Raw genomic sequence first — 56,218 nt, forward strand, 5'->3', positions numbered from 1 at the left:
TACTCGCTACTCGCTACTCGCTACTCGCTACTCGCTACTCGCTACTCGCTACTCGCTACTCGCTACTCGCTACTCGCTACTCGCTACTCGCTACTCGCTACTCACTACTCGCTACTCGCTACTCACCAGTCACCAGTCACCGCCCCACCATGCTCGAAAACTTCAGCTTCCGCACCATCGTCGAATATCTGCCCCTGTTCGGGCAGGGCCTCGTCATGACGGTGTGGCTGTCTGTCCTCTCCTTTGCCGGCGCGCTCGCCGTCGGCATCGTGCTCGCCGCAATGAACCTGCAGCGTGGCCGGCTGTTCCGCGTCCCGGCCAAGGCCTATATCGACGCGGTGCGCGCCACGCCGCTGCTGGCGCAGCTTTATTTCCTCTATTTCGGCCTGCCGCGGCTCGGCTTCGTCCTGCCCGAGCTCGTCGTCGGCATCCTGGCCCTGTCGCTGAACAGCGGCGCCTATGTCGCCGAGATCATCCGCGCCGGCATCCTGTCGATCCCGCGCGGCCAGGTCGAGGCCGGCGTCGCCTCGGGCATGACCTATGTCCAGCGCATGCGCCTGGTCATCCTGCCGCAGGCGTTTAAGGTGACGATCCCGCCGCTGCTCGGCCAGGCGATCGTGCTGGTCAAGGATTCCGCGCTGTTGTCGCTGATCTCGGTCGCCGAATTGACGCGCGCCGGACAATTGCTCGCTTCCGACCGCTTCATGCCGGCCGAAGGCTTTATCACCATCGCCGCCTTCTACCTGCTGCTCTATTACGGGCTGAAGGGACTGGCGGCACTCTCCGGGCGCTGGCTCGGCCTGGCGGGGGCACGGACATGATCTGGCAGCAACTGCAAAGCATCGCCGGCAGCTATCCCCTCGCCTTGCGCGGCCTCGGCATGACCGTGGTGCTGTCGTTGATCAGCCTGGTGCTGGGCACCTTGCTCGGCTTCGGCCTCGGCATCCTGCGCACAGGCGGCAACCGGCTGATCAGCAGCGCGATCGGCGGCTGGGTCGACCTGATCCGCGGCACTCCGTTCCTGGTGCAGATTTTCCTGATCTTCTTCATCCTGCCGGAACTCGGCATCGAGCTCGACGCCTTCACCGCCGGCATCATCGCGCTGACCAATCTGGCCGCCTGCTTCATCTGCGAGATCGTCGTCGCCGGCATCCGCTCGGTGCCGACCGGCCAGGTCGAGGCGGCGCTGGCGTCCGGCCTGTCGCGCTGGCAGCGCATGCGCCAGGTGGTGCTGCCGCAAGCGATGCGCATCGTGCTGCCGCCGCTGGTCGGGCAATATGTGCTGCTGATCAAGGATTCCTCGGTCGTTTCGGCCATCGGGCTCACCGATCTCACCCGCGTCGGGTGGCTGGTGGTGCAGCGTGTGCCGAACGGCCTGCTCGTCTTCTTCCTCGTCGGCGTCGGTTATTTCATCGTCTGCTACCCCCTGATCATGCTGGCCCGACGGCTGGAACAGCGCATGGGCGCAGCCCATGGCGAGGTGCAGCTATGACGAACCTCAGCAGCAAGAATGGTGCCGGCATGATCGAATTTCGCGGCGTCAACAAATGGTTCGGCCAGCTCAACGTGCTGAAGGACATTACGCTGAGCGTCGAGCCGCGCGAAGTGGTCGTCGTCTGCGGCCCGAGCGGCTCGGGCAAGAGCACCTTGATCCGCTGCATCAACGGGCTGGAGACGATCCGCGACGGCGACCTGACGGTCGACGGCCAGCGCCTCGGCGACCCCGCCACCAACATGACGCGACTGCGTACCGAGATCGGCTTCGTCTTCCAGTCGTTCAACCTCTATCCGCACAAGACGGCGCTCGAGAACGTCACCCTGGCGCCGATCCATGTCCGCAAGATCCCGCGGACTGAGGCCGAGAAGGCCGGGCGCGAGCTGCTCGCCAAGGTCGGCCTCGCCGACAAGGTCGATGCCTATCCGGCGCAGCTCTCAGGCGGCCAGCAGCAGCGCGTGGCGATCGCGCGCTGCCTCGGCATGCGCCCCAAGATCATGCTGTTCGACGAGCCGACCTCGGCGCTCGATCCCGAGATGATCTCAGAAGTGCTCGACGTCATGGTCGCGGTCGCCGAGGAAGGCATGACGATGATGGTGGTGACGCACGAGATGGGCTTTGCCCGCAAGGTCGCCCAGCGCGTCGTGTTCATGGACGCCGGCGCCATTGTCGAGAGCGGCACCCCGGACGAGTTCTTCTCCAACCCAAAGACCGACCGCAGCCGCGCCTTCCTGAGCAAGATCCTGCGGCATTAGGGTTCAAACTCAACTCAGCTGGCTGTCGTCGATGGCCGAGAGGGATGGAAAGCGGCCCTTCGCTGGACGTTCCCTAATACGACAGATGCGCGCCGGGCTTCCTCTTAGGGCGGCCATTGCCGCACTTCCACCAGCCGCTTCCCTTATGCGGGCATCAAATCGATGACCCGCATGATCGCGACCGCACTGCTCGTGTTCTGGGTGCCTTCTGTCGTAGCGCCATTAGCGCAGGCCCAAACATCGCCCTTCTTGACTGTGAACTTTTGTTTGTTGTGAACGACCGAAAGTTCTCCCTCAGTCATGTGGCAGAGCATGTCGTTCTTCATCATGTTGTCAGCCGTCTTCGCTCCGGGCTGAATGACAACATCGCGCAGCTTCACCGTTGCATAGGCTGGTATGACCGACTTGCGCTCACCAAGCGCTACAACTCTGACGCCGGGTGAGACCTCCTTGCCCTCATCGGGGCCGTAAGTCTGGGCGGATGCTGGTGTCCCCCAAGCGATCAGAGGCGTTGCGGCCAGTGTAAGACCGAGTGCAAGTGTGGATCTACGATTGACGGCTTCCATTGTTTCCTCCCTGTTCAAAAGTTGGTCGGAAAGGTAGGCCAACAATCAAGGATGGGCCGTTGCGGCGAAGAGTCAACTGACCTTCCGAGTTAGTTCAGTCTCGCTCGCGGCTAGCGAGGTTTCACAAACCACCCGGGTCGCCGAGACGGAGAGGGGGAATTGCGCTGACCATGTCATTGCGTGCGACCTTGTCCCGACATTAAAGACATTTCATTCTTGCGAATGCCCTCGCTGCCAAAGACCCCTCTCCGGCCGCTTTGCGGCCACATCTCCCCCCGCTTGGCGGGGGCGAGGAAGCCAAACCTATTGCATATCGGCGTGGGTGCTCAATTCGGCCCTCTTCTCATCCGAGACGACGGCGAGGTCGAGGACCTTCTGCAATTCGGCAGCATGCCGGAACGACGGTTCGGCCTGGACGCCGTTGCGGACTGCATCGATGAAGCGCTGGTAGTTGGTGGGCACCGTTCCGGCGTCCAGAACTTGCCATTTAGCGTTCTCGACGTCTTCGCCGAGGAAGGCATGACCATGATGGTGGTGACGCACGGGATGGGCTTTGCCCGCAAGGTCGCCCAGCGCGTCGTGTTCATGGACGCCGGCGCCATCGTCGAGAGCGGCACCCCGGACGAGTTCTTCTCCAACCCGAAGACCGACCGCAGCCGCGCTTTCCTGAGCAAGATCCTGCGGCATTAGGAGGGCATTAGGACAAAGCGGACCTCAGACGATGCCGTGCTTTCTCAACAGCGCCTGCTCGTCGTCTGATATCCAGCCGAAAACCTTCGGCTCCGCGTCCAATTTCTGCACGAGGTAGTGGACGTCAAAATCTATCGCCACCTTCGATTGATCCCTGCGGGCATAGGTTGCCGTCCAGGCGACATGGGCCACGCAATGATGTTCGTCTATCGGCGAGAGCCTGAGGTTGCGTATCCGCATTTCCTTCGTACCTATCGCGCGATAGTGCGCATAGCCTTGCGCCATGACCTGCTTGAGTTGCCCATCGTTCTTTCCAGTCATGACCCCGGCGGGCGAAGCCGCTATGAAGTCCGAAGCATACAGCGATGCGACTTCATCCATGTCCATGTCGCCGCCGAGGGACTGGTTGAAAAAGCGCTCATATCTCTCGAATAGCTTCCTTACGCTGGCTTCCATCATTTCATCTCCAGGTGAGGCTATGTTGGGTGGGAGCAGGAAACGCTCCGCCGATCTCCGACATCCGCAATGGCCTCAGCCATGATGACTTCGTCCCGGGGGTGGAGCAAGGAGCGAAGCGACGCGGCGCAGACCCTGGGATGACGAATGCGTGGTGCGACCCGATTGTGCACGACTTCGATGCCACCCTTGTCGCCGCAGACGCAACAAGCGAAGCCCTGTTGCTCGGCCCTCGTGATGGCGAGCGCGCGGCTGTCGGAGGCGCGCTCGACCCATTTCAATTTGGGCGATCGGAGCTATAGCCGCGCCCCTAGTCAAGCACGACCACGGCCTCCACCTCGAAGAGCATCGGGTCGATTGCAAGCTTGGGAACGGGAATTAGAGTCTGCGCCGGCAGCGCCTCGCCGAACATCTCCTTGACGTTCTTGGTCAAGACCCCAAGCTTGGACATATCGTGATCGACCACAAAGACCGTGAGCTTGGCGACCTGATCCGGCCTGGCACCGAGCGCATCGAGGGCGGTGCGCAAATTTGCGTAGGCCTGCGCAACCTGGACAGCGAAGTCGGGCGACAAGGCTCCCGTGCTGTCCTGGCCGCCCTGTCCGGAGATGTAGGCCAGCCGGGCTCCGCGGGGCGTGATCACCGCCGTGCTGTAGCCATTCGGCGATGGGTCATAGAGGTTTTGTGGATTGACGATGGTCAGCTTGAGATCATTCGCTGTGGCAGTGGAAACGCCCATGGTCATCACGATTAACCCTCCGATAAGCAGGCGCCTGGCGCGTGGCATGATTTTCTCTTGGCTCTGCCGACTGCGAGCAAGACACCCTCGCGGCCGGCATGATTGATATCGGCGATCGACTCGTACGCCGCACGAGCCAGTCGCATGGTACGTCGTACGAGTCAATCGTTCAGGATCGACATTCGTCGCGTTGCCGGTCAAAATCGACGGCCCGAACAGCGAGGAAGACGGATGGCAGCCAAACGTAGCGGCGCCCGGAGCACGCGATCTCAGCGGACAAGCGGGTCGCTCCAGCCCGTGCAGGAGCCGCGCAGTGAACCGCCTCTCTCGCGGGAACGTATCGTGGCGACCGCGGTAGAACTGCTGGACGCTCAAGGGGTCGACGGATTGACGATGCGTCGGCTGGCCGATCGCCTCGGCTCGGGCGTGATGAGCCTATATTGGCACGTCGACAACAAAGAGGATGTCTTTGATCTGGCGCTCGATTCGGTGCTCGAATATGGCGGACCGCCGCAACTGGTTGAGCCTCGAGACTGGCGCGGAGAAGTCGTCCATATGCTCGAAGACTGGCGCGCCAGCATGCTGCGCCATCCTTGGTCGGCATCGCTGTTGCCGCGCCGGGCGCTCGGCGCGAACATCCTCAGTCGCCTTGAACTGCTGAGCAAGACCTTGTCCAGGGCCGGTGTGGCGGACGCAGATTTGAACGTCGCGATATGGTCGCTGTGGAACTATGTGATGGGCGCCACCATCAGCCGGGCGAACTTCGACCTCTCGTACGACGGCAGAGCCGACACGCAGCAGCGCCTTACAGGGCTCAGCCAACGCTATCCGACGATCGAACGCTCTCGTCTGCTGTTGGATAACGATTGGGATGGTGCTTTCCGGAAAGGCCTCGGCTTCCTGCTCGATGGCCTCTCTCCAAGACAATGAACTCTGCTTTCAGAGTCGTGACTTCCTGCCGTGAATGGCCGAGATGCAAACTCGGTTTTGTTTTGACCCTGACCGCCCCCGCCCCGCCGCGAGGAACCCAGGCCTATTGCGCATCCGCGTGCGTGCTCAATTCAGCCCGCTTCTCATCCGAGACGACGGCGAGGTCGAGGACCTTCTGCAATTCGGCAGCATGCCGGAACGACGGTTCGGCCTGGACGCCGTTGCGCACTGCATCGACGAAGCGCTGGTAGTTGGTCTGCACCGTTCCGGCGTCCAGAACCTGCCATTTGGCGTTCTCGACATCTTCGCCGATGCAGGCTTTCAGCTCTGAGCCGGTCAGATTGTGCACGACTTCGATGCCGCCCTTGTCGCCGTAGATGCGCAGGCGGAGTTCGTTCAAATGGCCGGTTGCCCAGCGGCTGGCATGGACGACGCCGAAAGCGCCATTGCTGAAATCCAGCGACATGGTGAAACTGTCATTAGCGTCGAGCCCGTACTCGCCGATCCGGTTGCCGGGCGCCTTGTCGAAGGATCTCAGCCGGCAGAACACATGGTCGATATCGAGCGCCGCGCCATAGCTGGCGAAATCGAGGATATGGATGCCGACGTCGCCCAGCACGCCATTGGAGCCGTGGCCGCGCGACAGCCGCCACAACCATTTCGGATCGGTGCGCCAGTCGCCCCAGAACTTGGACACCAGCCAGCTCTGCAGATAGGACGCCTCGACATGCCTGACCGTGCCGATCTCGCCGGCCAGCACCATGGCGCGCGCTCTCTGCAGCGGCGCGACGTTGCGATAGGTCAGGTTGACCATGTTGATGATGCCGGCCCGCTCGGCGGCATTGGCCATCTCACTGGCCTTCTCGAAATTTTCGGCCAGCGGTTTCTCGCACAGCACCGGCTTGCCTGCCGCGATCAGCATCATGGTGGTCGGATGGTGGATGCGATCCGGCGTCACGTTCGCCACCGCGTCGAACTTGCCCCATGCCAGCGCCTCGTCCAACGACGCGAACCGGTTGGGGATACCGTAGATCTCCGAAAACTTGTCGACACGCGTACGGTCGAGATCGACGGCGCCGATCAGTTCGACGCCCTCGATCTTGCCGAACTGCCTGGCGTGCTCCTCCGCCATCCAACCGGTGCCGAGTATCAAGAGGCGCATGATTCTTATCCTTAGGACAGGGCTTTATCTTCTTGTTCGACCATGGATTTGTGGTCTAGCGAAAGCCGGCTTCGCCGGCGGAATGAAGTTTTCCGCCGCGCTCGACGATCGGCTCGAGCGCCTTTTCCGCCGGCACGTTCGGCGCATCGAGGATGGCCGGATTGGAGCCGAGCGGGTTGTGCGCCCATTTCACCGCATTGCGCAGCACCTTGTGGACGTTGGCATCGTGATAGGTCGGATAGGTCTCGTGGCCGGGCCTGAAATAGAAGATGTTGCCGGCGCCGCGGCGATAGGTCAGCCCCGACCGGAACACTTCGCCGCCCTGGAACCACGAGATGAACACGGTCTCGAGCGGCTCCGGCACGGCGAACTGCTCGCCATACATCTCCTCGTTCTCGAGCTCGAAATACTCGCCGATCCCGGCTGCGATCGGGTGGTTGGGGCTGGTCACCCAAAGCCGCTCGCGCTCGCCCGCCTCGCGCCATTTCAGCGTACAGGGCGTGCCCATCAGCTTCTTGAAAATCTTCGAGAAATGGCCGGAATGGAGAACGATCAGCCCCATGCCCTCCCAGACACGGCGCGCCACGCGCTCGACCACTTCGTCGGCGACGGCGCCATGGTCCTTGTGCCCCCACCACAGCAAGACATCGGTCTCGGCCAGACGGTCGGCCGGCAGCCCATGCTCCGGCTGCTCCAGGGTTGCCCACGACACCGAAATCTCGGGGTCGAGCTTCAGCGCATTGGCAATCGTCGCGTGCATGCCCGCGGGATAGATGCCGGCGACCACCTCATTGGTCCGCTCATGGATATTCTCGCCCCAAACGACAGCGCGTATTGTCATGATGTCCTCTTGATTGTTTGAAGCTGGAGCCGCCCGACCGGTCAGTCATAATATCCCCGGCCGGGAATGAAAACCGTTTCGCGGCCGGCTGCTGACAATCTGTTGGAAATCGGGCGGGAAAGTCCACGCGGCAAAACCAGCGATGCCGGCGCTGTTCCCGCCGACATCTCACATGTTTGCGCTGCCTGCGAATAACCTAAGCGCCGCGGCCCTCTTGGGCGACGCGTGTCAGCGGCTTCGACAGCCGCGGCACCACGACAAGGCGCTTGATCTTGCCTTTCTTGTAGGCGGCGAGGAAGCGGGCATAGTCCTTGAAGACGACGCAGCCATTGGATTCGGCGCGGCCGCCGCGCAGCATGTAGGTGTGGGCGAGCAGGCCGTCGCGGCCATATTTGTTGCTGCCGCTGGCAGGGGTGAGACGCAGTGCCTCGACGCCGTGGAAGCGCGATTCCCGCAGCGTCAGATTGTAGGTGTCGGGCGGCGTCGGACCGACATTCTTCTTGTGAACGTAGCGCGGCTGGTCGACCATCGAACCGTATCCCGAATGTGCCTCCAGCCGCGAGCCGTCGGGCATATAGACGGTCTTGGCCGAGATGTCGTAGACGGCGACGCCGCTGCCCATGCCAGGCGTGGTGAACAGGTTCCTGAAGGCCCCGCCGAGTCCGCCGGAAGGCATGTCGGGCTTGGCATAGGCCAGCATGTCGCCGCCCTGCGTCTTCGACCGTTTGCCCGGCTTGCCCGACACCGCCGGCACTGCCGCTTGTGACGAATTGCGAGGCGACAGGCTGCCGGGTTGCGTCTCGACCGGCGGAGCATCGGCCGTCTGGACCTTGCTCGCCCTGGATGCCTGGGTCTTCGATGCCTGGGCCTTGGATGCCTGGGGCGGCTCCGTTTTTGCTGCCTGATCCTTTGGCGTCCGGTCTTTCGGCGCCCGGTCTTTCGAGGCTTGAGTCTGGGGCGCCGGCTGATCGATGACCGCCCGCGGACGCAGCGTCGGCAGCGGAATGCTGTCGGGCATGTCGTCCTGCGGCGGCAGCGAGGCCAACTGGACCTCAGGTTCTTGCGGCTCTTGTGAAGCCGCGGGCTCGCTTGCCATGACGGCTGCCGGGAGCACGTCGATCATCTGCTCCGGCAACGTATTCGCCAGCGCCAGCGCCAGGCGCGACGAGCGTTCGATCTCCGCCACCGCCGGCCCGAAGCGCACCGATGCCGGGCCGTTCGGGTCGGGTATGCGTACCGGCTCGGCGAACCGGGCATCGGCCGGCAGGCTGGCGAGCATGACGGGTGAGCCGGAGGAGGCACGGGCAAAGGCAGCGGCAAGCTTTTGCGGCGACAGCGCGGCTTTGGCCACCACGTCGTCGAAGCTGGATTGCCGCGATGCATCGGCGACAAGCGGCACGGTATTGCGCTTGAGACGCGCCGATTTTCCCTGGTGAACGAAGTTCGACGCCGACCGCAGGCAGTTGGCATCGCATCCGTGCTGCAGCAACTGGGCCGACAGCGCTGCGTTTGCCGCGGCCCATGTCGGGGCCTGCGCCTTTGCAAGGCTGCGGCGAGGATCGGCGAGCGCGATGGTGCGCGGCGCGAGCAGGCTTTGCGGGAGACCGTTGGAAGCGGCGGTGAGCGAGGTTCCCATCGAATAAAGGCCGGCCAAGGTCGCCACCGACCATAAAGCAATGGCTGCGCCGACGGCCGGAACCGCGACCCAGCGCAGGCCGGGCCTCATCGAAGTCAATCCAGTTGCAGGACTGTCACCCCGGGTTTTCGCACTTACAAACGCCATTCAACCACTCTCAATCGGCCGTTGCCGGCTAGCGGATTTCGCAGCCGTGACATTCACAGTTCGCCTGGTGCCCCCAGCACACTTCGCGTCTGTTGCCGATTGATTCAAAAGATGGACAAAGTTGGTTAACCAATCCCTCTACCGACCGCCGATTGGGCGACGGTCACACCGAAAAACGCCCTCCAAAACCTGCATAGTTGGCAAAACTGCCCTCCAATGATGACTTTGCTGCCCGTTTTTGTCGGCCGAGTCAAGAAAGCGAAATGACTAGACCTTGCTGGGCGGAGTCGGCGACGGCTGCCAAAGTGAAGCCAGGCCGACCGAAATCGCGCCGCCGGCAGCCGCCGCCATCAAGCCCCGGCGATCGGTCGAACTGGCGGTTATCGACCTGCCACTTGTCGACCTGCCACTTGGGCGAATGAACGATTAACGTCTGGGAATTCAGGATAGCGGCAAGACGTTTACTGCTCAGCGCTGGAACGGAATATCCAGCACCTCAAGCAAATTCCAGGAAAAGTGTGAAACGGTTTTCCGCCCGGAAAACGATGAACCGTTCAGACCACAGCCATGATTATGTGAGCCTGGATTTTGGCAGCAACCTCGCCGCTGCCATGCCTGTCTGCAATCGCGGCTGCGGCGTAGTCGGTTGCAGCATCCAGTTTTCCCGCCTCCCTGGCCTCGATTTCGTTGCGAAGCAGAGTGCCCTGGCAATAAGCAACGGCCGGAAGACGCGGCGAGGAGGCACGGCTTTGTTCGGCCCTCGTCTCGATCACCACACCGGAAAAACCTGCGTCCTCCAGTTCGCGACGGATCAGTGCCGTATCGTGGTAGCCATGCGGCGTGCGGGCCAGAAAGCGCGGCGGATCGTTCGGAAAAATCCTTGCGAGAGCATTCGTCACATCGTCGGCAAATACATTCTCCTCGATGCGATCCCATACGCTGAATAGGAAATGTCCGCCAGGCTTCAGAACTCGCCGGGCTTCGCGGTAGGCAGATGAGCGGTTGGGAAAGAACATCGCACCGAACTGACAACAAACGAGATCGAAGGTCGCATTTTCAAACGGCAGCGCCAGAGCATCGGCCTGACGCCATTCGATGCGATCATCGGGAGCTTGCCGCGAAGCGGCGTAGTCGAGCATCGGCTGGTTGAGGTCGGTTACGACATAGCTTGCACTGGGGGCCAGTTTTGGCGCCAATGCGCGGGTGACAACCCCGGTGCCCGCGGCGGTTTCCAGAACGGCCTTGGGCGACAAGGACGCGGCCCGTCGTGCAAGATCTGCGGCGAACGGCTCGAAAATCAACGGCACCATATAGCGGTCGTAGTTTTCCGGAATCGAGCCAGCGAACACCTTGTCCGTTTCCAACATGCTATCCCCCGCCGTCCGTTTGATGGCTCGCCAGCATAGCATGGAATTGTTTGTTATTCGGTCGCATTCGACCGGGAGGCGGTTCGCTCATGGACCCTCCGAAACGGCGTTCTGCAGTTATCTGCAAATGTGCTAACATAGAGTGGCCATGCACATTGGTGCGTCGCCAACATAATGGTAGGATGCGATGAAAACCATAAATCGCAGGTCTGCAATTGCGCTCGGCGTGACGGCGGCCGCGGTAACGCCTTTGTTCACGCTGGCGGCAGCTGCAAAGGTCAAGAAATACGGCCCGAAGGAAGGCAAGGAAATAGCCCCCGGCGTCAGGGTGGTCGAGGTCGGCACCGGCAATTCCGATATCCCCGCCTACAAGAGCATCTCAATTGTCGATGTGGTCTTTCAGCCGGGAGCAGCCGCTCCCGCAATGGTAATGGACAACGACATGGTATGCACCATTGCCGCCGGTGAATTCACGGTCAAGAAAGCCGACAAGCAATTCAAGCTCAAGGAAGGTGACATGTATACCTGCTCCAAGGGCAAGACCGAGGCGGCAGCCAACACCAGCAAGGTGGTCGGCATCCACCGCATCGCCGTCTTGATGCCTGCCTAGCGCATGCCAACGAAAACCGGCCCGCGTCCTCGTCCGGGACGCGGGCCTTTTTGATGATGTTCGTGGCGGTTTCTCTCTCGGTCCGCTTTGCAAGTGTGCGTTTATATTAGAGATCACGCAAGTTTCTGGATGACTGCCGGCCGGTATGCGGCCTGCATTGGCGGATTAGCAATCCGGCAGCGCGCTGAGCGTTTGGCTTCACGAAACGGCTCGGTGCTCTTCCCGGGCAGCCTCCCAGACCTCGCGCGCCGCGTCTGCATTCAGTGCCGCGATTCCCAGCCCGACGATCAGATCCGGCCATGCCGAGCGCCATAGGAAGGCCGTCACCAGTCCGGCCAGTATGATCGCGATGTTGGCGACGGCGTCGTTGCGGGCCGAGAGGAATGCCGCCCTGGTAAGACTGCCGCTGTGGTGGCGGTAGCGCGCCAGCATGTAGGCGCATGACAGGTTGACCGCCAAGGCGCCCAACCCCGCCAGCGTCAGGGCCGTTGGCTGCGGCGGCACCGGCATGTTGAACTTTTCCCACGCGGTCCACAGCGTCGCCAGGCCCGGCACCAAAAGGATAAGTGCCAGCGCCATGCCGACCCGCGAGCGGGCACGCAGCGACCATCCCATGGCGAGCAGTATCAGGAGATTGACCGAGGCATCTTCCAGAAAATCGACGCTGTCGGCGAACAGCGACACCGAGCCGATCGCCAGCGCCACGGCGAATTCAATGCCGAAATAACCGAGGTTCAGCAGCGCGACGACAAGCACCACCCGGCGAAGGCCGTCCGACGTAATGGCTTGCTGCATGGTCTGTCCCGATGTGATGGTGTTGATGCTCTTACCAGCTGCTCTTCCAGCGCAACAGCCGCATGGCATTGGCTGTCACCAGGACCGTCGCCCCGGTGTCGGCGAGAATGGCCGGCCAAAGGCCGGTGATACCGGTGATCGTCGTCACCAGGAACACTGCCTTCAGCCCCAATGCCATTGTAATGTTCTGTTTGATGTTGGCCATGGTTGCTTGGGACAGCCGGATCATGGCGGCGACGTCACCGACGCGCCCATGCAGCACCGCTGCGTCAGCCGTTTCAAGAGCCACGTCCGTGCCGCCGCCCATGGCGATGCCGACATCGGCCGCGGCAAGTGCCGGCGCATCGTTGATGCCATCGCCGACCTTGGCGATCCTGAACCCCTGCCCCTTCAACTCACCGATAATGCGCTGCTTGTCCTCGGGCAGCAATTCGGCGCGCGCCTCGATGCCGAGATGCTTGCCGATGGCAGCCGCGGTGCGCTTGTTGTCACCGGTCAGCATAACTGTTTTGATGCCCGCATCGGTCAGCGCCTTTAGACCCGCCAATGCGTCCGGCCGTGGTTCGTCGCGCATGGCGATGAAGCCGCCAAGAGCGTCGTCGATGACCAGCACCGACACCGATTTTCCTTCATCGTTGAAGGCCGCGATGCGTGCAGCGTGGTCGGCCGGCAGCGGCGCCTTTTCGCCGGCAGCGGCCGGCGAGCCCAGAAACAGGCTCTTGCCGCCGACGCGACCGACGACGCCCTTGCCGCCAATCGCCCTGGCCTCGGCAGCAGGTGGCACCGGAACCTTGTCAGCATTGGCCCTTTGCAGAATGGCCAGGGCCATCGGATGACTGGAACCGGTCTCGAGCGCTGCCGCCAGGGAAAGAATCTCGCATTCACGGACGCCCACTGCAACGACATCGGTGACCTGCGGCTTGCCGAGCGTCAGCGTGCCGGTCTTGTCGAGCGCCACGGCAGTGATGGTGCCGAGCCCTTCCAGCACCGCGCCGCCCTTCATCAGCAGGCCGCGCCGGGCGCCCGCCGAAAGCGACGCCGCAATTGCCGCCGGCACAGAAATGACCAGCGCGCACGGACAGCCGATGAGCAGCAGCGCCAGACCTTTGTAAATCCATTCGTTCCAATCGCCGCCAAGGAGCAGCGGTGGCATGATCGCGACGAGCGCCGCGACGGCGACCACGCCGGGCATGTACCAGCGTGAGAACCGGTCGATGAAACGCTCGGTGGGCGCCTTGCTTTCCTGCGCCTCCTCGACCAGCTTGACGACTCGTGCGATCGTGTTGTCGGCGGCGGCCGCCGTGACCTTGACGCGCAGCACGCCGTCGCCGTTGATAGTGCCGGCGAAAACCTCGTCGCCAACCTTTTTGCCCACCGGGATGCTTTCACCCGAAACAGGCGATTCATCAATGGCGCTGTCACCCTCGGTGATCTCGCCATCAGCCGGAATCCGATCACCGGGCCGCACCAGAATGATGTCCCCCACGGCCAGGCTTTCGGCCGGCACCTCGCGGCTCCTCCCATCCTCTTCGACCAGCGCGGTCTTGGGAACCAGTGTGGTGAGCGCCTGGATGCTAGAACGTGCCTTCCCAGCGGCCACCCCTTCCAGTAATTCGCCGATCAGGAACAGGAAGACCACTGTCGCCGCTTCCTCGCCGGCGCCGATAATGACGGCGCCGGCGGCCGCCACGGTCATCAGCATTTCGATTGTGAACGGAATGCCGGCGAGTGCGGCCATGACCGCCCGGCGCGCGATCGGCACCAAGCCGAGCAGCGTGGCAGCGATGAAGGCCCATGGGCCAGTCGCGGGCCAGGCGTAATGAACCGCGAAAGCCATCGCCAGGGCAACGCCGCTGGCGATGGTCAGGCGGTCCTTGGCGCCGTTCCACCACGGCCCCGACATCGGCGCATCATCGTTGCCGTGCAACCCCGCTAATTTCTTGTCGTGACTGTGCGTTCTGTGGTCATGGTCGGCCAATTGATCGGAGGCCGGCGCTCCAGACTTGGCGGTCAGCGGAGCAACAGCGTAGCCGAGACCGGTGACTTTCCTCTCGATCGCGTCAAGATTGCTTTCGGAAGTATGAAGGACCGTCAGAGTGCCCGCCGAAATGGACACGTTAACATCCTGCACACCAGGCATCCGCCGCACAGCCGTATCGATTTTGCTGGCACAGCTCGCGCAATCCATGCCTTCAACGCGGTAGCGGGTCTGTTGTTTGGTCGCAGCCAAGGTGAACCTCTTGCATCTTCGATCGCGACGCTACATCCTCTAGTGACTAGAGGAACAAGCGAAAAGATGCCAGCAGGTGTGACCATCGGTGAAGCAGCCCGACGCAGCGGCGTGAAGGTTCCAACCATCCGCTACTATGAGCAGATCGATTTGCTTCCAGCCCCTGCCCGCAGCGAAGCCAATCGCCGGCATTATGAAGCGGCAGATTTGCGCCGGCTCGCCTTCATCAGGCACGCGCGCGAGCTTGGGTTCGAGATCGAGGCCATCAGGACGCTGCTGACGTTGCAGGATAATCCCCACCAGCCCTGTGGAACCGCCGACGCCATCGCCCAAGCCCGTCTGGCCGAGGTCGTCCAGCGAATACGCAGCCTTGCCGCGTTGAAGATCGAGCTGGAGCTGATGGTTGAGGGCTGCCGGCAAGGGAAAGTCTGCGAATGCCGTGTGATCGAGGTGCTGTCAGATCACGATCAATGTGAGCATCCTCATCATTGATTCGCCAGACCAGAGCTCGCACCAGCGCCGATGTCGCAGCATGCCGAGCTTGCAAAAGCCGCGCTTTGCGGTCAACCTGAGCGGATGATGGCACGTCTGTCACCAAAACACCTCCTGACTATGCTGCTCGCGATGGTCGTGACCGCCGGGTTCAGCCTGTCAGCCGCCCAGGCTGCCGTCATGTCGGCGAGGATGGCGATCGACAGCCGCATGATCATGGCCGCAGATGCCGGCACCACCGACGCCGACATGGCCAAGATGGCCGATGCCAAGGGCGGCGACTGCAGCGCTTGCCTCAAGAGCTCGGCCGACAACGACAAACCGATGCAATGTGCGCCGACCTGCGTCGCACCGGTTCTGGCGGTGCTGCCGGAAGCTCTCCCCGTGACGGGACTGCTGCGGGTAGAGCTGCCGCCGGCGCTTCCCGCCGCGTTCCTGCACGGGCGAAGTCTGTTGCCCGAGCCATTCCCTCCAAGACCCAGCGCTCTCGTCTGACGCCGTTTCTGCCGTTTCCGCGGTTGATTGACGGCGTTTGATCGTCCGGTTGCGCGTACTGCGCAACGGACGCGGCAGCAATTCAATCGATGTCGCGATGTTCGCCGTCGGTTACCGCAGGGGTCACAAGGGTGAATTCCGTTTCAAGTCCGTTCATAACGCGCCGCAAATTCCTGCTTGCGGCGGCAAGCATTGCCGCCTCCGCGCCGATCCGCCCCGCACTGGCGCTGGCTACCGGCGAACACCGGATCAGGGTGGCGCCAGGCCAGGCACGGCTCACCGGCCCCGATGGTCCGCGCACTCCGGTATGGGCCTATGATGGCACGGTCCCCGGCCCGACACTGCGCTTACGCCAGGGGCGGCCCGCTCGCATCATCGTCGAGAACGGACTGGGCGAGGACACCACGGTTCACTGGCACGGCATCCGGCTGCCGAACGCGATGGACGGCGTGCCGGGATTGACCCAACCGCCGATCAGGCCGGGCGAAAATTTCGTGTACGAGTTCACCCCGCCCGATGCCGGCACCTTCTGGTACCATCCGCATGCCGACAGCCTGGTTCAGCTTGGCCGTGGCCTTGCAGGCGCACTGATCGTCGAGGAAGCCGAACCGGTCGCGGTCGACCGCGAGCTTCTATGGCTGCTGCAGGACTGGCGGCTCACCAAGGATGGGCAAATCGCTGCCGGCTTCGGCAACATGATGGATGCAGCGATGTCGGGCCGCGTCGGCAATGTCGTCACCGTCAACGGTGCACCGCCGGCCGACCTGACCGTGAAGGCCGGCGAGCGCGTCAGGTTGCGGCTGGCCAATGCGTCACTCGCTCGCATCATGGCTTTGCGTTTCGAAGGCCACCGTCCGGTCATCGTCGCCATCGACGGCCAGCCCTGCGACCCGCATGAGCCGGAGGGCGGACGCTTGGTGCTTGCGCCCGCCATGCGCATCGATGTCGTGCTCGACATGCAGGGCGACCCGGGCAAGCGCTACGCGGTGATCGATGAGTTCTACGACGGCCTTGCCTACTCCCTGACCGCGCTCGCCTATGACGCCGGAGCACCGCTGCGCGATCATCCTCTCGATGCGCCGCTTCGCCTGCCGGCCAATCCGCTGCCGGCCCCCGACCTGGCCAAGGCCGAACGGCATGAGATCGTCCTGCAGGGCGGCATGATGGGCGGCGGCAAGCTGGCCGGCGTCGGCGGCATGATGAGCATGGCGATGCCCGGCATGAACGGCGCCGCCGCCTGGGCAATCAACGGCATGTCGATGACCGGCGACGGCCACGCGGGCATGGCGCCACAGTTCACGCTGGAACGCGGCGCCACCTGCCGTCTCACCATGCGCAACGAAACCGCATGGTGGCACCCCATGCACGTTCACGGCTTCAGCCTGTCGGTGCTTTCGCGCAACGGCTCGCCGGTACCGCACCGGCAATGGCAGGACACGGTGCTGCTCGCCCCCAAGGACACGATCGAATGCGCCTTCGTTGCCGACAATCCCGGTGACTGGATGCTGCACTGCCATGTCGCCGATCACCAGATGGCCGGCCTGATGACAGTGTTCCGCGTGACCTGAAAGTTTTGTCCAACCAAGGAGAACTGCAATGAAACTGACCTACCGCCTAGCCGCACTGTCCCTGCTGATCGCAACGCCGCTGCCTGCCTTCGCCGCCACGATCAACGCCGTCATGTACAAGAACCCGCAATGCAGCTGCTGCGAATCCTACGCCAACTATCTCGAGCACAACGGCTTCAAGGTCGACATCAAGCCGGTCAACAATCTCTCTCAGATCAGCAGCGATGCCGGCGTGCCGGCCGACCTCGAAGGCTGCCACACGCTGATGGTCGACGGCTATGTCGTCGATGGCCTGGTGCCGGTCGAAATCGTCAAGAAGCTTTTGACCGAACGCCCTGCCATCACCGGCATAACGCTGGCCGGCATGCCGACGGGCGCTCCAGGCATGGGTGGTGAGAAGCAAGGCCCCTTCGTCGTCTACGCCTTCACCAAGGACGGCAAGGCACCCACCGTCTACGCGACCGAGTGAGGCTATTGTGAGCAAACTGGCCATGGTCCTGATTGGCATGCTGCTAGCATTTTCGCTGCCGGTATCAGCCGCCGAGCCGACGCAGAACTTTGTCGTTCACGAGGCGCCCGCCCCCGTACCGGAAATCAGCTTCGAGGATGGCAATGGCAAGCCGAAAACGCTTGCGGATTTCCACGGCAAGGTCGTGCTGCTCAACATCTGGGCGACATGGTGCGCGCCCTGCCGCAAGGAGATGCCGACGCTCGATCGTCTGCAAGCCAAACTGGGCGGTCCGGATTTCGAGGTCGTCGCGCTGTCCATGGACCGTGCCGGTCCTGAGATTGTGAAGAAGTTCTTTGCCGAGATCGGCATCAAGCACCTCGCCCTCAACATCGATGCCTCGGGCAAGGCCATGTTCGCCATCGGCTCCGTCGGCCTTCCGGCAACCCTGCTGATCAATCGCGACGGCAAGGAGATCGGCCGGCTGATTGGGCCGGCCGAATGGGACGCGCCCGACATGGTCGACTTCATCGGCAGCCGCATCGCTGCCGAGTGAGAAAGGAACAGATATGTCCGGGTTGAAGGCTCACTGCCTTGCATCGGCTTTGAACGAGTGGAGGTGTTTGCTGCTGGGCGCCATTGCCATTGCGGCGCTGACCGTGGGGTTTTCGTATCGGGCGCAAGCCCACTCGCTCGACGAAATCGACACCATGCTTGAGGGCGACGAGAAATATTTCCAAACGATCGACAAGCCGGCGCCTGAATTCACGCTGCGCACCGCCGATGGGCGTGTCGTGCGAACGGCAGATCTGCGCGGCAAGGTGGTCGTCCTCCACTTCATCTACACATCGTGCCCGGATGTATGCCCCCTGCATGCCGAGAAGATCGCCGAGGTCCAGAAAATGGTGAACGGCACGCCGATGAGAGGCCAGGTCAGCTTTGTGACCATCACCACCGACCCCGCCAGGGACACGCCGGACGTGCTGCGCAGCTACGGGCAGACGCACGGGCTCGATCCCGTCAATTGGCTGTTCCTGACCACGACGGCGGATCAGCCGGAGGATGCGACCCGCAGACTGGCGGAGGCCTTCGGCCACAAGTTCACACTGACGGACGATGGTTATCAGATGCACGGCACCGTCACCCATGTGATCGACAAGGAGGGCCGCTGGCGGGCGAATTTCCATGGCCTGAATTTCGCTGCGGTCAATCTCGTCACCTTCGTCAATGCGCTCACCAACAATGTCGAGCGCTCGCACCATGAGCCGGAAACGGGATGGTGGGCGACGATCAAGGGCATGTTCTGAGGCACCATTCACATGCCGGCGGTCCGGCGAAACAGAGGGAAGGAGAACCCTGTGATCCACAAATCCAATTCATGGCGCGGAGCCATCGGCAAAATGGCCCGTGCCTTCGTCCTGGCCGGTGCGACGGCCTGGCTCGCGCGCGGTATCCACGGTCAGGCGATCGCCGCGGGCGAGATGTCCCAGGACCAGTTCGACCAGCGCATCCACGATTATATCCTCGCGCATCCCGAGGTCGTCATGGAGGCGCTGCAGAGCCTCGATGCCCGCCAGCGCGAGGCCGCGGCAAAAGAGGCGAAGGCTGCCCTGGCGGCCAAGGCCGACGATATCTTCCGGGACCCGGCGAGCCCGGTCGGCGGCAACGCCGAAGGCGACGTCATCATGGTCGAGTTCTTTGACTACAACTGCCCCTATTGCCGCCAGGTTGCGCCGATCCTGGCGCAAGCCGTGGCCGACGATCCGCAGCTCAAAATCGTCTACAAGGAATTCCCGATCCTCAGCACGGATTCCGTATTTGCTTCCAAGGCGGCTCTCGCCGCAATGCGCCAGGGCAAGTACATGGCATTCCACAAGGCCTTGTATGCGGTGAAGACGCGGGTGACCGAAGCGGTCGTGCTGAAGGTTGCTGCCGACGTCGGTCTCGATGTGGCTAAGCTGAAGACCGACATGCAGCGGCCCGATATCCAGGCGTCGATCGACCGGAATACGCAACTGGCACAGGCGCTGAAGATCAGTGGAACGCCAAGCTTCGTCGTTGGCGAGCAGATTTTCCCCGGCGCGACCGACCTCGCAACGATGAAGAAACTGATCGAGCAAGCGAGGAACAGCAAATGAGCCGGATATGCCATCCAACCCGACGGACGGTTGTTCTGGGCAGCGCCTTTGGCGTCGCTGCGGTCGTCGGCTTGCTCAAGGGGCCGGATTTGACGATCGCCGCGGAGGATTCCGATCTGGTGCGCCGCTTCAAATATCTCAGCCAGAACGGCAACAGCACGTGTTCGGCCAAGTTCACGGAGTCGATTGCGACCATGCCGGCGATGTCGCGGATCACGGGCTCGTGCTGCAGCCCAATGGAGACAAAGCGCTATGCCGAGCAGGTGAACGGTTTGGCCAGGTACCGCGAGATCGCGATGATCCCGAACGATCCGTACGATATTCCGGCCGGCATCGCACAGAAGATGATGCCCTACTACGATGTGAAACTCTCCGGCGACGAGCAGCAGGCCTATGACTATGCGATGGCCAATTCCAACGAGAAAGGCCCTTGCTGCTGCCAATGCTGGCGCTGGAAAGTGTATGGCGGATTGGCGAAGTTCCTGATCCGCGAGCAAGGTTTCACCGGCAAGCAGGTCGTCGACGTCTGGGATCTCTCGGACGGCTGCGGCGGAGGTATGTGAGACGGAAAGGGCAGGACACTTCCGGTTGGCGGGACAAGGCGACAGGCGGCCGATCGGTTTCCTGGTCGTCTTGACCGAAGTCCCCGGCGAGCTAATTGCCTTCGCAGTCGCCGATGCTTACCGACGAAGGCGGGCCTTCACTGACCGTAAAGGTGATTGCAATGATGAATGGTCCAATGGATACGTGGATGATGGGCGGCATGGCACTCGTCTGGGTCCTGGTGTTCGTCGCCCTCTTGCTCGCGATTGCAGCCTTGGTCAAATACCTGCGAACCTGAAGCCGCGGACGCAGTCAGGTATACGACTATGCGATGACAAATTCCGGGGAGAAGGAGCCAGCTGCTGCCAACTGTGGCGGTGGCATGTAAGGCGACCAGGGCAGCACGACGCCGCGTCACTCGTCAGGCAAAGCCGGGAACCCGCTTGGTCTTGCCGCTCAGTTGCGCGCCCAGTGTCAGTGTCTGCGGGAAATTCCGGACGATCGCCGCCATCAAGGTGGCGCTGCCGGGGCGGAGGGCAATTCCGGCGAGGGCCGCGGCAGCGTAGACCCGTGTCGAAAACAGTCTTTTCCAGGCCGCCTCATAGCGTCTGGCAGCGGCCTCGCGTCCCGCTTGGCCGCTTGGCGCGGATGCGAGTTCGCAAGCCAGCAGCCAGCCGGACTGCAGCGCCATCGAGATACCCTCGGCGATAACAGGATGAGACTCTCCGGCTGCATTGCCGACGCGGAAGATGTCCCCTTCGTAGCACGAGCGAATTCCCGGCCGGATCGGACCCGCGGCAAGCCACGGACCGTCGAGGAGAGCCGGCTCCAGAGCGTCCCTCACGCCCCGGCATGAGTCCATGAGGTGGCGGGAGACCGCATCGGCGGCCGGCACATGGCTCCGGTGTTTCGGGTCATGTTGTTTACGCAACCGCGCCAGCATATCGCGCCGAATGCAGCACGAGATCGACAACCGGCCATGATCGGCCGAGACCATGCCGCCATAGCCGCCGGGGAAGGCCAGCAGCGGCATCAAATCCGGCGCCAGCGACGACCCGGTGAAATGCGCCTTGAAGCCGAGCAGGTCCGACGGCCGGTTGGCCTTTGCGAGCTGGCTGGGCAATGGGCCGGGTTCCCACGAGCCGTGTGCGGCGACAATCACCGGCGCGCGCAACATCGCCGTTTCGTCTCCGGCTTGAATTCGTACCCTTTGCATCTCGCCGTCCCGGTCGATTGCGACGGCGCGGCAGGGCTGGAAGATTTCGACACCCGCCGATCGCGCCGTCTGCAAAAGCAGAGAGTCGAGAATGTCCCGGCCGAGTGCCCGGCCGAAGCCGTCTTTTGCAGGAGGCCCAGCTCCTGCACGTGGCATTGCCGCCTCGACGCAGGTTTCGCCGGAAAACAAACCGACGCGGCGGATTTCGGGGCCGGCATCGGTACGCCAGGCATCGCCGATCTCCAGCTGGTCGAAAAGCGCAAGATTGCTTGCCGAGATGTATTCGCCGCAGACCTTGCGGCGCGGGAACTCGGTCTTTTCCACAATGGCCACGGCCCATCCGCACCGGGCCAGCGTGAGCGCGAGGGATGTGCCCGCCGGGCCGGCGCCGATGACGATCGCGTCATGGGTCGACAATCCGGTCATGGCTCGACTCTGGCGCTGGCGCCGACGAAGATGTGGGAAAACAGGCCGGCGCGCCTTTCCTCGACCGGTTTGCCGTTGGCCGCAAGCCAGAGGCCGGAAAGCTCGCTGCCGCGAAAGCCGGCACGCACGCTTTGCGCCGCGTCGTTTCGTGTGACGTCATTGGCGCCGATTGCCGGCAGAAGACGGGTCGCGGCCAGCGCCAGTTTCGCCCGCAGCGGCTCTGTCGCCAGCAGCAACGGGGCTTTTGGCCTGATCAGCGAAAACAGGCGCACGAGCTGCGCATCGTCGAGATGGTGCAGGAACAGATTGACCGTGACGGCGTCGAACGGCGCGCCCTCGATCTTTCCCGCCCAGTCGAAGACATCGGCGGTGATCCCTTCGGCCTTCCATCCCAACCTGTCGAAATCACCGCGCAATTGCGCAGTGACGAGGTCGACGCGGTCGAGCATTACCAGTTCGACCCCAGGCCAATGCCTGGCCATGCGCCGCGCCACCGCCAGCATGAAGGAGCCATCGCCGGCGCCGATCTCCAGAATGCGGCGTGGCGGCTTTGGCACAAACCTCCTGAGCAACGACGTCATGATCGGCACCTGAAACATCAGCATATTGATGCGCCGAAGGTCGCGGCGCGCGGTCAGCGCTCGTGGATCGTCGGCCGCAAGGCCGTCAAGGATTTCCGGCGCAAGCTGCCGATGCTCCAGGCCGCTCATGACACCGTTCGAAAGAGCATGGTTTCGGCCGTCAGCCCGGGTCCGAACGACATGCCGCAGCCGAGCAGGCCGGCAGGCGCCTTCAGCATCTCTTTCATCACGAACATGACGGTCGCCGACGACATGTTCCCGTATTGGCGCAACACCGCGCGCGATGGTTCCAGCGCGGTGGGCTCCAGTTCCAGAGCCCTTTCGACGGCATCGAGCACCGAACGCCCACCCGGGTGCACGGCCCAAAGGTCGATCGCCTCGGTCGGCCGGCCACCGAGGATGGCGGCCTGGTTGCTCCGCAACGCTTCATGAATCGCTGCCGGCACTTGGCCGGAAAGAACCATTTCGAATCCGTGGTCGCGAATATTCCAGCGCATCAGATCCCGCCGCTCCCTCGCCACCAGGCAGTGAAAGCTATCGAGCTCGATGCCGAGCGGCTCGGAAGTGATGAGCGCAGCCGCACAGCCATCGCCCCAGAGGCAGAACGACAGCAGTTTTTCCAGTTCGGTGGTTTGACGCAGGTGCATCGTGCAGAGCTCGATATTGACCAGCAGGACCTTGGCCTGCGGGTCGGAGCGGACGATGTGACGCGCCAGCTTGAGGCCGTTGATCGCCGCGTAGCAACCCATGAAACCGATCATCGTGCGTTCGACCCCGTCCGGCAGCCCGCAACGCGCAACCAGCTCGAGATCGATGCCCGGCGCCGAAAAACCGGTGCAGGTAGTGACGATAAGATGGGTGATGCGGGAAGCGTCGTCGCCAAGTTGCAATCCGTCGATGCCCTTTTGCGCCAGAACAGGTGCGGCATCGTCGAACATCGCCATTCTCATGGCCGTTCCGGGAAACGCGCCCCGAATGAAGGTCCCGGCCAGGTCGGCGGATGGTCCTTCGGGATCGGACGCCGGCGCAAAGCAGGAATAGCGGTGCTCGATGCCGGCAAGATCGGCCATGCGTTCGAAGATCCTCCGGCGATCGGCCGCGAGCATCGAGGCCGCGAAACGCAGGTAGAATTGATGAACCTCGTGCTCCGGCACCGCTGTCGCGATCCGGTTGATATAGGCCTTGACGGGCATGTTCTATCTCCTCGGCGTCTGCACGGCGTAACGTGCCGCCGGAGGGTCCTTGCTGATCGGTACCTGGTGCCGGGCGCCGAGTTTGAGCGCTGTTCGATAAACGTTTCCGAAAACTGATTTCTTCCCGAAGGTTCAGTATGCGCTGTTGGCAGGCAAACGGTTGGAGCCGGCGGGCGGTTGCGTCGGGCATCCAAAATCGCCACATCATGTTGACCTTCCATCTACTGGAAGGTCTATTTCCTCCGATAAAGGAGATTTCCGATATGAACATCGGCGTCGCATCCGAAAAATCCGGCCTACCGGCCAAGACGATCCGCTACTACGAGGACATCGGGCTCTTGCACCCGGCCCGGACAGACAATGGCTATCGCGATTACTCGACGGCCGATATTCACCGGCTGCGCTTCCTGCAGCGCTCACGAAGCCTGGGGTTTTCGGTCGACGAATGCCGCCAGTTGCTCTCGCTGTACCAAGACAGGGAACGTGACAGCGCTGACGTGAAGGCGATCGCGAAAGCCAAGTTGGTGGAGATCGACAGGAAGATCGCCGAACTGGTCGGATTGCGCGGCTTGCTTCACCATCTGGTCAGTCACTGCCACGGCGACGAGCGGCCGGAGTGCCCGATCATCGACGAGTTGGCGGGACAAGGCGTGGCCCAGTGAGGCTCGCAGCCGCTCTAACAGTGCTGTCGCTTGCCTGCGTCTCTGTCGTGCTCGCTGCCGCCCATTCGAGCCGTGATGCGGTCATCGAGGCTCGCCAGGCCTCGATGAAGGAAATGGCTGCGGCGGCAAAGGCGATCGCCGGGATGTTCGACGGCAAGCGGGCGTATGACGCCGCGGCTTTCCAAGCGGCGGCCGAGGCCATCCGCGCCCGCACCGGCCCTTCCCTCATTGCCGAATTCCCCAGCGCGACATTGGGTGCGCCTTCAGGCGCCAAGCTGGATATCGACCCTGCCCGCGCGGAGTTCGAAGGGCTGGCTCGCCACATCGGGACGCTGGCCAGCGCCCTGGCCTCCGACGCCGAGCGGGTGCCGCCGCGCATTACCGACGACATGAGAATGGGTTCCGGCCCGGCGATGGGCGGTGGCAGCCTGCTTGGCAAGCGACCGGGGACGGCGGAAGCCGATCCCGCCAAATTGCCGGCGGAGCACCTCCTGCATCTCATCTTGCAGGATTGCTCGAGCTGCCACTCGAAGTTCCGGCAAAAGGTCGAGTGATGGCGTCAGCTCCGCAGCTGCTGATCCGCCATGAAATTGCGCCAGCCGCCGAAATGCGAAATCTCTTCTGCATCGGTAAGGCCGGCACTTTCAACGAGGAAGCCTTTCGGCGAAGTTCCGTCGTCGAGCAGAAGCGTCCCGATGCCGAGCGGCGGCGGGATCGCCGCGACGAAGCGACCGAAGGCTTGCGGCGACAGCCGCCAGACTTCGACCTCGATGGCTGTGCCCTTGCCATTGCAGGTGCGCTCGAGCCCCGGTCTCGACACCGACTGGCCGGCGAGTGCGTAAAGCCGGTAGAGCGGCGCCGTTCTCGCAGCCCGGGCGAAAATCGCGCCGAGCTGCTGCAACTGGCCGTTCAGCGCCATCCCCGATAGATGCGCGCCGACCACGGCCAGCTCGATCGTGCCTTCATCCACGTCCACGCGGATATCGCCACGCGGCGGCAGCGGCCAGCCGGTAGCGCCCAGCGCAAGGCCGCTTGCCGCATGGACATCGCGCGCAAGCGACGCCGTCAGATGGTCCTTGCCCGCCGCGGCAAGCAAGGTGACGCTCATCGGCAAACCGTCGCTGCGGGTTCCGGTCGGCACGGCGATGCCGCACATGTCGAGCAGATTGACGAAGTTGGTGTAGGTGCCGAGCCGGCTGTTGGTGACGATAGGGTCAGCCAACACCGCTTCGACTGTGTAATGCGTCGGCGCGGTCGGCACACAGAAAAGATCGACCGAGGCGATAACCGGCGCAAGCTTGGCCTTGTAGGCCTGCAAGGCATAGAGCCCGTTGAAGGCGTCCGCTGCGGAAAGTTTTCGCGCACCGCCGATGATCTGCCGCGTCACCGGATGCATGGCCGCCTCGTTGGCATCCATGAAGTCCCTGATCGCGGTGTAACGCTCGGCCACCCAGGCGCCCTCGTAAAGCAGATTGGCGGTGGCGTAGAAATCGCCGAACGGGATTTCGACCAGCCTGCAGCCCAGCGTCTCCAGCGAGGCAAGAGCGGCCTCGAAGCCCGCCTGCATCGCCTGGTCGCCGAAGAACGTCCGATCGGCCTTGGCCGGCACGCCAACCGTCAGCACCGGTGGGCGCGCGGCAAGCGGTTGGATGCCGAGGTCACGTGAATAGGGATCGGCGTCGTCCTTCGCCGCCGCGACCTCGAACACGCTGTAGGCGTCGTCGACGTTGAGTGCGAAGACGGAGACGCAGTCGAGCGTGCGGCAGGCCGGCACGACGCCGGCGGCCGACAGCGCGCCGACGCTCGGCTTCAGCCCGACGATGTTGTTGAGGCCGGCGGGTATGCGGCCCGAACCGGCGGTGTCGGTGCCGAGCGCGAACGAGACGATGCCACGCGCCGTCGCCACGGCCGAGCCGCATGAGGAGCCGCCCGGCACCAGTATCGGGTCGATCGCATTCCTCGGGATTGGATAGGGCGTGCGCACGCCGACCAGGCCGGTAGCGAACTGGTCGAGATTGGTCTTGCCGACGACCAGCGCGCCGGCGGCCTTGAGCCGCGCGACGACGGTGGCGTCGTTCGCCGGCAAGTAGGCATATTCCGCGCAGGCCGCCGTGGTCGGCATGCCGGCAACATCGATGTTGTCCTTGACCGCGAACGGAACGCCCCACAGTGGCTTTGCCAACGGATCGAACGGGCCGAGCTTTTCCGCCTCGGCAAGCATCTCCGCCCTGCTCGCCAGATGGATGAAGATGCCCGGGTCATCGGCCGCCGCGAGCCGCGCATGGACCGTATCGATCATATCGCCAATACTGAGGCCGGCCTGATAGGCGGCGTGCAGGCTCGCTATGTCGAAGCGGATGTCGCTCATTCGGCCTCGCCCTGAATGACGACCGGCAGGTTCCACTGGATGAGTACGACGCAGCCGTCTTTTGTCCACACCGAATGCTCGGTTCCAACCGGGTTCAGGATCACACTGCCCGCTGCATAATCGCCGTTCTCGTCGCTCTGCGAGCCTTCCAGCACGATGATCGTTTCCAGCCCGGCGTGGCGGTGACGCGGCACGCCGGCGCCCGCCCGGTAGTTGAGAATCGCGACCGACGGTTCCGTCGATCCCCCCTTGAGCAGCCAATGCACCGTGATGCCTTCGCGAAAAGGCTCGAATGGCAGATCACGCCAGCCCCCTTGGATGAGGGCCTGGTATGCAATGTTAGGCATTGGAAATTCCCTCGAGCACCTGGTCCGTTGTCGCCGTCCAGCCGACGATCGCGCCCTGCGCCCTGATCATGGCAAGGGCTGCCGTCTTGAACTCCGGAAAATAGCTCTCCGTCGCATCCTCCGCCAGCAGGCATTCATAGCCGCGGTCGTTGGCCTCGCGCATCGTCGTCTGCACGCAGACCTCCGTCGTCACCCCGGCAAAGACCAGTTGCTGTGCGCCGAGCCGCTTGAGGTCATCGCCGAAGCTGGTGGCATAGAACGCGCCCTTGCCGGGTTTTTCGATGACGATCTCGCCAGGCAATGGTGCAAGTTCATCGAGGATCGCCGTTCCCGGTTCGCCGACGATCAGCACGCGACCCATGGGACCGATATCGCCGATGCGGATCGACGGATTGCCGCGATTGCGCTTGGCCGGCGGCAGATCCGAAAAATCTGCCTTGTGGCACTCCATCGTGTGGATCACCGGCAGGCCAGCGGCGCGAAACCCTTCGAGCAGCCTTTTCACCGTCGGCACGATCGCCGTGATCCGGCTGACGTCGTTGCCGAGGCTGGCGCCGAAGCCGCCGGGCTCGGCGAAATCGCGCTGCATGTCGATGACGACCAGCGCCATCGCCTCAGGCTTGAAGGCAAACGGGAACGGCAGCGCCTCGATCTCCGCCATCAATGATGTCCCGCCATGTGCTCGCCGATCGTCTGCACGCTCGCCTGCGCGATCGGCGTCTCGTAGACCAGCGCGCCATCCGACATGACGAAGATGCGGTCCGAGAGCTCAAGCAGCTCGTCGAGGTCCTCCGACATCAAAAGCACTGCAGCACCGGCATTGCGCGCCTTCATGATGCGGGCGCGTATTTCGGCGACGGCGGAGAAGTCGAGGCCGAAGCAGGGGTTCGACACGATGAGCAAATCGACCTCGCCGGTCAGTTCCCGCGCCAGCACCGCGCGCTGCACATTGCCGCCCGACAATGATGAAATCGGCGAAGCGAGCGAGGCCGTCTTGACCTTGAACTGTTCGACAAGACGGGCCGCGTAGTCCCTGATCGCGCTCATCCTGATCCAGTTGACCGGCTTGCCGGCCTCGTTGAGGTCGAAGGTCCGGAAGGCCATGTTTTCGGCCACCGTCATCCGCGGTGCGCAGGCATTGCGCAATGGCTCCTCCGGAATGAAGCGGACATTGAGCGTGCGCGCCTCGCTGCGGCTGGCACCATAGGGCGAGCCTTTCACCAGAACGTCGCCCGCATTGCGTGCCCGCTGTCCGGCAAGGACTTCGAGAAACTCCTTCTGGCCGTTGCCGGAGATGCCGGCGATGCCGACGATCTCGCCGGACTTCACGTCGAGCTCGCCGATGTCGATGCTTTTCAAGCCGGTGCGGTCAGGCGCCTTCAGCGACTTTACCGTCAGCACCTGCCTGGCGCCGGCCGGCACCGGAGCGCGACTGTCGAGTGCTGCAATCGGTTGGTCGCCGATCATCATCGCCGCCATCTGCTTGTGCGAAAGTTCGGAGACCTTTCCGGTTTCGGTCAGCCTGCCCTTGCGCAACACGGTGATGTCGTCGGCAAAGGCCGTCACCTCGTGGAATTTGTGCGAGATCATCAGCACGGTGAGGTCGCCTGTCCTGGTCATGTCGCGCACCAGGCCAAGCACTTCCTGTGCCTCGCCAGGGGTGAGCACCGAAGTCGGCTCGTCGAGCACCAGGAAACTGCGGCCGAGATAGAGCTGCTTGACGATTTCGAGCTTCTGCTTCTCGCCGGCCGCAAGTTCCGCCACCTTGACGTCGAGCGGCAGCTTGAACGGCATCCGCTGCATGAATTGCGCAAGTGCGGCGCGCTCCTTGCGCCAGTCGATGACGCCCGGCACTTTCTCGCGGGAAATGACCAGGTTTTCCGCACCGGTCAGCGACGGGACGAGGGTAAAATGCTGATAGACCATGCCTAGCCCGAGCGCCGAGGCATCCTTCGGGCTGGCTATCGCGACCTCGCGGGCATCGACCAGCATGTCGCCGGCGGTCGGGCGGTAAAAACCCATCATGCATTTGACCAGCGTCGACTTGCCGGCACCGTTTTCGCCGAGCAGCGCATGGAATGATCCCGCTGGCACCTTGATCGAGACATCGTCCAGCGCGGTGAAGGCGCCGAAGCGCATGGTCATGCCGATAGTCTCGACGCCGACGGCTTTCTTGACGATGGTTCCGCTCAAGATCGCCCCCTCACGGCAGCTGCGCGACGAAGGACGCCGAGCTCGACACCGCGCCGAACACGCCGCCCTGCATCTTGATCATCTTGATCGCGGCGAGATGGTTGCCGTAGTCGGTCGCGCCGCAGCAGTCCTCAAGCATCACGCATTCGAAGCCGCGATCATTGGCCTCGCGCATGGTCGTGTGGACGCAGACATCGGTGGTGATGCCGGTCAGCACGATGTTTTCGATGCCGCGCTGGTGCAGGATCAGCTCCAGATCGGTGGCGCAGAACGAGCCCTTGCCCGGCTTGTCGATGATCGGTTCGCCCGCCGCCGGATAGAGGTCGGGGATGATATCCCAGCCTGGTTCGCCGCGCACCAGGATGCGCCCGCAAGGTCCGGGGTCGCCAATGCCGGCATTGATGCGGCGTGAGCGCCAGCGCTTGTTGGCCGGCAGGTCGGCGAGATCGGGCCGGTGGCCCTCGCGCGTGTGGATGATGGTGTAGCCCTGGGCCCGCATGGCTGCAAGCACCGACTTGATCGGCTCGATCGGCGCCCGCACCAGCGAAAGATCGTAGCCCATATGATCGACATAGCCGCCCGGCCCGCAGAAATCGGTCTGCATATCGATGATGATCAGAGCCGTATTGTCCGACCGCAGCTCGCCATTGTAGGGCCATGGATAAGGGTCGGCGTCGATGTAGCGCTGGGTGATCTCGGCTCTGGCGTTCATCGGGAAAACTCCAGTCATTTGGTGATCGACAACTCGCCCGGCGCGCCGGCAAGCGAGCGGCTCGGCGACGAGGTGGCGATCATGATGATGAGCGTGAGGATGTAAGGTGCGGCGTAGAAGAGATAGTAGCCCTGCGTTACCCCGACCGATTGCAACGCCGGGCCTAGCGCCCCGGCGCCGCCGAACAACAGTGCCGCGGCAAAGCAGCCGAGCGGGTTCCAGCGTGCGAAGATGACCAGCGCCACCGCCATCAGCCCCTGCCCCGACGAGATGCGTTCGGTCCAGCTGCCGGGGTAATAGAGCGACAGATAGGCGCCGCCGATGCCGGCGAGCGCGCCGCCGACGCCTGTCGCAAGCAGGCGCACGGTGTTGGGATTGAGGCCCATGGCGCGCGCCGCATCGGAGCTGTCGCCGACGACGCGTACGATCAGGCCGGCGCGGGTGTTACGGAAGGCCCACCACAGGAACAGCGCAAGTGCGGCCCCGATCAGGAACAGCACGTTGACGTTGAGCGCCGCCTGCACCTGCGGAATATTCGACCAGCCACCGAAGGCGATGGCCGGCAGGTCTGGCGCCGAGGGCTGGATGAACGGCTTGCCGAAGAAGAAGGCGAGACCCGAGCCGAACAGCATCAGCGCGATGCCGATGGCGATGTCGTTAACCCCGCGGAATTTGCAGATCCAGCCATGGAACAGCCCGAAGCAAAGACCGGCACCGGCGGCAGCCAGCACGCCGAGCCATGGCGAGCCGGTCACCACTGCTACCGCATAGGCGGTCATTGCGCCGAAGACCAGCGTGCCTTCGAGGCCGAGATTGATGCGGCCGGAGCGCTCGGTGATGGCTTCGCCGAGCGACACGAAGATGAACGGCGTCGAGACGCGGATGGCGCCGCCGAGAATGGCGAGCGGCACGCCCCACAGGCCGATCTCGGTCGCGTCCATCAGGAGCCCCTCTTCCACAGATCGGGATTGAAAACCTTGAAGCGGCCGTAAAAGGTTTCGCTGAACAGGATGACCACGAAGAGCATGCCTTGCAGCACCAGCACGGTGGCGTCGGGCAGGTCCATGCGGCGCTGGATCAGCCCGCCGGAAGCGCCGATGCCGCCGAGCAGGAAAGCGACCGGGATGATGGCGAGCGGATTGTGGCGGGCGAGGAAGGCGACGAGGATGCCGGTATAGCCGTAGCCGGCGGCGAGCGAGGCGTTGGCGCTGCCTTGCACGGCGCCGACTTCCAGCATGCCGGCCAGCCCGGCAAAGCCGCCGGCGAGCCCGGTAAAGCCGACGATCAGCGGGCCGACGGCAAGCCCTTGCACCTGGGCCGCCCTGACATTGCCGCCGGCAATGCGGGCGGCAAACCCCCAGCGCGTCTTTTCGATCAACAGCCAGGACAGGACGCAGGCGACGATGCCGACGACAAGGCCCCAGTGCACGTCCATGCCTGGAATGTTGCCGATGCGGTAGGCATCCGCCAGCGGCTCGGTCGAGGGTTTGTTGAGCGAGGCCGGATCGCGCAGCGGCCCTTCGACCAGATGGTTCATCAGCGCGATGGCGATATAGGCCATCAGCAGGCTGGATATGGTTTCGTTGACGGCGCGGTAGTGGCGGAGTGCGCCGACGGCACCTATCCAGATGCCGCCAGCGACCATGCCCGCCACGCCCATCAGCAGGATGACCACAAAAGCCGGCGCGCCATTCGCCGCGACGCCGATGGCGGCGGCGGCAACGCCGCCCAGCACAATCGCGCCTTCGCCGCCGATGACGACGAGGCCGAGCCGAGCCGGCAGCGCCACGCAGAGCGCTGCCAGCAGAAGCGGTGCTGCCCGCGACAGCGAGTTCTGGATCGAGAACCACGAGCCGAAGCCGCCGCGCCACATCGTCTCGTAGAGCTGGACCGGCGACTTGCCGACCAGCGCGATGAATAGGCTGAACAGCACCATGCCGACGATCAGCGCCGCGAGCGGGATGACGAAGGCTTCGGCGCGCCGTGCCACCCATTCGAGTGCCGCCCGATAATTCCTGGCGCCAAACAGCGCCGGTGCGCCCGCAGTGCTGACCGTGTCTGCCATGGCCCGTCTCCGATCCGGTTCAGGCGGTCGAACCGACGACGCCCTCGACGAGGTAGTCCATGCTTTCGAGCTCGAGCGCGGTCTCGACGAAGGCCTGGCCCTCGGTCGCGACGACGACGCCCTTGTTGCTCTTCAGCGGACCCTTGATGACGGAAAATCCGCCTTTCATCATTTCGGCCAGCGTGCCGTCGAACTGCTTGCGGGCGGCATCGCCGACGGCGGGGCCGAGCGGGCTCATTTTGACGAAGCCGTCTGCCAGGCCACCGCGTGTGAAATTGGGCAGCGGCGTGCCGGCCACCAGATCGTCGACGAACATCTTGTAGACCTTGGCCCAGTTCCATTCCGCGCCGGTCAGGTATTTCTCCGGCGCCAGCGGGCTCTGGTTGGCATGATAGCCGCAGACGAAGGCGCCACGTCCGGCCGCCGTCTCGACCACCACCTTGGGGCTGTCGACATGACAGGTGATGACGTCGGCGCCCTGGTCGACCAGCGCATTGGTGGCCTCCGCCTCCTTGACCGCCAGCGACCACTCGCCGGTGAAGATCACCTGGCAGGTGATGGTCGGGTCGACCGAGCGCGCGCCGAGCAGGAAGGAATTGATGTTGAGCAGCACCTGCGGGATCGGCTTTGCCGCGACGAAGCCGAGCTTCTTGGTTTTGCTGGTGTGGCCGGCGACGACGCCGTTCAGATACTGGCCCATGCCGATATAGCCGAAATAGGAACCGGCATTCATCGGATGCTTGTCCTTGTTCCACATGCCGCCGCAATGGCGGAACTGCACGTCGGGGAATTTCGCGCACATGGCCAGCATATGCGGATCGAAATAGCCGAACGAGGTCGGGAAGATCAGCGACGCACCGTCGAGATTGATCATCGATTCCATCGTCTTCTGCACGTCGACCGTCTCCGGCACGTTCTCCTCTTCGACGACGGAAATGCCTTCGATCCCCTTCAGCGTGGCGGCGCCTTCGGCATGCGCCTGGTTGTAGCCGTAATCGTCCTTTGGCCCGACATAGATGAAGCCGACGGTTGCGGTCGCGGCGAAGGCCCTGCTGATCGGAAACGATGCGGACGCAAGACCGAGCGCCGCTCCGGCGGCGGAAGTCTTGAGCAGGTCGCGGCGGCTAAGCATGAATCGCTCGGTCATGTGAATGCTCCCTCTATGGGGCCTTTGGGGCCGGTTAACACCTCAATGAAAGAAGTGTATGCAATCAGCGTGCCAGTTTCAGAAATGGGATTTATTCAGCAATATCAACGAGTGTGCCGATGTGGCCTGCACAAAGCCGGAGCAATTGCATACACTTTTTGCCTCTAAAACGGCCAATTTGACATGAAGGCTAAAACATAGGCATACAGAGCTGCGCAGGAATCGAAGCCGGTGCGTGGCTTATGGCTGCGCGAAGAGACTGGACGGAGGAGACGTGTCGGCAAAGCGCAATTTGATCAGGTCGGGCACGACCGTCGATCAGATGGTGAGGGCGATCAGCGACCGGATCGTCACCGGTTTCCTGCGTCCCGGCGAAAAACTCGACGAAGCCTCGCTCGCCGCCCGCTTCGACGTCTCACGTACGCCGATCCGGGAAGCGCTCAGCCGGCTCAGTGCCATGGGACTGGTCGAAAGGCGGCCCAACCGCGGCGCCACCGTCGCGGTGATGACGCAGGAGCACCTCGCCTCGATGTTCGAGAGCATGGCCGAGCTCGAAGCGATCTGCGCGCGGTTCTCGGCCGAGCGCATGACCGCCGGCGAGCGCCGCACGCTGGAGGCTGAGCATCAAGCCTCCGCGCGCTTTGTGCAGCTCGGGGCCGAAGAAGAGTATGAGCTTTTCAACACCGGGTTCCACACCCGGCTCTATCGCGGCGCCCACAGCAAGCACATTTATGAACTGACCGTCATGACCCGCAGCCGTCTGGCGCCGTTCCGGCGCGCGCAATTCATGCTGCCCGGCCGGCTGGCCCAGTCGTGGCAAGAGCATGACGCCATCGTTACCGCAATCATGCGCGGCGACAGTACGGCCGCCGGAACAGCCGCCAAGGACCATGTCTCGATCGTCAGCGAGGCGAGCGCCGTCTTTGCCATCGGCGACCGCCCTAAAGGCAAGGCCGAGCCGTTTCCGACATCGGCCTCCTAGCCTCAATCGACCAGCACGGCCACCACGGCAGCACAGTCGCCGGCCTTGACCAATCCGGGGAAATGCCGCGCCGCCAACAGACCGGACATCTTGGCCCGGATCTCCTGCGGAGCGCCGCCGGTGCGGCCGATCGAATGGATGCGCGCCAGCACCTGGTTTTCTGCCACCGGCTCGCCGAGATCGATCATGGTTTCGATCATCCCGTCGTCCTCGGCGAACGAGAAGCAATCTCCCGATGGCATGTCGAGCCAGCGGGTCGGCTGCATCTCGACCGCGCCGGCGACGATGCCGGCATGGCGCAGCACATTGAGCACGCCGCGACGCGCGATCCGCACCGTTTCCGCGCGCGAAGTTCCGCCGCCGCCGAGCTCGGTGGTGATGAACAGCTTGCCCATCTCTTCGGCGGCAGTGTCGAACATGCCGACCGCGTCGATCTCCAGCATCTTCATCGACCAGGGTGCCGAGAAAGCTTCAACCGCAGCGAACCCCTTCTCTTCCAGCACCTTGTCGGGCCGGATATGGGCGGCGCAGAACGGCACGAAGTCGAGCGTCTTGCCGCCGGAATGGAAATCGAGCGCGATGTCGGTGCGCGGCAGAAGTTCGCGCTGGAAATAATCGGCGATCTTCTCGGTCACCGTACCGTCGGGCCGGCCGGGAAAGCTGCGGTTGAGATTGCCCTTGTCGATCGGCGAGGTGCGCGTGCCGGCGCGGAACGCCGGATAATTCATCGCCGGCACGATGATGACCGTGCCGCTGACCTGCCTCGGATCGAGCGTGCGGGCGAGATCGTAAAGCGCCAGCGGCCCCTCATATTCGTCGCCATGATTACCGCCGGTGAGCAATGCACTCGGCCCGTTGCCGTTGCGGATGACGCAGATCGGGATCATCACCGATCCCCAGGCGGAATCGTCACGGCTGTAAGGCAGGCGCAAGAAACCGTGCTGCACGCCGTCGCGCTCGAAATCGACGCTCGGCGTGATCGGTGATGGGCGAAGGCTGGACATCGGGCTCAATTCTTCACCACCAGCTTGCGCGGCACATTGGCCAGGCACGCGACCCCGGTTTCGGTAATCAGGATGGATTCGGTGATTTCCAAGCCCATCGTCTCCAGCCACAGGCCGGTCATGAAATGGAAGGTCATGCCGGGCTTGAGCTCGGTGCGGTCGCCTGGGCGCAGGCTCATCGTGCGTTCGCCCCAGTCCGGCGGATAGGAAAGCCCGATCGGATAGCCGGTGCGGTTGTCCTTAACGATGCCGTATTTCTTCAGAACCGCGAAGAAGGCGTTGGCGATGTCCTCGCAGGTGTTGCCGGGCTTGGCGGCGGCAAGCCCGGCCTCCATGCCTTCCAGCGTCGCCTTTTCGGCATCGAGGAATTCCTGCGTCGGTTTGCCGAGGAAAACGGTGCGCGACAGCGGACAATGGTAGCGGTTGTAGCAGCCGGCGATCTCGAAGAAAGTGCCCTCGCCCGATTTCATCGGCCTGTCGTCCCAAGTTAGATGCGGTGCCGATGCGTCGGCGCCTGACGGCAGCAGCGGCACGATCGCCGGATAGTCGCCGCCAATGCCGTCGACGCCGCGCGTGCCGGCATCATAGATCTCGGCGACCAGGTCGCATTTGCGCATGCCGACTTCGATCTTGTCGACGATGCGCTGGTGCATCGCTTCGACGATGCGGGCGGCTTTGCGCATGTAGTCGATTTCGGTCGGGCTCTTCACCGCGCGCTGCCAGTTGACCAGTGCCGTGGCATCGACGAAGCGGGCATTGGGCAAGTGCTTCTGCAGCGATGCGAGGGCAGCGGCAGAGAACCAGTAATTGTCCATCTCGACACCGATGCTGAGCTTGCCCCAGCCACGATCGGCGAGCACGCTGGACAGAAAATCCATCGGATGGCGCTCGGTCGACTGCACATAGTTGTCGGCATAGCCGACGATGTTATCGTGCGCGAGATAGGCGGTGCGCTTGGCGCCGTTGGCGTCCTGGCCGCGCCCGTACCACACCGGCTCGCCCGACGGTGGCACTACGACCGCCTGGTGTACGTAGAACGACCAGCCGTCATAGCCGGTCAGCCAGGCCATGTTGGACGGATCGCTGACAACAAGCAGATCGACGCCCTTGGCCTCCATCGCCTTCCGCGTCTTGGCGAGGCGCTCCGCATATTCGCCGCGCGAGAATTTCAAATTAGGCTGCATTGTTCTTGGTCCTCGTTTGTTGGGCCTTGCGGCCGGTATCAGCTTTCGAAAATCGTACCGGTCTTGGCTGCACGCGCACGGTCGCGGGCGAGCGTGGCGATCGCCGTGTCCTGCACGCCGGTGCCGGTCAGATCGGCAATGGTGATGTCGCTGTCCGAACGCCGGCCATGCCTTTCGCCGGCGATGATGTGGCCAAGCTCGGTGATCTCGGCATCGGCCGCCATCACGCCCGCCGCGATGGCATGGTGCAGTTCGCCCAGGCGCCGCGTCTGTTTCGCACTGTCGGCGACGTAGAGGTCGGCCATGCGCAGGATCGCCGGCGCAATCTCGTTCTTGTGCTGCGCGTCCGAGCCCATCGCGGTGATGTGCTGGCCGGCGGAGACGAGGCCGGCCTTGATCAGCGGCTCGGTCGACGGCGTCGTGGTGACGATGATGTCGGCATCGGCCGCAGCCTTTGCCGCGTCCGGCTCGGCGTGAACGGCGATGCCCAGTCTTTCGGACAATGCGTCCGCCGCCGCTTCGGCCTTGGCGGCATCCCTTGCCCAGATGCGGGCCTCGGTAATCGGCCGCACCAGCATCAGCGCCTCGAGCTGCAGTCCGGCCTGAGCACCGGCGCCGAAGATTGCGGCAACGGAGGAGTCCGGACGCGACAGATGTTTGGCGGCGACCGCGCCGGCCGCCGCCGTGCGGATGTCGGTGAGATAGCCATTGTCGAGCAGCAGCGCCTCGACCAGCCCGGTCTTCGCCGACAGCAGCACCATCATGCCGTTGACGCTAGGCAGGCCGAGCTTCGGATTATCGAAAAAGCCGGGGCTGATCTTGATCGCAAAACCGTCGATGCCCGGCACATAGGCGGTCTTGACATCGACCTCGCCGCGATGCTCGGGAATGTCGAGCCGCAGGATCGGCGGCATCGCCACCGGCAAGGTGGCGAGCGCGCGAAACGCGTTCTCGACACAGGCGACGGCATCGAGATCGAGCTTCACGATCTTGCGCAATTCAGCTTCGGTGAGGATCGTCATCCGGCTCATGCTGCGCTCTCCGCAATTGCTTCGCCGCAAATGATCTTGCGGTGCAGTGTCATGTCGATGTTGCGGCCGGACAGCACGAGCACCGTCGGGCCGTTCGCCCCGACCTTGCCGGCAAGCACAGCCGCAATGCCGACCGCGCCGGCGCCTTCGACGATCTCGCGCTCCTGCTCATAAGCATGGCGGATGCCGGCGGCGATCTCGTCCTCGCTGAGCAGGATCACATCATCGAGCAGATCACGGCACATGGCGAAGGTCAGCCGGTTGTCGAGCCCAATGCCGCCGCCGAGCGAGTCGGCCAGCGTCGGCAGTTCCTCGACCGACACCGGATGCCCGGCGTCGAGGCTTGCCTTCATCGCCGCACCGCGCGCCATCGAAACGCCGATGACCCTCGTTGCCGGGCTGACGCCCTTGACGGCAGCGGCAACGCCAGCCGCCAGCCCACCGCCGGAAAGCGGCACCAACACCAGCGCGGCGTCCGCAACTTGTTCCATGATCTCCAGCCCAAGTGTTCCTTGCCCGGCAACGACCGCAGGATGATCGAAAGGCGGCAGCATGATCAGCCCCTCTTCCGCGACCAGCCGTTCGACCTCCCGCTGCGCATCGTCCTGGCTGTTGCCGACGATGCGGATCTCGGCGCCGAGCCGACGGATTTCCTCGAGCTTGTTCTCAGGCACCAGCCGCGACATGCAGATCGTCGCGTGGATGCCTTGCAGTCGAGCGGCATAGGCAAGCGCCCGGCCATGGTTGCCGGTCGAGGCCGCGACGACGCCGCGCGCGCTCTCCTCTTCTGTCAACGAGGCGATAGCGTTCGAGGCACCGCGCAACTTGAAGGCGCCGGTGGTCTGCCGATGTTCGAGCTTGAGATAAACAGGAGCGTCCAAGTGTTGGGAAAGACTCGGGGAAGTGACGGTCGGCGTGCGCTCGACCTTGCCTGCGATGCGCTCGCGTGCGGCGCGGATGTCGGAGAGGCTTATCCTGGACGTGGTCATGGCTCTGCAATCAGTTCAACGGCAGCGTCATCAGGCGGCCGAATTCGGGGCGTGGCTCGTCGTCGCCGCAAAGCCGCAGGCAATTCCAGGCTGTCGCCTGGTTGCTGGTGACGACGGGACGGCCGATGGCTTCTTCCATACCGACAACTGCCAGCGCCGACCGCAGCGCCGTGCAGGACACGAACAGCGCGTCGGCCTGCGGGGCCGTCGCCTCGCGGGCCAGATCGACCAAGGATTTCGGCGCAATCCGCGCCATCTCGCGGTCATCCTCGAAGCCGAGGCAAGTGAAGCTGGCGATCTCGAAACCGTGTGCCGCGAAATAGGCCGCCATTGGCCGGCTCGTCTCGACCGTATAGGGGGTGAGGATGCTGATTGTCCTGGCGCCCAGCGCCTTCAGGCCGCGCACTCCGGCCATCGGCGGCGTCACCACCGGCGCGCCGGGTTTCGCGGCCTTCAGCGCCGCCTCGATTTCGGCATCGCCGATCACGACGGAGGCCGAGGTGCAGGAATAGCAGATCGCATCGAGCGGTTCGTCAGGAAGGATCAGGGCCGCGCCCGCCGTCAGTGACGGCTGCATCTTGCGCAAATTCTCCGGCGTCGTCGGGTTGGCGTAGGGAATACGCGCGACATAGACGCCGATACGATCGCTTGCCACCATGCGGTGAAAATCCGGTTCGCTCGTATGGTCGGTGGCAAGGATAATCAGGCCGACCCGCTTTTCCAGCGGACGTGCATCGAGCGCTGGACGGGCCGAGCGCAGGCGGATATCGGGTGCAGCGCTCATCGTTCGATCCGCCCATAACGGTGTTCCAGCCAGCGCAGCAGCACCACCGAGAACAGGCTGATGGCGAGGAAGAAGGCGCCGACCAAGGTGATCGGTTCGATATACCGATAATAGGTATTGGCGACGCTCTTGGCCTGGTTCATCAGTTCCAGCACGGTGATCGCCGACAGCAGCGGCGTCTCTTTGAACATGGCGATGAAATAATTGGCAAGCGCCGGGATCATCGGCGGGATCGCCTGCGGCATGATGATGTGCGTCCAGGTCTGCGTGGCGTTCAGATTGCAGGCCTTGGCCGCTTCCCATTGGCCGCGCGGCACATTATCGATGCCGGCGCGGTAGACCTCGGCTGTGTAGGTGCCGTAATGCAGCCCGAGACCGATGACGCCCGCCACCAGCGGCGGCAACAGGACGCCGAAATCCGGCAGCACGTAGAAGATGAAATAGAGCTGCACCAATAGCGGCGTGCCGCGGATGAACTCGGCAAGGAAGCCGATCGTGCGCGACAGAGCCCTGTTCGGCGAACGGCGCGCCAACGCGATGCCCAGCCCAACGATGGCCGCCAGCACCGAGCCGAGCAGCGTCGCCAGGATGGTGATCTTCACCCCCTGGATCAGCGTCGGCAGGATCTGCCGGACAAAATCCCAATCCCATTCCATTACAGAGCCCGATCCATCAGACGCGCACCCCGTCGAGGCCGCGCGCCATGCGGCGTTCCAGCGACCGCACGCCCCATGAGATGAGTAGCGCCAGCACGAAATAGATGACGAGAATGGTGCTGAACGGCACCAGCGTGTTGCCGGTCTGCGAGCGCACCACCTGCGCCTGGAAGGTCAGGTCGGCAAGCGAGATCAGCGAGACGACGGCGGTGGCCTTGAGCAATTCAATGGCGTTGTTGCCGAAGGTCGGCAGCATCACCAGCAGTGCCTGTGGCAGGATGATATGGCGCATGGCTTGCCAGCGGCCGAGATTGAGCGCGGTGCAGGCCTCGTATTGTTCGCGGCCGATCGACTTGATGGCGCCGCGCACCACTTCCGCCGCATAGGCCCCGACATTCAGGCCCAGCGCCAGCACGCCGGCCTGCAGCGGCGTCAGCGAGATGCCGGCGAAAGGCAGCACGAAATAGGCCCAGAACAGCTGCACGAAGATCGAGGTGCCGCGGAAGAACTCGATATAGGCGGTGGCCAGCGCGCGTAGCACAAAAAACCGCGACAGCCGCCCCAGCCCGGCAAGAAAGGCCATGATCAAGGCCAGCACCGACCCCATCAGCGTCAGCTCGATGGTGACAAGCGCTCCTTGCAAAATCAGGCCGAAATAGCCGGACCATTGGGTCATTGGTCGAAAGGGCTCCGCATTGAATATTTGGCGAGGCGATCACTTCAGCGTCCTTCTCCCCGTTCACGGGGAGAAGATGCCGGCAGGCAGATGAGGGGCAGAGCCAATCTGTCAAAAGCTGGGCGTCGCCCCTCATCCGGCCCTTCGGGCCACCTTCTCCCCGTCAACGGGGAGAAGGAAGAACGCGCCTACTTCGCCGAGCAGAGCTTGTCGCGGCTCGTCGACATCGCCGCCGCCGCCGAGAAGCCGTAGGGTTCGATGATCTTGGCGAACTCGCCGGACTTCTTCAGTTTCGCCAGCTCGACATCATAGGCATCACGTAGCGCTTCGTCGCCCTTTTTGAAGGCCGCGCCATCGCAATAGACCGGCGCACCGACCACCGGCGCGATGACTTCGAGGTTCGGATCATTGGCTTTCTTGACCAGGTCGTTGATCGACAGCACTGGCAGTGAATAGGCATCGATGCGGCCGTCCTGCAGCATCTTCAGGCCGCTCTGGCCGTCCGGCACGACGATGACGCGCTCGCGCGGCACACCTGCGGTGAGCGCCAGCTTTTCCTCTGTGCCGCCACCGGGTGCGCCGATCGTCGCGCTGGTGTCCTTGGCGACGTCCTCGTAGCTCTTGAAGCCCTTCGGGTTGCCCTTCTTCACCAGCATCGCCTCGGCGTCGCACAGCACCGGTTCCGAATAGGCGACCGCAGCACAACGTTCCGGCTTCATGAACAGGCCGGCGGTGACGACGTCGAAACGGCCGGCCTGCAAGCCGGGGATCATGGCACCATATTCCGAGATAGAGGCGACGATGTCGTTGACGCCAAGGCGTTTGAAGATTTCACGGGCAACGTCAGGCGCCGCACCCGAGACCTTGCCGTCGGCGGCGACCGCCGTATAGGGCGGCTCGTTGGCGATGGCGACGCGGGCAAAGCCTTGCGCCTTGAGCTCTTCGAGCTTGCTGTCATCGGCCGAGCCGGTCGTCGAGGCGGCCAGCACCGCCGTCAGCGCAATACCGGCGACGCCGGCCAAAATGGCAAATTTCTTCATTGTTCCCAACTCCTTGTTTGTCTGTCTTCTTGGCTTGCTTGAGGCGTCGCCGCCTCGCATGGCAGTCAGACCCGATGTCCGGCCGCAATGATCTTCTTCAGGAAACCTTGCGTACGCTCCTGTTTGGGATGGCGGAAAATCTCGTCGGGCTTGCCTTCCTCGACTATTCTGCCGCGATCGAAGAACAGCACCCGGTCGGCGAAGTCATGGGCGAAACCCATCTCGTGGGTGACCAGCAGCATGGTCATGTCGGTCTCGGCGGCGAGCTTGCGCATGACGTTGAGCACCTCGTCGACGAGTTCCGGGTCGAGCGCCGAGGTGACCTCGTCGAACAGCATGATCTTCGGCGACAGCGCCAGCGCCCGGGCAATCGCGACGCGCTGCTTCTGTCCGCCGGAAAGCTGCGCCGGCATCGCTTTGGCCTTGTCGACCATGCCGACCATGTCGAGCAGCTCCATCGCCCGCTTTTCGGCGGCGGCCCGCGGCATGCCTTTGGTCAGCATCGGTGCCAGCGTCACATTGTCGATGACGCATTTGTGCGGAAACAGATTGAACAGTTGGAAGACCATGCCGATCTTCTGGCGCATCCTTGCCAAATGCCGTTCATCCGCCGTCAGCAGCCGGCCGTTACGCTCCATGTGGTACAGCTGCTCGCCGTCGACCTGAATATGGCCGCTGTCGATACGCTCTAGCGTCATCAGTATGCGCAGGATCGTCGTTTTTCCCGAACCCGACGGGCCGATCAGCGCCAGCTTCTCGCCGGGCATGACCTGCATCGAGAGGCCATCCAGCACCTTGAAGGTGCCGAAGCTTTTCGAAATGCCGTCGATCTTGATGATGGGCGCCGACAATGAATTTCCCGTGATGGAGAAGCTGTGCCTTTAACGATGCGGATCGCGGCAAATCATGTCAATCAAGAAAATAATATCATGACAATATTTCGGACTCCGCACAATTCCCCGCCAATTGTTGCCTAGATCGCAAGCAGGAGATGCTCGGGATCGCCGAGCAGAAGTTTGGTGACAACGCCGAGACCGGCACGCAGTTCCCCCTCCGTGGTCGAGCCCAGCGAAATCCGCACGGCTGGATGCCAAGGCATCTGCGAAATGCGAAACGACGTGCCGGGCGCGATCGCCACGCCCTGCAGGCGGGCCTGGGAAACAAAGCCTTCCTCGCCGCGATCATCGGGCAGTTGCAGCCAGACATGCAGCCCGTCGCGATGAGCCCGATAGTCCACTCCGGCGAGCGCCTCGGCGGCGATGTCCAGACGCCGCCGCAAAGCCATCCGCTGCCATCGAACGAGTTCCATCGCGGTGCCGTCGGTCACCCATTTGGTGGCGATCTCGGCCACCAGCGGCGTCGCCATCCAGTTCGAGACGAGGTGGCGGTTGGCAACCGCGGCGACATAACGATCGGGTGCCGCGAGATAGCCGATGCGCAGGCCCGGCACCACGATCTTGGTGAAGGAGGTGACGTAGAGCGTGCGCTCGGGTGCAAACGCCGCGACCGGCGGCGGCCGGTCCTCGACCAGCGGGCCGAGGACGTCGTTTTCGATAATGGCGATGTCATGCCTGCGCGCAACGGCGGCAATCTGTTCGCGCCGGGCGGCGTCCATCAGCGTCGCCGTAGGGTTGATCACCGAGGGCTGCACGAACACCGCGCGGATGTCCGACAGCCGGCAGGCCTCGTCCAGCGCTTCCGGGATCAGCCCATTGTCGTCGATCGGCAAACCCTCGAGGTTGAAACCGAGATAACGCGCCAGCGGGATCAGTGTGTGATGGCCGATCGCCTCGGTGGCGACGGTCGAACCGGGCGGCGCCACGCTCATCAGCGCCACTGTCATCCCTGCGGTGGCGCCGTTGGTCAGGCTGATGTTCTGCGGCGACGCGTCGAGGCCGCAGAAGCGTAGCCACTCGACACCCACCGCGCGGTGGCGCGGGAACACCATGTTCGGCCTGAACGACAGCGCCGAGCTCGACGGCAGGTTTTCGGCGAGCCAGCCCAGCGCCTGCTTCAGCCGCTCCAGATGCATCGGTTCGCAGACCGGCTTCAGGATAGAGAGGTCGATGACCTCACCCAGCCGCTCCGGCAAATAGGGCGGCTCCGGCTCGCGGCGCTGCGTCTGCACGAAGCTGCCGCGGCCGACCTCGCCGGACACCAGCCCGCGGCGGATCAGCTCCTCATAGGCGCGGCTGACCGTCTGCACGGAAAGTTGGAGATCGTCGGCCAACTGCCGGTGTGTCGGCAACCGAGCGCCATTGGCCAGGCGCCCGTCATGGATGGCCCGCGCGAACTGGTCGGCGAGCGATTGGTAGGCCGGCCGCCGGATAAGAGCGGGATCTGGTCGCCATAATGTCATGACTTATTAGAGATCGAAATCAGTGCAATTGACAATCGAAATAATGCGCCATCATGGTGTCCGGCACTGGAAGTGGACGATCATGGCTGCAGCGAAACTCGATCCGATCGACCTGAAAATCCTCGACGCCATCCAGCGCGACGGGCGCATCACCAAGCTGGCGCTGGCCGAGAAGGTCGGCCTGTCGCCGACGCCGTGCTGGATGCGCCTGCGCAAGCTGGAAAAGGCCGGCATCGTCTCCGGCTATCACGCCAGGATCGCCATGCGTGCCATCGCGCCGGTCGCCACCGTGCTGATGGAGGTGACGCTGGCCAGCCACCGCCAGGCCGATTTCGACCGTTTCGAGCGCGTCATCCGCGACATCCCCGAGATCGTCGCCTGCTGGTCTGTCGGTGGCGGCGTCGATTACCTGCTGAAGGTGATGGCCCGCGACATCGACGCCTATCAGCGGCTGATTGACACTCTGCTCGAACGCGAGATCGGCATAGACCGCTATTTCACCTACATCGTCACCAAGACGGTGAAGGAGGAGAGTGTGCTGCCAGTGGCCGATCTGCTGCCCGCATCTTCCTGATACAGGAGAGATCGTCTGCCCGGGCGATGCAATAGAGACAATCTCTCTACGTGCAGGCACCGAAACAGCCTCTCTGTTTGCGCGGCAGAGATAGTCTTGCGGCGTCACCCGAACCGGGAGCCCGATGATGTCCGCACATTTTGCCCGCTCGCAGCGCCATGAAGCGCTTGATCGCCTCGCCGACCGACGGCTGCTGCGTGAACTCGCCTATGTCGATGGCCACTGGACGGCAAGCGAGACCGCGGAGAGTTTCGAGGTGACCGATCCGGCCACCGGATCCACCGTCGCTTTCGTTGCCGCGCTCGATGCCCGGCAGACGACGTCGGCGATCGATGCGGCATCGCGCGCCTTTCCCGCCTGGCGCGCATTGCTGCCGCAGGAACGTTCGAAAATCTTGCGCAAATGGTTCGATCTGATCATCGCCGCCAAAAATGACCTGGCGCTGCTGATGACGCTAGAACAAGGCAAGCCGCTGAAGGAATCGCTCGGCGAGATAGACTACGCCGCCTCTTTTGTCGAATGGTATGCCGAGGAGACCAAACGCCTCAACGCCGAAAGCGTCACCAGTCATCTGCCGGGCGCGGAGATGATGGTGCGGCGCGAGCCGCTCGGCGTCGTCGGCGTGGTCACGCCGTGGAATTTTCCAGCGGCCATGCTGACCCGCAAGGCGGCTGCCGCTCTTGCCGCCGGCTGTACCATCGCCGCGCACCCTTCCTCGGAAACGCCGCTGTCCGCACTGGCGCTGGCCGAGCTTGGCGAACGTGCCGGCCTGCCGGCTGGCGTGTTCAACGTCCTCACCGGCAAGGCTTCGACCATCGTTGGGCGGATGTGCGAAGACCCGCGCGTTCGCGCCATGAGCTTCACCGGCTCGACCGAGGTCGGCAGGTTGATCGCCGCGCAGAGTGCGCCGACGATGAAGCGTCTGGTGATGGAGCTCGGCGGTCATGCGCCGCTGATCGTCTTCGCCGACGCCGATTTCGACAAGGCTGTGGCCATCGCGGTCGACGCCAAATTCGCCACCTCCGGCCAGGACTGCCTCGCCGCCAACCGCATCTATGTCCAGCGTCCGCTATACGATCGGTTCTGCGCTGCTTTCGCCAAACGCGTCCAGGCATTGCGGGCCGGCAATGGCCTGGCTGACGACACCGAAATCGGACCCTTGATGCATGAACGCGCCGCCAAGAAGGTCGAGGAGCAGGTGGCCGATGCGCTCGCCAAAGGCGCGCGCTGCCTGACCGGCGGCAAGCGCCATCCGGCCGGGCCGCTGTTTTACCAGCCGACCGTGCTTGCCGACGTTGGAGACGACGCTTTGATCATGCGCGAGGAGACCTTCGGTCCGGTTGCGGCAGTGACGCCTTTCGACAGCGAGGACGAGGTCATCGCCCGCGCCAACGCCACCGAATACGGCCTGGTTGCCTATGTCGTGACTGAGAATGGCGGCAGGCAATTGCGCATGGGTCGCGCGCTCGACTATGGCATGGTCGCCATCAACCGCGTCAAGATCACCGGCGCGCCGATCCCCTTCGGCGGCGTCAAGCAGTCCGGCATCGGCCGCGAGGGCTCGCGTCACGGGCTCGAAGCCTTTACCGATCTCAAATATCTCTGCCTCGACGTTGCGTGAGCCGCGCCCGACACATTTTTCTCAGGAGTAAAAAAATGCTCGACCAGTCAAACGAACTCGCCGCCTGGGATCGCGATCACTTCTTCCATCCCTCGACCCATATGGGCACCCATGCGCGTGGCGAGAGCCCGACGCGTGTGATTGCCGGTGGCGAAGGCGTCACCATCTGGGACAATACCGGTAAGAAGAGCATCGACGCCTTCGCCGGGCTCTACTGCGTCAATGTCGGCTATGGCCGCCAGAAGATCGCCGACGCCATCGCCGCACAGGCCAAGAACCTCGCCTATTACCATGCCTATGTCGGCCACGGCACCGAGGCATCGATCACGCTTTCCAAGATGATCATCGACCGCGCGCCGCAAGGCATGTCGAGGGTCTATTTCGGCCTCTCCGGTTCCGACGCCAACGAAACCAACATCAAGCTGATCTGGTACTACAACAACGTGCTCGGCCGGCCCGAGAAGAAGAAGATCATCTCGCGCTGGCGCGGTTATCACGGCTCCGGCATCATGACCGGATCGCTGACCGGCCTCGACCTTTTCCACAACGCCTTCGACCTGCCGCGTGCGCCGGTCCTGCACACCGAGGCGCCCTACTATTTCCGCCGCGCCGACCGCTCGCTGAGCGAGGAGCAGTTTTCGCAATACTGCGCCGACAAGCTCGAGGAGATGATCCTGGCCGAAGGGCCGGAAACGGTCGCCGCCTTCATCGGCGAGCCGATCCTCGGCACCGGCGGCATCGTGCCGCCGCCGGCCGGCTACTGGGAGAAGATCCAGGCGGTGCTGAAGAAGTACGACGTGCTGCTGGTTGCCGACGAGGTCGTCACCGGCTTCGGCCGGCTGGGCACCATGTTCGGCTCCGACCATTACGGCATCAAGCCCGACCTGATTACCATCGCCAAAGGCCTGACCTCGGCCTATGCGCCGCTCTCCGGAGTCATCGTCTCCGACAAGGTCTGGCAGGTGCTGGTGCAGGGTTCCGACAAGCTCGGCTCGCTCGGCCATGGCTGGACCTATTCGGCGCATCCGATCTGCGTCGCCGCCGGCGTCGCCAATTTGGAACTGATCGACGAGATGGACCTGGTACGGAACGCCGGCGAGACCGGCGCCTATTTCCGCGCCGAGCTGACGAAAGCCGTCGGTGGCCACAAAAACGTCGGCGAGGTGCGCGGCGACGGCATGCTGGCGGCAATCGAGTTCGTCGCCGACAAGAACGATCGCGTGTTCTTCGATGCCTCGCAGAAGATCGGTCCGCAGATCGCGACCGCGCTTGCGGCAAGCGGCGTCATCGGCCGCGCCATGCCGCAGGGCGACATTCTCGGTTTTGCGCCGCCGCTCTGCCTGACGCGGGAAGAGGCAGACATCGTCGTCTCCAAGACGGCCGATGCGGTGAAGAGCGTGTTTGCCAACATCTGAAGAACCGACATGAATGCCATGACCAAGACCATCCCCGCCACCATGGCCGCCGTGCAGTTGATCGGGCACGGCGGACCGGAAAAGCTCGTCTACCGCACCGACGTCAAAGTACCCTCGCCCGCCCCGGGTGAGGTGCTGGTCAAGGTCACCGCTTGCGGTATGAACAACACCGATGTCTGGGTGCGACAGGGCGCGTATGGCACTGAGGAGGATGCCGCCGCTGTGTCGACCTGGCGTCGACAGGGCAATACGCTGACCTTCCCGCGCATCCAGGGCACCGACACGGTCGGCAACATCGTTGCCGTCGGCGACGGCGTGTCGCCGGCCCGCATCGGCGAGCGGGTGATGGTCGATTTCTCTATCTACAATCGCGACGACGATTCATTGGCCGACATCGACTATATGGGCCATGGCCGCGACGGCGGCTATGCCGAATACCAGACAGTGCCTGCCGAGAACGCCCATGTCGTCGACACCGATCTTAGCGATGTCGAGCTCGCCACTTTCTGCTGCGCCTATCTCACCGGCGAGCAGATGCTGGAACGCGCCGCGTTGAAAGCCGGCGAGCGTGTGCTGGTCACCGGCGCCTCGGGCGGCGTCGGCTCCGGCATCGTGCAGCTGGCGCGGGCGCGCGGCGCCATTCCCTATGCAATTGCCGGCAAGGGCAAGGAACAGGCCGTGCGTGACATCGGCGCCGAGGCGGTGATCACACGTGGCGTTGCCGATCTGCCGGCCGCCGTCAGCACGGCGACCGGGGGCCAGCCGATCGACGTCGTCGCCGATCTGGTCGGCGGCGCGATCTTCAACGACCTCCTGCGCATCTTGAGGCCGGAAGGCCGCTACACCACGGCTGGTGCAATTGCCGGCCCCGTCGTGCAGCTAGATCTGCGCACCATGTATCTGAAACAGCTGCAACTGCATGGCTCGAGCCAGGGCACACGGGCGGATTTCCGCCGCATCGTGCGCTACATCGAGGAGAAGAAGATCCGGCCGCTGGTCGGCGGCGTCTACAAGCTGTCCGATTTCCATCGCGCCCAAGCCGATTTCATCGCCAAGGATTTCGTTGGCAAGCTGGTCGTCGTGCCGGATGCGGTCGGCATCGCTAAATAGCGCGATCAGCTTGGCGATCGGACCTGCTTGACGGCAGCCTCGAGCGATCTTTCAAACGCGTCGATCACCTGGTCGACCTGCGGCTCGGTGATGATCAGCGGCGGGCAGAAAGCCAGCGCATCGCCCATATTGCGCGAGATGACGCCGTTCTGCTGCATGAAGCCGTTGACGAGCCCGCCCAGTTCACCGGTCTTCCCCCACGGCGCCTTGTTCGCCTTGTCGCCGACCAGTTCGACCGCCGCGATCAGGCCGATGCCGCGCACCTCGCCGACAAGCGGGTGCGAAGCGAGCGTGCGCAGCCGCTTCTGCATATGCGCGCCGACCGCACGCGCATTGCCGACAAGGTCGCGCTCCTCGATCAGCTTCAGGTTCTCGAGCGCGACCGCTGCCGCAACAGGATGGCCGCCGCCGGTGAAGCCGTGGCCGAAGGTGCCGATACGATTGCTTTCGTCGGCAATCGGCTGGAACACCTTGTCGTTGATCAGCAAGGCCGAGATCGGCAGATAGGACGAAGAGATCTGCTTCGACAGCACCATGATATCGGGCCTGATGCCGAAGATCTGCGAGCCGAACATCTCACCTGTTCTGCCGAAGCCGCAGATCACCTCGTCGGCGACAAGCAGGATGTCGTATCTCGACAGCACCGCCTGTATCTTCTCCCAGTAGCCGGAAGGCGGAACGACGACGCCGCCGGCGCCCATGATCGGTTCGCCGAAGAAGGCGGCGATGGTTTCCGGACCCTCGGCCAGGATCAGCTTTTCCAGCTCGTCGGCAAGCCGCGTCGAAAACTGCTCTTCGCTCTCACCCGGCATCGCCTCACGCCAATGGTGCGGTGTCGAGGTATGCAGCACATTGGCGATCGGCAGATCGAACGAGATGTGGTTGTTGGGCAGTCCGGTCAGGCTCGCCGAGGCAATGGTGACGCCGTGATAGCCCTTCTTGCGGCTGATGATCTTCTTGCGCGCCGGCTGGCCGAGCGCATTCGACCGGTACCAGATCATCTTCATGGCCGTATCGTTGGCCTCGGAGCCGGAATTGGTGAAATACGCCTTGCTCATCGGCACCGGCGCCATCTGCACCAGTCTCTCGGCGAGATCGATCAGCGGCGAATGCGATTTGGAGCCGAAGTCGTGATAGTAAGGCAGCTTCGACATTTGCCGTACCGCCGCATCGACCAGCCGCCTCTCCGAAAAACCGACCGCGACGCTCCAAAGCCCGGCCATCGCCTCGATATAGCGGTTGCCGGCGAGGTCCTCGACATAGATGCCGTCGCCCTTCTCGATGACGAGCGGCCCTGCCTCCTGATGCTTGCGGGCGTTGGTGTAGCCATGCATGTGATAGCTTATGTCGCGGGCTTCGGGCGAATTCGGTCGTGCGTCCATGACGGCTCCTGTGCTGCACGCAGAAACAGTTCCGCCGCCGGTCCGGCTCGGCAGGTCCCCGTGCATTATGCGGTTTGATGCATCTTTCTCGAACGATATAGTGTCAAGCGCTTTCGACAGGGCCAGCGGATGGATGGACGCATGCAGAACTTCGGCTTGACCTGATCGTGGACCGTGTCGACTGCATTGTCGTCGGCGCCGGCGTCGTTGGCCTGGCGATCGCGCGAGAGATGGCGCAGCGCGGCATCGACACGCTGGTGCTGGAAGCCGAGAGCGCCATCGGCACCGGGACGAGTTCGCGCAATTCCGAGGTCATCCATGCCGGCCTCCACTATCCAGTTGGATCGCTGAAAGCCCGGTTCTGCGTGGCGGGCCGGGAAAGGCTCTATCGCTACTGCGACGAGCGTGCGATCCCGCATTTGCGCTGCGGCAAGCTCATCGTCGCTACGAATGCCGAACAGGAGCCGGTGCTCGCCTCGATCCGGGCCAATGCGCGCGCTTGCGGCGCCGGCGACCTGGTGCCGTTGCGCGAAGCCGAGGCACATGCGCTGGAGCCCAGCCTCAAGTGTACGGCGGCGCTGCTGTCGCCGGCCACCGGGATCGTCGACAGCCATGCCCTGATGCTTGCCTTGCTGGCTGATGCCGAGGAGCACGGGGCGGCACTCAGCCTCAACACCCGCGTCGCCGCCGGCCGCATCGAAGCGGGCCGCGTCGTGCTCGACACGGTGGACGCTACCGGCGGCGAGCGCTTCGAGATCGCTACCACACGCTTCGTCAATGCGGCCGGGCTTAGCGCCGCAGCGCTTGCCCGCTCGCTTGAAGGGCTAGATCAGCAGTTCGTGCCAAAGCTCCATTACGCCAAAGGCAATTATTTTTCGGTGGCCGGCCGGGCGCCCTTCTCGCGGCTGATCTATCCAGTACCCGAACCAGGCGGACTCGGTGTTCATCTGACGCTCGATCTCGACGGCGTCACCCGCTTCGGGCCGGACGTCGAATGGACTGATCAACTCGACTATCGCGTCGATCCAGCTCGTGGCGAGCGCTTCTACAGCGAGATCCGCAAATACTGGCCGGACCTGGCCGATGGCAGCCTGCAGCCCGCCTATAGCGGCATCCGGCCAAAACTGTCCGGTCCCGGTGAGGCCAATGCCGACTTCGTCATCCAGGACGTGGCGGTGCATGGCGTGGACAGCCTGCTCAACCTGTTCGGCATCGAAAGCCCCGGCCTGACCTCCTGCCTGGCGATTGCCGATCATGTCGCGCAGCGCCTCGCGCCGAAGTTGTAGCGTGCGGCGCCCGCGCCACGATCTGAGGCGCATTGCGTGAACTTTCAGGCGCAAGTCGCCTAAGAGGCACATCGCGCACTTGCAGCCCGCTCCGCGCTCTGATTCCCTGCATTCTGGGCTGTTCTGATTCGCACTGCCCGGTTCAAAGTTTTCGCAGTGCGCCCGGGACAAGCTTCCAGCGACCACTCGGCGTATCCAGGGAGAACGGCAATGAACACCGCGACGAGGCCGGTAATCTCGGAGATGAGGCCTAAGATCACCGTCGTCGGGGTCGGCGGCGGCGGCGGCAACGCCGTCAACAACATGATCGCCGAAGGCCTGCAGGGCGCGGAATTCATCGTCGCCAACACCGATGCCCAGGCCCTTGCCATGTCGAAGGCAACGAGGCTGATCCAGTTGGGCGCTCATATCACCGAAGGTCTGGGGGCCGGGTCCCTGCCCGAGGTCGGCCGTGCCGCGGCCGTGGAATCCATCGACGAGATCATGGATCACCTTGCTGGAACGCATATGTGCTTCGTGACCGCCGGCATGGGAGGTGGAACCGGAACAGGTGCCGCGCCTGTTATAGCGCAGGCAGCGCGGGCAGCTGGAATACTGACCGTCGCCGTCGTCACCAAGCCATTCGTCTTCGAAGGCAGGCGCCGCATGCACGCTGCCGATGACGGCATCGAGCGCCTGCGCGAAAGCGCCGATACCGTCATCGTCATCCCCAACCAGAACCTGTTCAGGATCGCCGACGCCAGAACCACGTTCGCCGACGCATTCGCCATGGCCGACCGGGTTCTCTATGCAGGTGTCGGCTGCATCACCGATCTGATCGTCAAGGAAGGGCTGATCAATCTCGACTTCGCCGATGTGAAGTCGGTGATGCGCGACATGGGCCGCGCCATGATGGGAACCGGCGAGGCCGCCGGAGAAGGCCGTGCCAAGAAGGCGGCGGAAGCGGCAATCGCCAACCCGCTGCTCGACGAAGCTTCGATGATGGGCGCCAAGGGCGTCCTTGTCTCGATATCGGGCGGCATGGACATGACGCTGTTCGAGGTCGATGAAGCGGCTACCCGCATCCGCGAGGAGGTCGACAACGATGCCGACATCATCGTCGGCGCCATCTTCGACAAGGCACTCGCCGGAAAATTCAGGGTGTCGGTCGTCGCCACCGGCTTGCGGCGTGGCCTGGAGATTCCGCTGCTGGCGGAACCGGAAGTTCGAATGAACTGAACGCGTATCGCGTGCGGCTCGCTTAGCCGATTGCCAGCCTCTCCTCACCAGGGCCGCGCGCCGTCGATGACTTCCATGGCGCGTGCAGCAAAACGGCCGGCCAGCGGTGCCACGTCGGCCGCATCGGCCGCAACCGCGCTGCCGGCCAGCACGCGGTCGGCGATGCCGACGAAGATCACCGCAAAGCGGAACATGGCAAACACCAGATGGAACCGCTGCAGCGGCGCCGTCAGCACTGCGTAGGCAAAGTAATGATCGAGGAATTCGCGCTGTGTCGGAATGCCGAGCGCTGCCTGATCGAGGCCGAGGATGCCGCCATATTCGTCAGGCGAGGAATGCCAGGGCATCGAGCAGAAGCCGAGATCGGCAAGCGGATGGCCAAGGGTCGATAACTCCCAGTCGAGTATGCCGATCACTTCGGGCCGCTCGGGATGGAAGATGAGGTTGCCGAAACGGAAGTCGCCATGCGCGATCGAGACGTGGCCGTCATCTGGCGGAAGATGTCGCGGCAGCCATTCGGCGACGGCTTCGAGCGCGGTGATGCGCTCGCTCGGCGATTCCCGCAACTGTCTGGTCCAGCGCGCGATCTGTCGTTCAAAATAGTTCCCGGGACGGCCATAATCGCCGAGCCCGACCTCTTCCGGCCGGACTGCGTGCAGTTTTGCCAGCGCCTCGGCCATGCCAAAATAGATGCCGCGCCGCTCGTCCGGCGCCAGTCCCGGCAACGAGCCATCGTGGAACACCCGGCCGTCGAGCCGCTGCATCAGGTAGAATGGCGTGCCGAGCGGCTCGTCGCCGTCGTGAAAGAGCACCGGCCGCGGCACCGGCACCTCTGTCGCCGCTAGCGCTTCGATCACCCTGTATTCGCGATCGACGGCATGAGCGCCGCGCAGGATCGGTCCCGGAGGTTTCTTGCGCAGCACCATGCGGCGGCCGCCGTAGTCGACGAAATAGGTCGGGTTGGATTGGCCGCCGACGATCCGCTCAAGCGACATCTGGCCATCGCCAAAATGCGCTCTCAGAAACTCCTCCAGGCGCGGCCGGAACGGACGAACCGAGCAACAGCCAGGACACGATTCCAAGCGCCAGGGAGAAACGCAAATTCCGAGTAGTTTTCGGCATCTCGTCCACAGAATTTCTCCTCCTCTGTCAACAGTCTACCAAATCTCCCAGTAGAACATTACCAAAAAATCAACGCTCTCACCATTTTCGATATTCTGTGGACTGGAAACTGACCTCCCTCTTCTTCTATCTTGAACCTGCTGGCGGCATATCGTATCGCATCAGATCAATTCGATGATAGCACAGCCATAGCCGTCCAGGGTCAGCACTCCGGAGACAGGCCTTTTGCCGTCGAGCAGGTTGCTGCCGGCGGGAACGCCGGTTACCGCAACCGGCGTGTCCTTGATGTTTTGCATGAACAGAAGCTGGCGTTCATCATTCTCGCGCATCGTCACCTCGACGCCGTCCGGCAGATCCGGAACCAGAGGCTCCACGTTCGCGTCGGCGAAAGTGCGGGTTGCGAGCTGAGCCGTCAGTTCCGGAGTCAGGTAGGTGCCGACATAGAGCACACGGCCCTTGCCGACGGCGCGGGAAGTGATTGCAGGCGCTCCCACCGCGTAGCGGTTCGACCAAACCCCGATAATTTCGACTTCCGGTTCGACTGCGAGGTTCTCATAGAAATAACCGGCATCGAACTCGTGGTTGCCGAAGGTATAACGACGGATGCGGCGGCTGGATTCGGCCGGTCTGTCGGGAGGAATGACGAGCCCGCCGGAGCGCGACATGGTGTTGAACAGGCCATTAGCCCCAGGTGCCGCCAGCCGCCCGAAATCCTCGACGCGAACACCGGTCAGCTTCGACAGCGACCGGCCCGGCGCTGTCTCGCGGATGACGTGGTTGTTTTCGTCGCGGGTTCCCGTGCGCGCGCCGATGATGATGATACCGCCATTTTCGGCAAAGACTTGCAGCCGCTCGGTCCAGTTGTCCTTCCAGATCACCCAATGCGGCACGTAGAACACCTTGAGCTTCGATAGATCGTCTTCCGGGTGGATGAAGCCGCAGGCGATGCCGCGGTCATAGCAATACTGATGCAGCAAGGTTGCGTCGTCCTGCGGGCTCGGCAAGCCGATCGGGAAGGTTTTGTGGGCTTCCTGATTGTCGAAGTCCGAGCCGGCGATGCCGACATCCATCCGCACATGGGTGCCTAGGATCTTGTCTTTAAGCGCCGTCATCTCGGTGGCGAACTGCCTCGCTTCGTCGTAGCGGCGGCGAGCGACATCATCGTGATCGATGATGCCCATCCAGTATATCTCGGCGCCGAAATGCGCGGGACGCCAGCGGAAGAACATGATGCCATCGGCGCCACGCGCAACGGACGACATCGCCATGCGTCGCATTTCGCCCGGCTCCGGCGTCAGCGTGCAGAAGCCCGGCTGGGCGCCAAAACCTGACTGTTGTTCCGGCACTATGTAGTTGCCGGAAAATCCCCTGCAGATGTCGAGATGCAGTGCCTGGATCTTGGCGTGGTTGCCGAGGCGAAAGAACTCGTCATAGAGGAACGGGTAGATATCGTAGCCGACAAAGTCGAGATCGGTGGAGAACTGGCCTCGAAAATCGATATCGCGCAATCCGCCGAGATTGTGGAAGATGAACCAACCGGCATTCGTGGCTCTCAGGATCTCGACCTGGTCGTGCTGGAACCGTGCTGTCGAAAACGCGAGAAAACGGTGGTAGTCCTGGAGGTGACCGGGACCGGGAAAGGACGGGGAAAAATCCAGCGGGAAGACAATTTCGCTGAAATCGCCGTAAGCCGTCGCCCAGAAATCGCCACCCCAGGCGAAGTTCAGCCTGTCTATCGTCTTGTAGGTTTCCTGGAGATAAGCCTGGAATTCCTTCAATGCCGACGGCGAATAGGATTCCGGCATGCTGGTGTTGAGTTCGTTGTCGGTCTGCCAGCCTATGACATTTGCATTGTCGCGGTAGTGGTCCGCCATCGCCCTGGTAATCTTGCGGCTATAGTCGCGAAACACCGGGCTGCTGGTGTCGGCATACTGGCGCGAGCCGTGGCCCATCGACCGGCCATTTCCATCAAGCCGCAGGATTTCCGGATGCTTTGCGGTCAGCCAGCGCGGCGGGGTGGCGGTCGGCGTGCACAGGATCGTGTTGACGCCGCGACGCGCGAGGCCCTCGATTGCCCGGTCGAACAGGTCGAAATCGAAGGTGCCTTCACGCGGTTCGAAAATGTGCCAGGCGAATTCGCCGAGGCGGGCGACGTTGAAGCCGGCCTCGGCCATGCGCCTGGCGTCATTGTCCCAGTAACTCTCGTCCACATGCTCGGGGTAATGCGGCGCGCCGACCAGAAAGCGGTCGGTCTGGATCGTCCGCCAGACCGACAGGGCGCGGCCGTTTGAAGTCTTGTTCACGAAGGATACTCCTGCAGGTCAGTCGGTGATGGTGGGTTTACGGGCACTGATGGTCCGCTCATCGACAGAGGAAAAGAGATAGACGTCACGCGGCTCGACCTTTAAGCCGACGGTCGCGTCGGCAGAGACAGCGCTCGCATGGCCGATCTGGACGGTGACGTTGCCGCTGCCGCTTTCAGAACTGACGCATTGCAGCGGGCCGGCGTCGGCATAGAGGATGGTCTCGCGGCCGAGATGCTCGACCAGCCGCACCCGTCCTGCAAAACTCGCTGTCCCTTCCGCGGCCAGGCTGATGCTCTCCGGCCGAATCCCCATTGTCACCCTATCGCCGACCTGTACGGATGCCGCTTCCGTCAGTTCGACAGCCAAAGGAGAAAGACCGGCGGTCGACAGCGTGGCGGCGCCGCCGGAGACAGCGGCGACGGTCACTTCGAAAAAATTCATTCGGGGTGCGCCGAGGAAGCCCGCG

57 protein-coding genes and 2 pseudogenes (1 of these 59 cut by a window edge) are annotated in these 56,218 nt (G+C 63.3%); 24 read left to right on the forward strand and 35 right to left on the reverse strand.

Going from position 1 to position 56,218, the window contains the following annotated elements:
- From NKH37_RS18000 to NKH37_RS18010, 3 genes are all read left to right on the forward strand, one after another.
- Positions 1-821: amino acid ABC transporter permease (locus tag NKH37_RS18000; RefSeq protein WP_353041255.1), on the forward strand; the 821-nt coding region annotated here is incomplete at its 5' end.
- Positions 818-1,492 (forward strand): amino acid ABC transporter permease, encoded by a 675-nt coding sequence (locus NKH37_RS18005; RefSeq protein WP_023720610.1) that lies wholly within the window; start codon positions 818-820, stop codon positions 1,490-1,492. The genes NKH37_RS18000 and NKH37_RS18005, both read left to right, overlap by 4 nt.
- Positions 1,493-1,521: 29 nt before the next feature.
- A complete protein-coding gene (locus NKH37_RS18010) occupies positions 1,522-2,250 on the forward strand; it encodes an amino acid ABC transporter ATP-binding protein (protein ID WP_031194468.1) in 729 nt (242 codons plus the stop codon).
- Positions 2,251-2,393: 143 nt separating this feature from the next.
- On the opposite strand, the gene NKH37_RS18015 is transcribed toward NKH37_RS18010, so the two are convergent.
- On the reverse strand, positions 2,394-2,816 hold the full coding sequence (locus NKH37_RS18015) for a hypothetical protein (RefSeq protein ID WP_352641025.1): 423 nt from the start codon (positions 2,814-2,816) through the stop codon (positions 2,394-2,396).
- Positions 2,817-3,119: 303 nt separating this feature from the next.
- A pseudogene (locus tag NKH37_RS18020) lies at positions 3,120-3,335 on the reverse strand (Gfo/Idh/MocA family protein); the annotation flags it as partial.
- Here NKH37_RS18020 and NKH37_RS18025 point away from each other — a divergent pair.
- Positions 3,309-3,506: pseudogene (locus NKH37_RS18025) on the forward strand (polar amino acid ABC transporter ATP-binding protein); the annotation flags it as partial. The pseudogenes NKH37_RS18020 and NKH37_RS18025 sit on opposite strands and share 27 nt — an antisense overlap.
- 24 nt (positions 3,507-3,530) lie before the next feature.
- On the opposite strand, the gene NKH37_RS18030 reads toward NKH37_RS18025, so the two are convergent.
- On the reverse strand, positions 3,531-3,962 hold the full coding sequence (locus tag NKH37_RS18030; protein WP_353003749.1) for a DUF6841 family protein: 432 nt from the start codon (positions 3,960-3,962) through the stop codon (positions 3,531-3,533).
- 310 nt (positions 3,963-4,272) lie between these two features.
- Positions 4,273-4,749: a RidA family protein gene (locus NKH37_RS18035; protein WP_353003600.1), complete on the reverse strand. Its 477-nt coding sequence runs from the start codon at positions 4,747-4,749 to the stop codon at positions 4,273-4,275.
- 183 nt (positions 4,750-4,932) lie between these two features.
- Between NKH37_RS18035 and NKH37_RS18040 the strand changes: the two genes are divergently transcribed.
- Positions 4,933-5,631: a TetR/AcrR family transcriptional regulator gene (locus NKH37_RS18040; protein ID WP_352639466.1), complete on the forward strand. Its 699-nt coding sequence runs from the start codon at positions 4,933-4,935 to the stop codon at positions 5,629-5,631.
- A 103-nt stretch (positions 5,632-5,734) separates the two neighbouring features.
- On the opposite strand, the gene NKH37_RS18045 is transcribed toward NKH37_RS18040, so the two are convergent.
- The 4 genes from NKH37_RS18045 to NKH37_RS18060 all read right to left on the reverse strand — a co-directional run bounded on the left by NKH37_RS18045 (position 5,735) and on the right by NKH37_RS18060 (position 10,784).
- The gene (locus NKH37_RS18045) at positions 5,735-6,793 is read right to left on the reverse strand and encodes a Gfo/Idh/MocA family protein (protein WP_352639464.1); all 1,059 of its coding nucleotides are present in this window, start codon (positions 6,791-6,793) and stop codon (positions 5,735-5,737) included.
- 55 nt (positions 6,794-6,848) lie between these two features.
- Positions 6,849-7,634: a ThuA domain-containing protein gene (locus NKH37_RS18050; RefSeq protein ID WP_352639462.1), complete on the reverse strand. Its 786-nt coding sequence runs from the start codon at positions 7,632-7,634 to the stop codon at positions 6,849-6,851.
- A 196-nt stretch (positions 7,635-7,830) separates the two neighbouring features.
- Positions 7,831-9,360, reverse strand: coding sequence for a DUF2778 domain-containing protein (locus tag NKH37_RS18055; RefSeq protein ID WP_352484007.1), 1,530 nt, complete (start codon positions 9,358-9,360; stop codon positions 7,831-7,833).
- Positions 9,361-9,971: 611 nt separating this feature from the next.
- On the reverse strand, positions 9,972-10,784 hold the full coding sequence (locus NKH37_RS18060) for a class I SAM-dependent methyltransferase (protein WP_352484008.1): 813 nt from the start codon (positions 10,782-10,784) through the stop codon (positions 9,972-9,974).
- A gap of 187 nt (positions 10,785-10,971) precedes the next feature.
- On the opposite strand from NKH37_RS18060, the gene NKH37_RS18065 reads away from it, so the two are divergent.
- On the forward strand, positions 10,972-11,394 hold the full coding sequence (locus NKH37_RS18065) for a hypothetical protein (protein WP_352484009.1): 423 nt from the start codon (positions 10,972-10,974) through the stop codon (positions 11,392-11,394).
- A 198-nt stretch (positions 11,395-11,592) separates the two neighbouring features.
- Here the strand turns inward: NKH37_RS18065 and NKH37_RS18070 are convergent, their stop codons facing one another.
- A complete protein-coding gene (locus NKH37_RS18070; RefSeq protein ID WP_023720625.1) occupies positions 11,593-12,189 on the reverse strand; it encodes a cation efflux transmembrane domain-containing protein in 597 nt (198 codons plus the stop codon).
- Between the two features lie 31 nt (positions 12,190-12,220).
- Positions 12,221-14,377, reverse strand: a complete 2,157-nt coding sequence (locus NKH37_RS18075) for a heavy metal translocating P-type ATPase (protein ID WP_502895820.1) — start codon at positions 14,375-14,377, stop codon at positions 12,221-12,223.
- A 108-nt stretch (positions 14,378-14,485) separates the two neighbouring features.
- Between NKH37_RS18075 and NKH37_RS18080 the strand changes: the two genes are divergently transcribed.
- The 9 genes from NKH37_RS18080 to NKH37_RS18120 all read left to right on the forward strand — a co-directional run bounded on the left by NKH37_RS18080 (position 14,486) and on the right by NKH37_RS18120 (position 20,401).
- The gene (locus NKH37_RS18080) at positions 14,486-14,911 is read left to right on the forward strand and encodes a MerR family transcriptional regulator (protein WP_352484062.1); all 426 of its coding nucleotides are present in this window, start codon (positions 14,486-14,488) and stop codon (positions 14,909-14,911) included.
- A gap of 87 nt (positions 14,912-14,998) precedes the next feature.
- Positions 14,999-15,406, forward strand: coding sequence for a hypothetical protein (locus tag NKH37_RS18085; RefSeq protein WP_352639455.1), 408 nt, complete (start codon positions 14,999-15,001; stop codon positions 15,404-15,406).
- Positions 15,407-15,537: 131 nt separating this feature from the next.
- Positions 15,538-16,974 carry a multicopper oxidase family protein gene (locus NKH37_RS18090; RefSeq protein ID WP_352639453.1) on the forward strand — a complete coding sequence of 479 codons (1,437 nt, stop codon included), beginning with the start codon at positions 15,538-15,540 and terminating at the stop codon, positions 16,972-16,974.
- Between the two features lie 28 nt (positions 16,975-17,002).
- Entirely contained in the window at positions 17,003-17,443 is a 441-nt protein-coding gene (locus NKH37_RS18095) for a DUF411 domain-containing protein (RefSeq protein WP_023720628.1), read from the forward strand.
- 7 nt (positions 17,444-17,450) lie between these two features.
- Entirely contained in the window at positions 17,451-17,978 is a 528-nt protein-coding gene (locus tag NKH37_RS18100) for a TlpA family protein disulfide reductase (protein WP_198030522.1), read from the forward strand.
- 13 nt (positions 17,979-17,991) lie between these two features.
- Positions 17,992-18,729 carry an SCO family protein gene (locus tag NKH37_RS18105; protein WP_353003603.1) on the forward strand — a complete coding sequence of 246 codons (738 nt, stop codon included), beginning with the start codon at positions 17,992-17,994 and terminating at the stop codon, positions 18,727-18,729.
- A 51-nt stretch (positions 18,730-18,780) separates the two neighbouring features.
- The gene (locus NKH37_RS18110; protein ID WP_353041258.1) at positions 18,781-19,560 is read left to right on the forward strand and encodes a DsbA family protein; all 780 of its coding nucleotides are present in this window, start codon (positions 18,781-18,783) and stop codon (positions 19,558-19,560) included.
- Positions 19,557-20,123 carry a hypothetical protein gene (locus NKH37_RS18115; protein ID WP_023720632.1) on the forward strand — a complete coding sequence of 189 codons (567 nt, stop codon included), beginning with the start codon at positions 19,557-19,559 and terminating at the stop codon, positions 20,121-20,123. The genes NKH37_RS18110 and NKH37_RS18115 overlap by 4 nt, the downstream gene beginning before the upstream one ends.
- 113 nt (positions 20,124-20,236) lie before the next feature.
- Entirely contained in the window at positions 20,237-20,401 is a 165-nt protein-coding gene (locus NKH37_RS18120; RefSeq protein ID WP_352589569.1) for a hypothetical protein, read from the forward strand.
- A gap of 123 nt (positions 20,402-20,524) precedes the next feature.
- Here the strand turns inward: NKH37_RS18120 and NKH37_RS18125 are convergent, their stop codons facing one another.
- From NKH37_RS18125 to NKH37_RS18135, 3 genes are read right to left on the reverse strand one after another with little or no spacing between them, the layout of a single operon-like run.
- Positions 20,525-21,745, reverse strand: coding sequence for an NAD(P)/FAD-dependent oxidoreductase (locus tag NKH37_RS18125; protein WP_352639447.1), 1,221 nt, complete (start codon positions 21,743-21,745; stop codon positions 20,525-20,527).
- Complete coding sequence (locus NKH37_RS18130; protein ID WP_352639446.1) at positions 21,742-22,455, reverse strand: methyltransferase domain-containing protein; 714 nt, start codon at positions 22,453-22,455, stop codon at positions 21,742-21,744. Before NKH37_RS18130 ends, NKH37_RS18125 begins: the two co-directional genes overlap by 4 nt.
- The gene (locus NKH37_RS18135) at positions 22,452-23,519 is read right to left on the reverse strand and encodes a type III polyketide synthase (protein ID WP_352494454.1); all 1,068 of its coding nucleotides are present in this window, start codon (positions 23,517-23,519) and stop codon (positions 22,452-22,454) included. The genes NKH37_RS18130 and NKH37_RS18135 overlap by 4 nt, the downstream gene beginning before the upstream one ends.
- Before the next feature lie 263 nt (positions 23,520-23,782).
- On the opposite strand from NKH37_RS18135, the gene cueR reads away from it, so the two are divergent.
- A complete protein-coding gene (gene cueR, locus NKH37_RS18140; protein WP_031194477.1) occupies positions 23,783-24,181 on the forward strand; it encodes a Cu(I)-responsive transcriptional regulator in 399 nt (132 codons plus the stop codon).
- The gene (locus tag NKH37_RS18145) at positions 24,178-24,735 is read left to right on the forward strand and encodes a cytochrome c (RefSeq protein ID WP_023720638.1); all 558 of its coding nucleotides are present in this window, start codon (positions 24,178-24,180) and stop codon (positions 24,733-24,735) included. Before cueR ends, NKH37_RS18145 begins: the two co-directional genes overlap by 4 nt.
- A gap of 5 nt (positions 24,736-24,740) precedes the next feature.
- Here NKH37_RS18145 and atzF read toward each other — a convergent pair whose 3' ends face one another.
- From atzF to NKH37_RS18185, 8 genes are read right to left on the reverse strand one after another with little or no spacing between them, the layout of a single operon-like run.
- Entirely contained in the window at positions 24,741-26,549 is a 1,809-nt protein-coding gene (gene atzF, locus NKH37_RS18150; protein ID WP_353003607.1) for an allophanate hydrolase, read from the reverse strand.
- Entirely contained in the window at positions 26,546-26,896 is a 351-nt protein-coding gene (locus tag NKH37_RS18155; RefSeq protein WP_023720640.1) for a cupin domain-containing protein, read from the reverse strand. Before NKH37_RS18155 ends, atzF begins: the two co-directional genes overlap by 4 nt.
- Positions 26,889-27,557, reverse strand: a complete 669-nt coding sequence (locus NKH37_RS18160) for a cysteine hydrolase family protein (RefSeq protein WP_023720641.1) — start codon at positions 27,555-27,557, stop codon at positions 26,889-26,891. Before NKH37_RS18160 ends, NKH37_RS18155 begins: the two co-directional genes overlap by 8 nt.
- On the reverse strand, positions 27,557-29,089 hold the full coding sequence (locus NKH37_RS18165) for an ABC transporter ATP-binding protein (RefSeq protein WP_353041260.1): 1,533 nt from the start codon (positions 29,087-29,089) through the stop codon (positions 27,557-27,559). Before NKH37_RS18165 ends, NKH37_RS18160 begins: the two co-directional genes overlap by 1 nt.
- A gap of 10 nt (positions 29,090-29,099) precedes the next feature.
- Positions 29,100-29,801: a biuret amidohydrolase gene (gene biuH, locus NKH37_RS18170; protein ID WP_023720643.1), complete on the reverse strand. Its 702-nt coding sequence runs from the start codon at positions 29,799-29,801 to the stop codon at positions 29,100-29,102.
- 14 nt (positions 29,802-29,815) lie between these two features.
- Positions 29,816-30,742 carry an ABC transporter permease gene (locus NKH37_RS18175; RefSeq protein WP_023720644.1) on the reverse strand — a complete coding sequence of 309 codons (927 nt, stop codon included), beginning with the start codon at positions 30,740-30,742 and terminating at the stop codon, positions 29,816-29,818.
- Positions 30,742-31,866 carry an ABC transporter permease gene (locus NKH37_RS18180; protein WP_352639440.1) on the reverse strand — a complete coding sequence of 375 codons (1,125 nt, stop codon included), beginning with the start codon at positions 31,864-31,866 and terminating at the stop codon, positions 30,742-30,744. The genes NKH37_RS18175 and NKH37_RS18180 overlap by 1 nt, the downstream gene beginning before the upstream one ends.
- Positions 31,867-31,885: 19 nt before the next feature.
- On the reverse strand, positions 31,886-33,013 hold the full coding sequence (locus NKH37_RS18185; RefSeq protein WP_023720646.1) for a BMP family ABC transporter substrate-binding protein: 1,128 nt from the start codon (positions 33,011-33,013) through the stop codon (positions 31,886-31,888).
- Between the two features lie 292 nt (positions 33,014-33,305).
- On the opposite strand from NKH37_RS18185, the gene NKH37_RS18190 reads away from it, so the two are divergent.
- A complete protein-coding gene (locus NKH37_RS18190; RefSeq protein ID WP_502895821.1) occupies positions 33,306-33,995 on the forward strand; it encodes a GntR family transcriptional regulator in 690 nt (229 codons plus the stop codon).
- A 2-nt stretch (positions 33,996-33,997) separates the two neighbouring features.
- Here NKH37_RS18190 and doeB read toward each other — a convergent pair whose 3' ends face one another.
- From doeB to ehuR, 10 genes are all read right to left on the reverse strand, one after another.
- Positions 33,998-34,999 carry a N(2)-acetyl-L-2,4-diaminobutanoate deacetylase DoeB gene (gene doeB / locus NKH37_RS18195; protein WP_352494460.1) on the reverse strand — a complete coding sequence of 334 codons (1,002 nt, stop codon included), beginning with the start codon at positions 34,997-34,999 and terminating at the stop codon, positions 33,998-34,000.
- A 5-nt stretch (positions 35,000-35,004) separates the two neighbouring features.
- Positions 35,005-36,183: an ectoine hydrolase DoeA gene (gene doeA / locus NKH37_RS18200; protein WP_353003609.1), complete on the reverse strand. Its 1,179-nt coding sequence runs from the start codon at positions 36,181-36,183 to the stop codon at positions 35,005-35,007.
- A 38-nt stretch (positions 36,184-36,221) separates the two neighbouring features.
- Positions 36,222-37,214, reverse strand: a complete 993-nt coding sequence (locus tag NKH37_RS18205; protein WP_353003610.1) for a cyclodeaminase — start codon at positions 37,212-37,214, stop codon at positions 36,222-36,224.
- Positions 37,211-38,203, reverse strand: a complete 993-nt coding sequence (eutB, locus tag NKH37_RS18210; protein ID WP_352484024.1) for a hydroxyectoine utilization dehydratase EutB — start codon at positions 38,201-38,203, stop codon at positions 37,211-37,213. The genes NKH37_RS18205 and eutB overlap by 4 nt, the downstream gene beginning before the upstream one ends.
- A gap of 10 nt (positions 38,204-38,213) precedes the next feature.
- Complete coding sequence (gene eutA, locus NKH37_RS18215) at positions 38,214-38,987, reverse strand: ectoine utilization protein EutA (RefSeq protein WP_352639437.1); 774 nt, start codon at positions 38,985-38,987, stop codon at positions 38,214-38,216.
- Positions 38,984-39,643 (reverse strand): ectoine/hydroxyectoine ABC transporter permease subunit EhuD, encoded by a 660-nt coding sequence (gene ehuD / locus NKH37_RS18220; protein ID WP_023720653.1) that lies wholly within the window; start codon positions 39,641-39,643, stop codon positions 38,984-38,986. The genes eutA and ehuD overlap by 4 nt, the downstream gene beginning before the upstream one ends.
- Before the next feature lie 16 nt (positions 39,644-39,659).
- Entirely contained in the window at positions 39,660-40,319 is a 660-nt protein-coding gene (gene ehuC, locus NKH37_RS18225) for an ectoine/hydroxyectoine ABC transporter permease subunit EhuC (protein ID WP_023720654.1), read from the reverse strand.
- A 188-nt stretch (positions 40,320-40,507) separates the two neighbouring features.
- Positions 40,508-41,359 (reverse strand): ectoine/hydroxyectoine ABC transporter substrate-binding protein EhuB, encoded by an 852-nt coding sequence (gene ehuB / locus NKH37_RS18230; protein WP_352484026.1) that lies wholly within the window; start codon positions 41,357-41,359, stop codon positions 40,508-40,510.
- Between the two features lie 65 nt (positions 41,360-41,424).
- A complete protein-coding gene (gene ehuA / locus NKH37_RS18235) occupies positions 41,425-42,210 on the reverse strand; it encodes an ectoine/hydroxyectoine ABC transporter ATP-binding protein EhuA (RefSeq protein ID WP_352909596.1) in 786 nt (261 codons plus the stop codon).
- A 122-nt stretch (positions 42,211-42,332) separates the two neighbouring features.
- Positions 42,333-43,718 (reverse strand): MocR-like ectoine utilization transcription factor EhuR, encoded by a 1,386-nt coding sequence (gene ehuR / locus NKH37_RS18240; protein ID WP_352856443.1) that lies wholly within the window; start codon positions 43,716-43,718, stop codon positions 42,333-42,335.
- 82 nt (positions 43,719-43,800) lie between these two features.
- On the opposite strand from ehuR, the gene NKH37_RS18245 reads away from it, so the two are divergent.
- The 4 genes from NKH37_RS18245 (at position 43,801) to NKH37_RS18260 (ending at position 48,438) form a co-directional block, all read left to right on the forward strand.
- Positions 43,801-44,292 (forward strand): Lrp/AsnC family transcriptional regulator, encoded by a 492-nt coding sequence (locus NKH37_RS18245; protein WP_352589536.1) that lies wholly within the window; start codon positions 43,801-43,803, stop codon positions 44,290-44,292.
- Positions 44,293-44,419: 127 nt separating this feature from the next.
- The gene (locus NKH37_RS18250; protein ID WP_352484029.1) at positions 44,420-45,913 is read left to right on the forward strand and encodes an NAD-dependent succinate-semialdehyde dehydrogenase; all 1,494 of its coding nucleotides are present in this window, start codon (positions 44,420-44,422) and stop codon (positions 45,911-45,913) included.
- A gap of 35 nt (positions 45,914-45,948) precedes the next feature.
- Positions 45,949-47,328 (forward strand): aspartate aminotransferase family protein, encoded by a 1,380-nt coding sequence (locus NKH37_RS18255; protein WP_352494465.1) that lies wholly within the window; start codon positions 45,949-45,951, stop codon positions 47,326-47,328.
- A 9-nt stretch (positions 47,329-47,337) separates the two neighbouring features.
- Positions 47,338-48,438 carry an alcohol dehydrogenase family protein gene (locus NKH37_RS18260; RefSeq protein ID WP_352788099.1) on the forward strand — a complete coding sequence of 367 codons (1,101 nt, stop codon included), beginning with the start codon at positions 47,338-47,340 and terminating at the stop codon, positions 48,436-48,438.
- A gap of 5 nt (positions 48,439-48,443) precedes the next feature.
- On the opposite strand, the gene NKH37_RS18265 is transcribed toward NKH37_RS18260, so the two are convergent.
- Positions 48,444-49,820 carry an aspartate aminotransferase family protein gene (locus NKH37_RS18265; RefSeq protein WP_353041262.1) on the reverse strand — a complete coding sequence of 459 codons (1,377 nt, stop codon included), beginning with the start codon at positions 49,818-49,820 and terminating at the stop codon, positions 48,444-48,446.
- A gap of 167 nt (positions 49,821-49,987) precedes the next feature.
- On the opposite strand from NKH37_RS18265, the gene NKH37_RS18270 reads away from it, so the two are divergent.
- Both NKH37_RS18270 and ftsZ read left to right on the forward strand, forming a co-directional pair.
- Positions 49,988-51,106, forward strand: a complete 1,119-nt coding sequence (locus NKH37_RS18270; protein WP_352484033.1) for an NAD(P)/FAD-dependent oxidoreductase — start codon at positions 49,988-49,990, stop codon at positions 51,104-51,106.
- Between the two features lie 210 nt (positions 51,107-51,316).
- Complete coding sequence (ftsZ, locus tag NKH37_RS18275; RefSeq protein WP_023720665.1) at positions 51,317-52,324, forward strand: cell division protein FtsZ; 1,008 nt, start codon at positions 51,317-51,319, stop codon at positions 52,322-52,324.
- 44 nt (positions 52,325-52,368) lie between these two features.
- Here the strand turns inward: ftsZ and NKH37_RS18280 are convergent, their stop codons facing one another.
- The 3 genes from NKH37_RS18280 to NKH37_RS18290 all read right to left on the reverse strand — a co-directional run.
- Positions 52,369-53,319: a phosphotransferase family protein gene (locus NKH37_RS18280; RefSeq protein ID WP_353003614.1), complete on the reverse strand. Its 951-nt coding sequence runs from the start codon at positions 53,317-53,319 to the stop codon at positions 52,369-52,371.
- A gap of 288 nt (positions 53,320-53,607) precedes the next feature.
- Positions 53,608-55,749, reverse strand: coding sequence for a beta-galactosidase (locus NKH37_RS18285; RefSeq protein WP_352639428.1), 2,142 nt, complete (start codon positions 55,747-55,749; stop codon positions 53,608-53,610).
- 18 nt (positions 55,750-55,767) lie between these two features.
- A protein-coding gene (locus NKH37_RS18290; protein WP_023720669.1) for an ABC transporter ATP-binding protein crosses the window boundary here: on the reverse strand, positions 55,768-56,218 show its 3' end. 689 nt of this gene lie beyond the right edge of the window; the window shows 451 of its 1,140 coding nt (coding positions 690-1,140); its start codon lies beyond the right edge, outside the window — the gene reads right to left on this strand; it ends in the stop codon at positions 55,768-55,770.

Source organism: Mesorhizobium sp. M1217, assembly GCF_040318275.1.
In the GTDB taxonomy this organism is placed as follows: domain Bacteria; phylum Pseudomonadota; class Alphaproteobacteria; order Rhizobiales; family Rhizobiaceae; genus Mesorhizobium.

Coding starts and splice junctions, on each gene's coding strand:
- NKH37_RS18280 (WP_353003614.1), bottom strand. CDS start 53,319: ATGTCGCTTGAGCGGATCGTCGGCGGCCAATCCAACCCGACCTATTTC.
- NKH37_RS18085 (WP_352639455.1), top strand. CDS start 14,999: ATGGCACGTCTGTCACCAAAACACCTCCTGACTATGCTGCTCGCGATG.
- NKH37_RS18155 (WP_023720640.1), bottom strand. CDS start 26,896: ATGCCTAACATTGCATACCAGGCCCTCATCCAAGGGGGCTGGCGTGAT.
- eutB (WP_352484024.1), bottom strand. CDS start 38,203: ATGACCACGTCCAGGATAAGCCTCTCCGACATCCGCGCCGCACGCGAG.
- NKH37_RS18075 (WP_502895820.1), bottom strand. CDS start 14,377: ATGGATTGCGCGAGCTGTGCCAGCAAAATCGATACGGCTGTGCGGCGG.
- NKH37_RS18175 (WP_023720644.1), bottom strand. CDS start 30,742: ATGGACGCGACCGAGATCGGCCTGTGGGGCGTGCCGCTCGCCATTCTC.
- eutA (WP_352639437.1), bottom strand. CDS start 38,987: ATGAGCGCTGCACCCGATATCCGCCTGCGCTCGGCCCGTCCAGCGCTC.
- biuH (WP_023720643.1), bottom strand. CDS start 29,801: ATGAACGCCAGAGCCGAGATCACCCAGCGCTACATCGACGCCGACCCT.
- NKH37_RS18160 (WP_023720641.1), bottom strand. CDS start 27,557: ATGGCGGAGATCGAGGCGCTGCCGTTCCCGTTTGCCTTCAAGCCTGAG.
- NKH37_RS18005 (WP_023720610.1), top strand. CDS start 818: ATGATCTGGCAGCAACTGCAAAGCATCGCCGGCAGCTATCCCCTCGCC.
- NKH37_RS18030 (WP_353003749.1), bottom strand. CDS start 3,962: ATGGAAGCCAGCGTAAGGAAGCTATTCGAGAGATATGAGCGCTTTTTC.
- NKH37_RS18105 (WP_353003603.1), top strand. CDS start 17,992: ATGTCCGGGTTGAAGGCTCACTGCCTTGCATCGGCTTTGAACGAGTGG.
- NKH37_RS18055 (WP_352484007.1), bottom strand. CDS start 9,360: ATGAGGCCCGGCCTGCGCTGGGTCGCGGTTCCGGCCGTCGGCGCAGCC.
- NKH37_RS18180 (WP_352639440.1), bottom strand. CDS start 31,866: ATGGCAGACACGGTCAGCACTGCGGGCGCACCGGCGCTGTTTGGCGCC.
- ehuB (WP_352484026.1), bottom strand. CDS start 41,359: ATGAAGAAATTTGCCATTTTGGCCGGCGTCGCCGGTATTGCGCTGACG.
- NKH37_RS18065 (WP_352484009.1), top strand. CDS start 10,972: ATGAAAACCATAAATCGCAGGTCTGCAATTGCGCTCGGCGTGACGGCG.
- ehuD (WP_023720653.1), bottom strand. CDS start 39,643: ATGGAATGGGATTGGGATTTTGTCCGGCAGATCCTGCCGACGCTGATC.
- NKH37_RS18185 (WP_023720646.1), bottom strand. CDS start 33,013: ATGACCGAGCGATTCATGCTTAGCCGCCGCGACCTGCTCAAGACTTCC.
- NKH37_RS18080 (WP_352484062.1), top strand. CDS start 14,486: ATGCCAGCAGGTGTGACCATCGGTGAAGCAGCCCGACGCAGCGGCGTG.
- NKH37_RS18265 (WP_353041262.1), bottom strand. CDS start 49,820: ATGGACGCACGACCGAATTCGCCCGAAGCCCGCGACATAAGCTATCAC.
- NKH37_RS18035 (WP_353003600.1), bottom strand. CDS start 4,749: ATGCCACGCGCCAGGCGCCTGCTTATCGGAGGGTTAATCGTGATGACC.
- NKH37_RS18050 (WP_352639462.1), bottom strand. CDS start 7,634: ATGACAATACGCGCTGTCGTTTGGGGCGAGAATATCCATGAGCGGACC.
- doeB (WP_352494460.1), bottom strand. CDS start 34,999: ATGTCCAGCCTTCGCCCATCACCGATCACGCCGAGCGTCGATTTCGAG.
- NKH37_RS18135 (WP_352494454.1), bottom strand. CDS start 23,519: ATGCCCGTCAAGGCCTATATCAACCGGATCGCGACAGCGGTGCCGGAG.
- NKH37_RS18260 (WP_352788099.1), top strand. CDS start 47,338: ATGAATGCCATGACCAAGACCATCCCCGCCACCATGGCCGCCGTGCAG.
- NKH37_RS18015 (WP_352641025.1), bottom strand. CDS start 2,816: ATGGAAGCCGTCAATCGTAGATCCACACTTGCACTCGGTCTTACACTG.
- ehuR (WP_352856443.1), bottom strand. CDS start 43,718: ATGACATTATGGCGACCAGATCCCGCTCTTATCCGGCGGCCGGCCTAC.
- ehuC (WP_023720654.1), bottom strand. CDS start 40,319: ATGACCCAATGGTCCGGCTATTTCGGCCTGATTTTGCAAGGAGCGCTT.
- NKH37_RS18205 (WP_353003610.1), bottom strand. CDS start 37,214: ATGAGCCGGATGACGATCCTCACCGAAGCTGAATTGCGCAAGATCGTG.
- doeA (WP_353003609.1), bottom strand. CDS start 36,183: ATGCAGCCTAATTTGAAATTCTCGCGCGGCGAATATGCGGAGCGCCTC.
- NKH37_RS18115 (WP_023720632.1), top strand. CDS start 19,557: ATGAGCCGGATATGCCATCCAACCCGACGGACGGTTGTTCTGGGCAGC.
- NKH37_RS18045 (WP_352639464.1), bottom strand. CDS start 6,793: ATGCGCCTCTTGATACTCGGCACCGGTTGGATGGCGGAGGAGCACGCC.
- NKH37_RS18125 (WP_352639447.1), bottom strand. CDS start 21,745: ATGACCGGATTGTCGACCCATGACGCGATCGTCATCGGCGCCGGCCCG.
- NKH37_RS18120 (WP_352589569.1), top strand. CDS start 20,237: ATGCTTACCGACGAAGGCGGGCCTTCACTGACCGTAAAGGTGATTGCA.
- NKH37_RS18040 (WP_352639466.1), top strand. CDS start 4,933: ATGGCAGCCAAACGTAGCGGCGCCCGGAGCACGCGATCTCAGCGGACA.
- ftsZ (WP_023720665.1), top strand. CDS start 51,317: ATGAACACCGCGACGAGGCCGGTAATCTCGGAGATGAGGCCTAAGATC.
- NKH37_RS18060 (WP_352484008.1), bottom strand. CDS start 10,784: ATGTTGGAAACGGACAAGGTGTTCGCTGGCTCGATTCCGGAAAACTAC.
- NKH37_RS18130 (WP_352639446.1), bottom strand. CDS start 22,455: ATGAGCGGCCTGGAGCATCGGCAGCTTGCGCCGGAAATCCTTGACGGC.
- NKH37_RS18250 (WP_352484029.1), top strand. CDS start 44,420: ATGTCCGCACATTTTGCCCGCTCGCAGCGCCATGAAGCGCTTGATCGC.
- NKH37_RS18010 (WP_031194468.1), top strand. CDS start 1,522: ATGATCGAATTTCGCGGCGTCAACAAATGGTTCGGCCAGCTCAACGTG.
- NKH37_RS18095 (WP_023720628.1), top strand. CDS start 17,003: ATGAAACTGACCTACCGCCTAGCCGCACTGTCCCTGCTGATCGCAACG.
- NKH37_RS18245 (WP_352589536.1), top strand. CDS start 43,801: ATGGCTGCAGCGAAACTCGATCCGATCGACCTGAAAATCCTCGACGCC.
- atzF (WP_353003607.1), bottom strand. CDS start 26,549: ATGAGCGACATCCGCTTCGACATAGCGAGCCTGCACGCCGCCTATCAG.
- NKH37_RS18255 (WP_352494465.1), top strand. CDS start 45,949: ATGCTCGACCAGTCAAACGAACTCGCCGCCTGGGATCGCGATCACTTC.
- NKH37_RS18070 (WP_023720625.1), bottom strand. CDS start 12,189: ATGCAGCAAGCCATTACGTCGGACGGCCTTCGCCGGGTGGTGCTTGTC.
- cueR (WP_031194477.1), top strand. CDS start 23,783: ATGAACATCGGCGTCGCATCCGAAAAATCCGGCCTACCGGCCAAGACG.